The organism is Pelomonas sp. Root405 (assembly GCF_001425165.1).
Classification (GTDB): domain Bacteria; phylum Pseudomonadota; class Gammaproteobacteria; order Burkholderiales; family Burkholderiaceae_C; genus Pelomonas.
The window spans coordinates 1,456,784-1,503,553 of sequence record NZ_LMDU01000001.1; the positions used below are offsets into that span (position 1 = coordinate 1,456,784).

At 67.7% G+C, this 46,770-nt stretch carries 42 protein-coding genes (1 of these 42 running past the window's edge); 32 read left to right on the forward strand and 10 right to left on the reverse strand.

The window, feature by feature from the left end:
* The 16 genes from ASC81_RS06645 to ASC81_RS06720 all read left to right on the forward strand — a co-directional run.
* Positions 1–927, forward strand: the 3' portion of a protein-coding gene (locus ASC81_RS06645; protein ID WP_162245864.1) for an EAL domain-containing protein. The gene continues 2,022 nt to the left of window position 1, outside the view; only the last 927 of its 2,949 coding nucleotides appear in the window; its start codon lies off the left edge, out of view; the stop codon is at positions 925–927.
* Between the two features lie 107 nt (positions 928–1,034).
* Positions 1,035–1,907 (forward strand): STAS domain-containing protein, encoded by an 873-nt coding sequence (locus ASC81_RS06650; protein WP_056263974.1) that lies wholly within the window; start codon positions 1,035–1,037, stop codon positions 1,905–1,907.
* Between the two features lies 1 nt (position 1,908).
* The gene (locus tag ASC81_RS06655; protein WP_056263976.1) at positions 1,909–2,298 is read left to right on the forward strand and encodes an STAS domain-containing protein; all 390 of its coding nucleotides are present in this window, start codon (positions 1,909–1,911) and stop codon (positions 2,296–2,298) included.
* Complete coding sequence (locus ASC81_RS06660; protein WP_056263979.1) at positions 2,273–2,686, forward strand: anti-sigma regulatory factor; 414 nt, start codon at positions 2,273–2,275, stop codon at positions 2,684–2,686. The genes ASC81_RS06655 and ASC81_RS06660 overlap by 26 nt, the downstream gene beginning before the upstream one ends.
* 7 nt (positions 2,687–2,693) lie before the next feature.
* A complete protein-coding gene (locus ASC81_RS06665) occupies positions 2,694–3,683 on the forward strand; it encodes a SpoIIE family protein phosphatase (RefSeq protein WP_056263981.1) in 990 nt (329 codons plus the stop codon).
* Between the two features lie 14 nt (positions 3,684–3,697).
* The gene (locus tag ASC81_RS06670; RefSeq protein ID WP_056264397.1) at positions 3,698–4,576 is read left to right on the forward strand and encodes a sensor histidine kinase KdpD; all 879 of its coding nucleotides are present in this window, start codon (positions 3,698–3,700) and stop codon (positions 4,574–4,576) included.
* Positions 4,573–6,564, forward strand: coding sequence for a response regulator (locus ASC81_RS06675; RefSeq protein ID WP_056263984.1), 1,992 nt, complete (start codon positions 4,573–4,575; stop codon positions 6,562–6,564). Before ASC81_RS06670 ends, ASC81_RS06675 begins: the two co-directional genes overlap by 4 nt.
* Before the next feature lie 98 nt (positions 6,565–6,662).
* Positions 6,663–8,168, forward strand: a complete 1,506-nt coding sequence (locus tag ASC81_RS06680) for an ATPase domain-containing protein (RefSeq protein ID WP_056263986.1) — start codon at positions 6,663–6,665, stop codon at positions 8,166–8,168.
* A complete protein-coding gene (locus tag ASC81_RS06685) occupies positions 8,146–9,708 on the forward strand; it encodes an ATP-binding protein (protein WP_056263990.1) in 1,563 nt (520 codons plus the stop codon). The genes ASC81_RS06680 and ASC81_RS06685 overlap by 23 nt, the downstream gene beginning before the upstream one ends.
* 124 nt (positions 9,709–9,832) lie before the next feature.
* Complete coding sequence (locus ASC81_RS06690; RefSeq protein WP_056263991.1) at positions 9,833–12,634, forward strand: pitrilysin family protein; 2,802 nt, start codon at positions 9,833–9,835, stop codon at positions 12,632–12,634.
* A 38-nt stretch (positions 12,635–12,672) separates the two neighbouring features.
* Positions 12,673–13,095, forward strand: a complete 423-nt coding sequence (locus ASC81_RS06695) for a VOC family protein (RefSeq protein ID WP_056263994.1) — start codon at positions 12,673–12,675, stop codon at positions 13,093–13,095.
* On the forward strand, positions 13,092–13,619 hold the full coding sequence (locus tag ASC81_RS06700) for a hypothetical protein (RefSeq protein ID WP_056263996.1): 528 nt from the start codon (positions 13,092–13,094) through the stop codon (positions 13,617–13,619). The genes ASC81_RS06695 and ASC81_RS06700 overlap by 4 nt, the downstream gene beginning before the upstream one ends.
* A 4-nt stretch (positions 13,620–13,623) precedes the next feature.
* Positions 13,624–13,914: a putative quinol monooxygenase gene (locus tag ASC81_RS06705; RefSeq protein ID WP_056263998.1), complete on the forward strand. Its 291-nt coding sequence runs from the start codon at positions 13,624–13,626 to the stop codon at positions 13,912–13,914.
* Positions 13,904–14,389: a hypothetical protein gene (locus ASC81_RS06710; RefSeq protein ID WP_056264002.1), complete on the forward strand. Its 486-nt coding sequence runs from the start codon at positions 13,904–13,906 to the stop codon at positions 14,387–14,389. The genes ASC81_RS06705 and ASC81_RS06710 overlap by 11 nt, the downstream gene beginning before the upstream one ends.
* A complete protein-coding gene (locus ASC81_RS06715; protein WP_056264005.1) occupies positions 14,386–15,018 on the forward strand; it encodes a glutathione S-transferase in 633 nt (210 codons plus the stop codon). Before ASC81_RS06710 ends, ASC81_RS06715 begins: the two co-directional genes overlap by 4 nt.
* A 1-nt stretch (position 15,019) precedes the next feature.
* Positions 15,020–16,138: a patatin-like phospholipase family protein gene (locus tag ASC81_RS06720; RefSeq protein WP_056264008.1), complete on the forward strand. Its 1,119-nt coding sequence runs from the start codon at positions 15,020–15,022 to the stop codon at positions 16,136–16,138.
* Here the strand turns inward: ASC81_RS06720 and ASC81_RS06725 are convergent.
* From ASC81_RS06725 to ASC81_RS06745, 5 genes are all read right to left on the reverse strand, one after another.
* Complete coding sequence (locus ASC81_RS06725) at positions 16,135–16,650, reverse strand: DUF1697 domain-containing protein (protein WP_056264012.1); 516 nt, start codon at positions 16,648–16,650, stop codon at positions 16,135–16,137. The two genes, ASC81_RS06720 and ASC81_RS06725, sit on opposite strands and share 4 nt — an antisense overlap.
* A complete protein-coding gene (locus ASC81_RS06730; protein ID WP_056264013.1) occupies positions 16,650–18,638 on the reverse strand; it encodes a M3 family metallopeptidase in 1,989 nt (662 codons plus the stop codon). Before ASC81_RS06730 ends, ASC81_RS06725 begins: the two co-directional genes overlap by 1 nt.
* Positions 18,639–18,782: 144 nt before the next feature.
* Positions 18,783–19,634, reverse strand: a complete 852-nt coding sequence (gene folD / locus ASC81_RS06735; protein ID WP_056264015.1) for a bifunctional methylenetetrahydrofolate dehydrogenase/methenyltetrahydrofolate cyclohydrolase FolD — start codon at positions 19,632–19,634, stop codon at positions 18,783–18,785.
* Between the two features lie 79 nt (positions 19,635–19,713).
* Complete coding sequence (locus ASC81_RS06740) at positions 19,714–20,337, reverse strand: response regulator transcription factor (RefSeq protein WP_056195018.1); 624 nt, start codon at positions 20,335–20,337, stop codon at positions 19,714–19,716.
* Entirely contained in the window at positions 20,334–22,934 is a 2,601-nt protein-coding gene (locus ASC81_RS06745; RefSeq protein WP_056264017.1) for a PAS domain S-box protein, read from the reverse strand. The genes ASC81_RS06740 and ASC81_RS06745 overlap by 4 nt, the downstream gene beginning before the upstream one ends.
* A gap of 180 nt (positions 22,935–23,114) precedes the next feature.
* On the opposite strand from ASC81_RS06745, the gene aceE reads away from it, so the two are divergent.
* From aceE to ASC81_RS06765, 4 genes are all read left to right on the forward strand, one after another.
* Positions 23,115–25,823 carry a pyruvate dehydrogenase (acetyl-transferring), homodimeric type gene (aceE, locus tag ASC81_RS06750; protein ID WP_056264019.1) on the forward strand — a complete coding sequence of 903 codons (2,709 nt, stop codon included), beginning with the start codon at positions 23,115–23,117 and terminating at the stop codon, positions 25,821–25,823.
* Positions 25,824–25,840: 17 nt separating this feature from the next.
* Entirely contained in the window at positions 25,841–27,514 is a 1,674-nt protein-coding gene (gene aceF, locus ASC81_RS06755; RefSeq protein ID WP_056264022.1) for a dihydrolipoyllysine-residue acetyltransferase, read from the forward strand.
* 15 nt (positions 27,515–27,529) lie between these two features.
* Complete coding sequence (gene lpdA, locus ASC81_RS06760) at positions 27,530–29,329, forward strand: dihydrolipoyl dehydrogenase (protein WP_056264025.1); 1,800 nt, start codon at positions 27,530–27,532, stop codon at positions 29,327–29,329.
* Positions 29,330–29,445: 116 nt separating this feature from the next.
* Positions 29,446–29,658, forward strand: a complete 213-nt coding sequence (locus tag ASC81_RS06765) for a hypothetical protein (RefSeq protein WP_056264028.1) — start codon at positions 29,446–29,448, stop codon at positions 29,656–29,658.
* Here the strand turns inward: ASC81_RS06765 and ASC81_RS06770 are convergent.
* Together ASC81_RS06770 and ASC81_RS06775 are read right to left on the reverse strand one after the other, a co-directional pair.
* The gene (locus ASC81_RS06770; protein ID WP_056264031.1) at positions 29,655–30,221 is read right to left on the reverse strand and encodes a hypothetical protein; all 567 of its coding nucleotides are present in this window, start codon (positions 30,219–30,221) and stop codon (positions 29,655–29,657) included. The genes ASC81_RS06765 and ASC81_RS06770 overlap by 4 nt on opposite strands.
* 6 nt (positions 30,222–30,227) lie before the next feature.
* Positions 30,228–31,127, reverse strand: a complete 900-nt coding sequence (locus ASC81_RS06775) for an HDOD domain-containing protein (protein ID WP_056264035.1) — start codon at positions 31,125–31,127, stop codon at positions 30,228–30,230.
* A gap of 100 nt (positions 31,128–31,227) precedes the next feature.
* On the opposite strand from ASC81_RS06775, the gene ASC81_RS06780 reads away from it, so the two are divergent.
* The 4 genes from ASC81_RS06780 (at position 31,228) to ASC81_RS06795 (ending at position 34,956) form a co-directional block, all read left to right on the forward strand.
* A complete protein-coding gene (locus ASC81_RS06780) occupies positions 31,228–31,647 on the forward strand; it encodes a hypothetical protein (RefSeq protein ID WP_056264039.1) in 420 nt (139 codons plus the stop codon).
* Positions 31,648–31,803: 156 nt separating this feature from the next.
* Positions 31,804–32,271 (forward strand): DUF6152 family protein, encoded by a 468-nt coding sequence (locus ASC81_RS06785; protein WP_369820841.1) that lies wholly within the window; start codon positions 31,804–31,806, stop codon positions 32,269–32,271.
* 71 nt (positions 32,272–32,342) lie between these two features.
* A complete protein-coding gene (locus tag ASC81_RS06790) occupies positions 32,343–33,017 on the forward strand; it encodes a transglutaminase-like cysteine peptidase (protein ID WP_235533575.1) in 675 nt (224 codons plus the stop codon).
* A gap of 13 nt (positions 33,018–33,030) precedes the next feature.
* On the forward strand, positions 33,031–34,956 hold the full coding sequence (locus tag ASC81_RS06795) for a LapD/MoxY N-terminal periplasmic domain-containing protein (RefSeq protein WP_056264045.1): 1,926 nt from the start codon (positions 33,031–33,033) through the stop codon (positions 34,954–34,956).
* Between the two features lie 656 nt (positions 34,957–35,612).
* Here ASC81_RS06795 and ASC81_RS06800 read toward each other — a convergent pair.
* A complete protein-coding gene (locus ASC81_RS06800) occupies positions 35,613–37,883 on the reverse strand; it encodes a TonB-dependent siderophore receptor (protein WP_082536298.1) in 2,271 nt (756 codons plus the stop codon).
* Between the two features lie 202 nt (positions 37,884–38,085).
* Between ASC81_RS06800 and apbC the strand changes: the two genes are divergently transcribed.
* The 7 genes from apbC (at position 38,086) to ureC (ending at position 43,264) form a co-directional block, all read left to right on the forward strand.
* Positions 38,086–39,180 carry an iron-sulfur cluster carrier protein ApbC gene (apbC, locus tag ASC81_RS06805; protein WP_056264053.1) on the forward strand — a complete coding sequence of 365 codons (1,095 nt, stop codon included), beginning with the start codon at positions 38,086–38,088 and terminating at the stop codon, positions 39,178–39,180.
* 6 nt (positions 39,181–39,186) lie between these two features.
* Positions 39,187–40,041 carry a putative selenate ABC transporter substrate-binding protein gene (locus ASC81_RS06810; protein WP_056264057.1) on the forward strand — a complete coding sequence of 285 codons (855 nt, stop codon included), beginning with the start codon at positions 39,187–39,189 and terminating at the stop codon, positions 40,039–40,041.
* A 145-nt stretch (positions 40,042–40,186) separates the two neighbouring features.
* The gene (locus ASC81_RS06815) at positions 40,187–40,765 is read left to right on the forward strand and encodes a nitroreductase family protein (protein WP_056264060.1); all 579 of its coding nucleotides are present in this window, start codon (positions 40,187–40,189) and stop codon (positions 40,763–40,765) included.
* 4 nt (positions 40,766–40,769) lie between these two features.
* The gene (locus ASC81_RS06820) at positions 40,770–41,072 is read left to right on the forward strand and encodes an urease subunit gamma (RefSeq protein WP_056264065.1); all 303 of its coding nucleotides are present in this window, start codon (positions 40,770–40,772) and stop codon (positions 41,070–41,072) included.
* A gap of 10 nt (positions 41,073–41,082) precedes the next feature.
* Positions 41,083–41,244 carry a hypothetical protein gene (locus tag ASC81_RS27485; RefSeq protein WP_164488624.1) on the forward strand — a complete coding sequence of 54 codons (162 nt, stop codon included), beginning with the start codon at positions 41,083–41,085 and terminating at the stop codon, positions 41,242–41,244.
* On the forward strand, positions 41,244–41,549 hold the full coding sequence (locus tag ASC81_RS06825) for an urease subunit beta (protein ID WP_056264068.1): 306 nt from the start codon (positions 41,244–41,246) through the stop codon (positions 41,547–41,549). Before ASC81_RS27485 ends, ASC81_RS06825 begins: the two co-directional genes overlap by 1 nt.
* Complete coding sequence (gene ureC, locus ASC81_RS06830) at positions 41,546–43,264, forward strand: urease subunit alpha (protein WP_056264070.1); 1,719 nt, start codon at positions 41,546–41,548, stop codon at positions 43,262–43,264. The genes ASC81_RS06825 and ureC overlap by 4 nt, the downstream gene beginning before the upstream one ends.
* A gap of 46 nt (positions 43,265–43,310) precedes the next feature.
* Here the strand turns inward: ureC and ASC81_RS06835 are convergent, their stop codons facing one another.
* The gene (locus ASC81_RS06835) at positions 43,311–44,534 is read right to left on the reverse strand and encodes a hypothetical protein (RefSeq protein WP_056264074.1); all 1,224 of its coding nucleotides are present in this window, start codon (positions 44,532–44,534) and stop codon (positions 43,311–43,313) included.
* 313 nt (positions 44,535–44,847) lie between these two features.
* Between ASC81_RS06835 and ASC81_RS06840 the strand changes: the two genes are divergently transcribed.
* Entirely contained in the window at positions 44,848–45,612 is a 765-nt protein-coding gene (locus ASC81_RS06840) for a hypothetical protein (protein ID WP_056264077.1), read from the forward strand.
* Positions 45,613–45,697: 85 nt separating this feature from the next.
* Here the strand turns inward: ASC81_RS06840 and ASC81_RS27745 are convergent.
* On the reverse strand, positions 45,698–46,770 hold a 1,073-nt coding region (locus tag ASC81_RS27745; RefSeq protein ID WP_235533576.1), incomplete at its 5' end, for an integrase core domain-containing protein.

Below are 46,770 nucleotides of genomic sequence, written 5' to 3' on the forward strand. Positions count from 1 at the left end.
ATCGCCTGGGCGCAGCGCCGCCACGGCCCCATGACGGCCGACGAGCTGATGGCCGCGGCCGAAGGTGCGCTCGCCCGTGCCAAGGCGGACGGCACAGGGCAGACGCATGAGTTCGACCCGGCCGAGCAGCTCGTCGAGCAGTCGCGCCGCTGGCTGCGCGACGCCATCGACGCGGCGCTGGCCAGCGGCACGCAATTCGAACTGCACTACCAGCCCTTCGTGCGCCTGTCGGATCGCGCGCTGCTGGGCTTCGAGGCGCTAATCCGCTGGCGCCACCCGGAGCGCGGCGTCATCATGCCGGGCGACTTCATACCGGTGGCCGAGGCCAGCGGCCAGATCTCGGCGATAGGCCGCTGGGCGCTGCTGGAGGCTGCCGCTCAGTTGAGGCGTTGGCAGCCGCTGGGCTTCACCGGCGAGGTGGCGGTCAACCTGTCCGGCGTGCAGCTGGAGCGCGACCTGGAACTGCTGGCCGACGCGCGCGCCACGCTGGCCGCGCTCGGCGATGTGCCGACCCATCGAATCAAGCTCGAAGTGACCGAGAGCATGGCCATGGCCAATCCCCAGCGCAGCGCCGAGGTGCTGCGGGAGCTGGCGCGCATGGGCTTCAAGCTCAGCATCGACGACTTCGGCACGGGCTATTCGTCGCTGGCGTATCTGCACCGTTTCCCGTTCGACACGCTCAAGGTCGACCGCAGCTTTGTCGTGCGCCTGGCCGCGGGCCGCGAGGCCCAGGAGATCGTCCGCACCATCGTCGGCCTGGGCGCGGCACTGGGCAAGCAGACGCTGGCCGAAGGCATCGAGGACGAGAAGCAGGCCGCGCTGCTGGAGCAGCTGGGCGTGCAGGTGGGGCAGGGTTGGCTGTTTGCAAAGGCGCTGCCGGAAGCCGAGGCGACGAACGTCATCCACAGCCAGCCGTGGCGGCGCTAGGTCGCGGCCTTCTCCCACACGGCGGCGCGGTTCTCGCGGCTACATTCCATCGTTGGGCGCCTCCCGGTGCCCTGCTGAGATGGCCGTGAGGCCAGCATGGGAACCCTATGAAGCAGAACAGTGCGGCCGTCGAAACGCTGCTGGCGCAACATCGTGAACAGGTGCTTGCGGAGTGGCAATCCGAACTGGCGGTCGCGAGCGGGGGGCGGGCGTCGAACACCGACGTGCAGGGCACCGCGCAGCTGCTGGAGGCCCTGCTGGCTGGCCTGCGGGCCAATGGCCGCATCGACGATTTCAACGACAGGGTCTGGGAAGCCGGCCGTGAGTTGCTGGCCAGCCTGTCGCGCTCGCGCGCCGCGCAGGGCTCCACGGCGGCGGACACCAGCCGCTTCGTGCTGGCCTTGAAGAAGCCGCTGTTCTCGGGCCTGCAGCGCATGCTCGGCAACGATCCCGCGGCGCTGCTGAGCGCGGTGTGGGACGTGTCGACGCTGATCGACAGCATGGCTCAATTCACGGTGACGGCCTACCAGCGCACCCGCGAGGAAATCATTGCCCGCCAGCAGCAGGAGCTGCTGGAGCTGTCGACCCCGGTCATCAAGCTGTGGGACGGTGTGCTGGCGGTGCCCATGATCGGCACGCTGGACAGCGGCCGCACGCAGCTGGTGATGGAAGCGCTGTTGCAGCGCATCGTCGACACCGGCTCGACCATCGCCATCATCGACATCACCGGTGTGCCCACCGTGGACACGCTGGTCGCCCAGCATCTGCTCAAGACCGTGACGGCGATTCGCCTGATGGGCGCCGAGTGCATCATCAGCGGCATCCGCCCGCAGATCGCGCAGACCATCGTCCACCTCGGCATCGACCTGGAGGGCGTCATCACGAAGGCAACTCTCGCCGATGCGCTGGCCGTGGCCATGAAGCGCGCCGGCTTCGTCGTCAGCCGCGGCAAGCCGGCAGCGGCGCTGCCGGCGGCCTGACATGGACCGCATCCCCATCCTCCAGATCGGCCGGCGCCTGCTGGTCACGATCCAGATCGACCTGATGGACCAGACCGCGCTGGCGCTGCAGGACGACCTGGCCGCCAAGATCGAACGCAGCGGCGCCACCGGCGTGCTGATCGACATCTCCGCGCTCGAGATCGTCGATTCCTTCATCGGCCGCATGCTGGTCAATATCTCCGGCATCGCCAACGTGCTGGGCGCGACTTCGGTCGTGGTGGGCATGCAGCCGGCCGTGGCGATCACGCTGGTGGAACTCGGGCTGTCGCTGGACGGCGTGCGCACGGCGCTCAATGTCGAGCGTGGCCTGGAACTGCTCAGCCGGGCAAACGCGGAGCAGTCAGATGACGACAGATCCGACTGGCGATGAAGGCACGGCGCCCGTGCGCAGCGAGACAGATGTCGTCCTCAGCCGGCAACTGGTACGCAAGCTGACGCAACAGATCAATTTCTCGCTGGTCGACCAGACCAAGATGATCACGGCGGCCAGTGAGCTGTCGCGCAACATGCTGATTTATGGCGGTGGTGGTGACATGCGCTGGACGCTGCACCGCGACGGGCTGCGTGCCGGCCTGACGCTGTCCTTCATCGACAACGGCCCGGGCATTCCCGACCTGGAGCTGGCGATGAAGGACGGCTGGACGTCCGGCAACGGCATGGGCAAAGGGCTGTCGGGCAGCAAGCGGCTGGTCAACGAGTTCGAGCTGGTCTCGGCCGTCGGCCAGGGCACCCGCGTGACCATCACGCGCTGGAAGTAGGCGGCCGATGCGCCCTTACCAACGCTTTCCTGTCGAGGATGCGAGCCAGGTCGGCGCGGTGCGCCGCGCGGCGCAGGCGCTGGCGGTCGAGCTCGGCTTCGACGAAGCCGCCGCCGGGCGCCTGGCGCTGGGCGTCACCGAGCTCGGCACCAACCTCGTCCGCCATGCCGGAGGCGGCGCCCTGCTGCTGGGCATCGATGGCGCAGCCATCGAGCTGCTGTCACTCGACACCGGCCCGGGCATGGACCTGGACCGCTGCCTGCAGGACGGCTTCTCGACTGGCGGCTCCGCCGGCACCGGGCTGGGCGCGGTCAGGCGCATCGCCAACCGGTTCTCGGCCTTCTCGCTGCCGCAGCGCGGCGCTGTCATCTCGGCGCGTTTCGAAGCCGCCGCGGGGCCTGTTGCGGCATCGCCCAGCGGCTTCACGGTCGCCGGCATCACCTTGCCGGCACCGGGTGAGCAGGTCTCGGGCGACGGCTGGGGCCTGCGCGTCAGCGACGGGCGCGCCATGCTGATGATGGCGGATGGACTGGGACATGGCCCGGAGGCCGCCAAGGCCTCGGACACGGCCCTGCACCTCTTCCAGGCCTCCGCCTTCAACGGCCCCGCGGCTGTGCTGGAGGATGCGCATGTCCCGATGCGCACCACCCGCGGTGCAGCCGTGGCCGTTGCGGCCATCGAGCCCACGCTGGATCGCTTGACCTTTGCCGGCGCCGGCAACATCGCCGGCCGGCTGATCTCGGGCGTCAGTGATCGCAGCCTGATGTCGCAACCGGGCACCCTCGGCCTGCAGATCCGACGGCTGCAGGACAGCAGCTATGACTGGCCCGAGCACGCCATCCTGGTGATGCATTCGGACGGCATCATTTCGCGCTGGAGCCTGGCCGACGCGGCCGGGCTGCTGCGCTGCGAACCCATGGTGATTGCGGGCTGGATCATCCGGGATCATTGCCGTGGCCGCGACGACGCCACGGTCGTCGTGATCCGGCGCCACTGATGCGCGGAGCCAACATGCATGAACAACCAGCCATCGACGTGCCGGCGCTGCAGGTGGCGCTGGCCGACGCGCGGCAACAGCTCGGCCAGCTGCAGCAGGAGCTTGAGGAGACCAATGGCGGCGTGCTGGCCCTGTACGCCGAGCTCGACACCCAGGCCCAGCAACTGCGCCAGGCGACCGAGCTGAAGAGCCGCTTCCTGGCCTATATGAGCCATGAGTTCCGCACGCCGATTTCGTCCATCCGCAGCCTGACGCGGTTGTTGCTGGACCGCGTGGACGGGCCGCTGACCGAGGAGCAGGAAAAGCAGGTCAATTTCATCCGCACCACCGCCGAGGAGTTCGCCGAGATGGTCAACGACCTGCTCGACCTGGCCAAGGTCGAGGCCGGGCGCATCGATGTGTCGCCGGCGTGGTTCGAGCTGGTCGACCTGTTCAGTGCGCTGCGCGGCATGTTCAAGCCGGTGCTCGTCACGCCCGACGTACAGCTGATCTTCGAAGAACCGCAGGGCACGGCGCAGCTCTTCACCGACGACACCAAGCTCGCGCAGATCCTGCGCAACTTCATCTCCAACGCGCTGAAGTTCACCACCGAGGGCGAGATTCGTGTGTCCGCCGTGCAGCAGGGCGACGTCATGGTCTTCTCGGTCACCGACACCGGCATGGGCATCGCGCCGGAGTTCCACTCCACCATCTTTCAGGACTTCTCCCAGCTCGATTCGCCCATCCAGAAGCGCCTGCGCGGCACCGGCCTGGGCCTGTCGCTCAGCAAGCGGCTGGCCGAGCTGCTCGGCGGCAGCATCGCGCTGCAGAGCGCGGCCGGCGTCGGGTCGACCTTCTCCGTCACGGTGCCGCTGCGGCTGGAGAAGCCGGCAGGCGGCGGGACGCCGGCATGAACGGCCGACCGCCATCCGGCACTTCGGGTCCGGGCGCCCGCAAGCTGGACCGCTCGCGGCACCGGCTGCTGGTGGTCAATGACGACCCGGTGGCGCGCTATGCCACCGTGCGGCAGCTGCAGTCGGCGGGCTTCCCCACCGTCGAGGCGGCCACCGGCGCCGAGGCCTTGGCCCTGGCCGACGAGAGCCTGTCGGCGGTGGTGCTCGACATCCACCTGCCCGACATCGACGGCCTGGAGGTCTGCCGCCGCCTGCGCCGCCAGCAGGCGACGTTCAAGCTGCCCGTCATCCACCTCACCGCGGCCTACCTGACGGACGAGGACAAGGTGCGCGGGCTGGACTCCGGGGCCGACGCCTACCTGACCCATCCGGTCGAGCCCGCCGTGATGGTCTCGACCATCCAGGCCCTGGTGCGCACGCGCGAGGCCGAAGACGCCATGCGCTTGAGCGAGGCCAAGTTCCGCGCCACCTTCGAGTGTGCGCCGGGCGGCATCGGCCTGGTCGACATCACCGACGGCAAGTTGCTGGACGTGAACCCGGCCATGCTGGCCCTGCTGGGGCGCGAGCGCCATGAGGTCGTGGGCCACTCGCTGCAGCGGCTGGCCGCGCCCGCCGATGCCGAGGCGGCTGCCACCTTCATGAGCAGCCTGGCCGCTGAAAGCGCCTATGCAGAGTTCCGCCTGCTGCGGCCCGACGGCAGGCTGATTCCTTCGGAATGGACGTCTGCCACCCACATCGAGCCGGGTATCGCCATGCTGGTGGCCACCGACATCTCGCAGCGCCTGCTGCTCGCCAAGCAGCGCCAGGAGCTGCTTGACCGGGAACGCAGCGCGCGGGGCACCGCGGAGCGCCACAGCCGGCTCAAGGACGACCTCATCGCCGTGCTGTCGCACGAATTGCGCACGCCGTTGAACATCATCCTGAACTGGGCGCAGATGCTGCAAAGGCGCAGCCGGCCCGAGCTGCTTGAGCGCGGCCTGGCCGCCATCGAGCGCAATGCCGTGCTGCAGGCGCGCCTGATTTCCGACATCCTCGACATGTCGCGGCTCAACCTCGGCAAGCTGCCGCTCAAGCTCGAATGGGTCACCGTCGGCAGCATCTTCGCAGCGGCGGCCACCGCGGCACAGCCGCTGCTGGAGCGCAGCGGCCACCACCTGCGCCTGGACACCGAGCGCGAGGATTTCAAGATCTACGCCGACGAGTCGCGCATGCAGCAGGTGCTGTGGAACCTGATGGGCAATGCGATCAAGTTCTCGCCGGCCGGCAGCGAGATCACGCTGAGCTTGAGGGTCCACGACGGCGGCGTCACCATGGCTGTCAAGGACCAGGGGCAAGGCATCGCTGCCGACTTCCTGCCCTTCGTGTTCGAGCGCTTCGCGCAGAGCGACGTGGCCAGCAACCGCCAGCACGGCGGCCTGGGTCTGGGCTTGGCCATCGTCAAGAACCTTGTCGAGTCGCATGGCGGCCATGTCTCGGTCACCAGCCCGGGCCTCGGCCAGGGCGCGCAGTTCAGCCTGTGGCTGCCCGGCGAGCCGTTGCTGGCGGCGCCGGGCGAGCCGGGCGAGGCCAGCAGCTTCGGTGCGCTGGCCGGCGCGCCGTCGACGCTGTTTGCGGGGCTGCGTGTCCTGCTGGTGGAGGACGACCCCGATGCCGGCGCCATGCTGTCGATGATCCTCAGCGAGCAGGGCGTGAAGGTCCATCTCGACACGTCGGTGGACGCGGCGCTGCAAAGCCTGGCGACCGGCAGCTTTGACCTGCTGATCAGCGACATCGGCATGCCTGGCCGCGATGGTTACGAGCTGATCCGCGAACTGCGGCAGCGCGAGGGCGCCGGTCCCGCCATGCCCGCCATCGCGCTCACGGCCTTCTCGCGCGATGCCGACCGGGCCAGCGCCATCGAGGCGGGCTTCAACGTCCATCTCGGCAAGCCGCTGCGCCCGCAGCGGCTGCTCTCCGAAGTGCTGGAGCTGGTCAACGCGGCACGCTGACTGAGGCTGTTAGGCCCGTTTCTAGCTTTCGTCCTACACATTTTGTGACCGGCATCAAGCAGCATGTCGCCGTGGCAAATCTTGGATTTGGAGATCCCATGGCCCCTGGCAACACCCGCATTGCGACTGGCATCCCCGGCTTGGACGATGTCCTGCACGGCGGGTTGAGCCCCGGGCGGCTGTACCTGATCGACGGTTCGCCGGGCACCGGCAAGACGACGCTGGCGCTGCAGTACCTCATGCATGGCGCACTCAATGGTGAGCGCACCCTGTATGTGACGCTGGGCGAAACCGCGGCCGAGTTGCGCAACAGCGCCGAGTCACATGGCTGGGACCTGAGCGGCATCGAGCTTGTCGAGCTCGTCGTCGACGAGGGCGATTTGCTCGGCGACACCGACCTAACGATGTACCACCCGTCGGAGGTGGAGCTGGGTGAGACCACCAAGCGCGTGCTGCAGGCCGTGGAGCGCTACAAGCCCACGCGCATGGTGCTGGACTCGCTCTCCGAGCTGCGCCTGCTGGCCCAGACCTCGCTGCGCTACCGCCGCCAGATCCTGGCGCTCAAGCAGTTCTTCAGCGGCCGGGGTTGCACCGTGCTTTTCCTGGACGACCGGTCGGGCGATGGCATCGACACGCAGGTCCACAGCATTGCCCACGGCGTGATCGCGCTGGAGCGCACGCTGCCGGCCTATGGCCCGGCGCTGCGGCAGCTGCACGTCACCAAGTTCCGCGGCAGCGACTTCGTCAGCGGCAACCATGACCTGCGGCTGGGGCGCGGCGGGCTGCAGGTGTTTCCGCGCCTCACGCCCAGCGATCACGGCAAGCCCTACCAGCGTGACGTGGTGCCGAGCGGCGTGCCGGCGCTGGACGAGCTGCTGGGCGGCGGCACCGAGCGCGGCACCGCGACGCTGCTCATCGGCCCGGCGGGTTCGGGCAAGTCCACCATCGCGGCGCAGTACGCCGTCACGGCCGCCCGCCGCGGTTCGCATGCGGTCATCTTCACTTTCGAGGAGTCGCGCACCCTGCTGCTCGACCGGCTGGCCAGCATCGGCCTGCGGGTCGAGGAGGGCAGCGGGCCCGGCCAGGTGGCCGTGCGCCGCCTTGACCCGGCCGAGGTGCTCCCGAGCCAGTTCACCAACATCGTGCGCCATGCCGTCGAGAACGACGGCGCCACCGTCGTCGTCATCGACAGCCTGAATGGCTATATGAATGCAATGCCCGAGGAAAGGGCCCTGACCGTGCAGCTGCATGAGCTGTTGAGCTATCTGAACAACCACGGCGTGGCGACCTTCCTGGTCGCGGCACAGTCCGGCATGCTCGGCATGAGCATGCGCAACCCGGTCGACACCAGCTATCTGGCCGATGCGGTGATGCTGTTCAGGATGTACGAGCATGCTGGCTCGGTGCGCAAGGCTGTCTCGGTGGTCAAGAAGCGCAGCGGCCCGCACGAAGACACCATTCGCCAGCTCTGGTTTGCGCCGGACGGTGTCCATCTGAGCCCGCCGCTGACGCATCTGCGCGGCGTGCTGGGAGGCGTTCCCGTCGAACTGGAGACAGGCCGGCACGAGGCAGAGTCCGAAGATGCTGGTTCAGGAAGACGCTGACCGCTCCTACAGCGAACGGGTCATCGTCATGGCGCCGACGGCGCGCGACGGCGACGTCACACGCAAGCTGCTTGCCGAAGCCCGCATCGAGGTCGTGCTGGCCACCGGCTGGCGACACGTCGAGGCGCTGATCGACGAGGGCGCCGGCGCGGTGATGCTGACCGACGTCAACTTTGCGGAGCCCGGGTTCGCCGTGCTGGTGGCCGTGCTGGAACGCCAGCCGGGGTGGTCCAACCTGCCGGTGCTGGCGCTTTGCCGCAACGGCCTGGAGACGCCCGCGCTGCGCGAGGCCCGGCTGCGCAATGTGACGACACTGGACCGGCCGACATCGATGCGCGCCATGGTCAGCGCCGTGCGCACCGCGCTGCGCGGCCGACGCTGGCAATACCAGATCCGCGACCAGATCGACTCCCTGGTACGGGCCGACCGCTCGCTGCGCCTGGCCGACCAGCGCAAGGACGAGTTCCTTGCCACGCTGGCCCACGAGCTGCGCAACCCGCTGGCGCCCATCCGCACCGGCCTGCAGCTGCTGGCGCGGCCCGTGCAGGACCCGGCCCGTGTCGAGAGCGTCATGCGCATGATGGACAGGCAGATGAGCCAGCTGCTGCGCCTCATCGACGACTTGCTGGAGGTGTCGCGCATCTCGACCGGCAAGCTGGTGCTTCAGCGCGAACCGCTGGACATGCGCCGCGTCGTCGAGATGGCGCTGGAAGCATGCCAGCCGCTGATCGAGCGCGGCGGCCACCGCCTGAGCGTGAAGTTGCCCGACGAGGCGCTGTGGGTGGACGGCGACCTGACGCGGCTGTCGCAGTCGCTGAGCAACCTGCTGAACAACGCGGCCAAGTACACGCCGGACGGCGGCGACATCAGCGTCACGCTGGCCCGTGCCGATGGCGAGGCCGTGCTGGCCGTGCGCGACAGCGGCGTAGGTCTGCCGCCCGACATGATCGCGCGGGTCTTCGACATGTTTGCCCAGGTCAACCGTTCACTGTCGCGCGCCCAGGGCGGCCTGGGCATCGGCCTGGCGCTGGTCAGGAGCCTGGTGACCATGCACGGCGGCCGCGTCAGCGCGGCGAGCGCCGGCCCGGGCCAGGGCAGCACCTTCACCATCGAGCTGCCGCTGGCACCGGAGGACAGCGTGCCCGCGCCGCTGCCTGCTGCTACCGAGCTTGAGCCGGCGCGGCCGGTGCGCATCCTCGTCGTGGACGACAACGACGATGCGGCCACTTCGCTGGCCATGCTGTTGTCGCTGTCGGGGCACGAAGTCGAGGTCGAGAACAGCGGCCAGGCCGCGCTGCAGAAGGCCGCGGACTTCCGGCCCCAGGCCATCTTCTGTGACCTGGGCATGCCGGGCATGGGTGGGCACGAATTTGCGACGCGGCTGCGCCAGGACGAGCGCTTTTCGTCCACGCTGCTGGTGGCGCTGACGGGCTGGGGCTCAGAGGAAGACAAGAAGCGCTCGCGCGCCGCGGGCTTCGATGCCCACCTGACCAAACCGGCTGGCGTGGATGCGGTGTCGGCACTGCTGGCAGCGCTCTAGCGTCGGGGCGTCCGGCGCTGGCCATCGCACCCAGCGCGGCGTCGGTAATGACGAAGGGGCGCCGCGCCAAAACCACGCAGAATCCCCGCCAAGCCGAAGATGCGGTGGATTGGAGAGAGACGAGATGACGATCAAGCTGGATGGGTGGGTGCCGCGAAGCCTGGGCATCGCCCTGCTGGGCCTGGCCCTGGGTGCGGCCCAGGCGCAACCTGCCGTCAAGGCCAAGCCGGCCGCGACCAAGGTGGCGGCGGCGGCCCCCACCGTGGTGGCCATTCCCGAGCGCGTGCGGGAACTGGCCGGCATCGAGGAATACCGCCTGCCCAACGGTCTGCAGGTCCTGCTTTTCCCCGACACGACGCAGACGACGACGACCGTCAACATCACCTACCGCGTCGGCAGCCGCCACGAGGTGGCGGGCGAGTTCGGCATGGCCCATCTGCTGGAACACATGCTGTTCAAGGGCACCGAGCGGCAGAAGGACATCCCCGGCGCGATGGCCCAGCGCGGCGTGCGCTTCAACGGCACGACGACGGTGGACCGCACCAACTACTTCGCATCGTTCAATGCGAATGCCGACACCCTGGCCTTCCTGCTCGACCTGGAAGCTGACCGCATGGTCAATAGCCGTGTCGCCAAGGTGGACCTGGACACCGAGATGACGGTGGTCCGCAACGAATTCGAGCGCGGCGAGAACCAGCCCTTTTCCGTGCTGAATCAGCGTGTGGCCGCCGCGGCATTCGCCTGGCATCCCTATGGCCACGCCACCATCGGCCCCCGCAGCGACATCGAGAACGTGCCCATCGAGAAGCTGCAGGCCTTCTACAAGCGCTACTACCGGCCCGACAACGCGACGCTCTTCATCGCCGGCCAGTTCGACAAGCCGGCCACGCTGGCCTTGATCAGCAAGCACTTCGGGGCTCTGCCGCGACCGGCTGCGCCGTTGCCGCAGCCCTACACCGTCGAGCCGGCCCAGGACGGCGAACGCACGGTGGTCGTGCGGCGCGTCGGCGGCCAGCCCATCTTGCTGGCGAGTTATCACGTGCCGGCCATCACCCACCCGGACACGCCGGCACTGATCGTCTATGGCCTGCTGATGAGCCTGCAGCCGAGCGGCCAGCTGTTCAAGCAGCTGGTGGAGCCCAAGCTGGCCGTGGCGGCCGGCATCGGCGGCGCGGGCGGGGCCGATCCCGGCACGGTCAGCGCCTTCGCGGCGCTCCCGCCCGATGCCGACGTGGCCAAGATCGAAACCCTGCTGCTGGACCTGGCCGAAGGCCGCACGGCCAAGCCGTTTGAGGAAAGCGAACTGGTGCGCGTGCGGGACATCGCCGTCAACAGCTACCGCCAGCAGATGAAGAACCCCGAGGCCCTTATTCAGCAGATCTCGGGCCTGATCGCCGCGGGCGACTGGCGGCTACTGTTCCAGCTGATGGAGGACATTCCGCGCGTCACCCTGGCCGACGTGGAGCGCGTGCGCGCCGCCTATTTCAGGCCGGCCAACCGCACGCTGGGCCGCTATCTGCCCGCCAGCAGCACCGAGCGCGTCGAGATCCCGGCGGCGCCGCCGCTGGACCAGCGCCTGGCCGAGCTCAAGGGCCCGCCCAAGGTGGAGGACGGCGAGCAGCTGGAGCCGGTGCCGGCGGTGCTGGAGTCACGCACGACGCGGGCGACATTGCCCAGCGGCATCAAGCTGCATACGCTCAAGAAGCAGACGCGTGGCAACACGGTGGTGCTGCAGATGCAGCTGCGCTGGGGCGAGCGCGATGCCACCTTTGCCCGCAAGGGCACCGGCCTGGTCGGCCAGTTGATGGACGAGGGCAGCGCGAGCTTCACCAAGCAGCAGTTGCAGGATGCGCTGATCAAGCTGCGTGCCAGCCTCAACATCACCAGCTACGACCAGGGCACTGCCGTCTTCATCAGCGCCGAGCGCGATACGCTGCTGCCGGCGCTGCGCGTGGCGGCCGATGTGCTGCGCAAGCCGCGCCTGCCGCAGGACGCCTTCGACCGCGAGATCAAGGCGGCCATCTCCGGCATCGAGGCCTCGCGCCAGGAGCCGAGCGTGCTGCGCCAGGAGGCCACGCGCGCCCACTACAACAAGGCCCGCGGCGTTTCGCTGGGGCACCCCGACTATGTGATGAGCGTGGACGAGCGCATCGCCGAGTTGAAGGCGACGACGCTGGACGACGTGAAGCGCTTTTACGCCGATTACTGGAGCGCCAACGACGCCCAGGTCAGCGCCGTGGGCGCCTTGCCTGACGGGCTGGCCGCCGAGGTCGACAAGCTCTTCGGCGACTGGAAGAAGCCAGCCGCGCCCAAGTACGTGCGGCACATCGAACAGCATGTGGCGGTACCGCCGGCGCGCTTCGACGCCATCGCGCGGGACAAGGCCAATGCCATCGTGCGGCTGCACCAGACCCTGCCGCTGAACAGCGAGGACCCCGACTATCCGGCGCTGGAGCTGGCCGCGCACATCTTCGGCGGCGGCGGGCTGGAAAGCCGCGTGTCCGAGCGCGTGCGCCAGAAGGAGGGCCTGACCTATGGCATCGGCTCCAGCCTGTCGGCGGGCTTCTGGGGCAATGCCGGCAGTTTCGCCATTCAGGCCAGCTATGCGCCGGACAAGCGCGAGCGCGTCATCGCCGTCGTCAAGGAAGAGGTGGCCCGCATGGCCGCCGAGGGCGTGACGGCGGCCGAGCTGGCGCGCGCCAAGCAGGACATCCTGGAAGGCCGCAAGCAGGGCCGCGCCGACACCGGCGCCCTGGCCGGCGGGCTGACCAGCCTGGCCGAGCGCGGCGAGACTTGGGGCCATGCGCAGGCCCGCGACGACAAGCTGGCCGCCGTCACCGTCGAGCAGGCCAATGCGGCCTGGCGCAAACACATCAACGCCGACAATTTCATCATTTCGACAGCGGGCGACTTCAAAAGTCCCTAGCCTTGGCGAGTTCCTCACCCCCTGCACCGGAGACTGCGATGAAGATCGAGCCCTATCTGTTTTTCGACGGTCGCTGCGAAGAAGCCATCGAGTTCTACCAGCAGGCGTTGGGCGCCAAGGTGGAGTTCATGATGCGCAACTCCGAAAGCCCCGAGCCGCCGCCGGAAGGCGTGCTGCCACCGGGCTCCGAGGACAAGATCATGCATGCCTCGGTCCACATCGGCGGCGCCCTGCTGATGATGTCCGACGGCATGTGCAACGGCGAAGGCAGCTTCAAGGGCTTCTCGCTGTCGCTGGACTGCCCCGATGAAAGCGCCGCGCGCGAGGCCTTCGCTGCGCTCGCCGATGGCGGGCAGGTGACCATGCCGCTGGGCAAGACCTTCTGGGCACCGCTGTTCGGCATGGTCAATGACCGCTTCGGCGTGGGCTGGATGGTCGGCGTGTCGCCAGACGCCGAGTGAAGGCGCCGTACCAGCTGCCCGCGCATCTGAAGGCCGACTGCTCGGCCTGCGTGGCGCTGTGCTGCGTGATCCCGCCGTTCGACGCGGTGCAGGGCTTCGGCTTCGACAAGCCGGCCGAGACGCCCTGCCAGCATCTTTGCGGCGACCACCGCTGCGGCATCCATGACGCGTTGATCGAGCGGAGTTTTGCGGGCTGCGTCGCCTTCGACTGTCTGGGCGCGGGGCAGCGGCTCACTTCACTGGCCGTCGAGCGCTTCGGCAGTGCCGACTGGCGTGCACGGCCCGAGGTGGCGCGCTGGTTGTTTGCCGCCTACCCGCGCATGCGACAGGCCCAGGAGTGGCTGGCCCGGCTGAGCCTGGCGGCCGCGGCCACCGGATCGGCAGACTTGCAGGCCGTGGTGGCCGAACTGGAAGCCGAGTCCGCGCAGTGGCCGGACTGGAGCGCCGATGTGCGCGCCGGGTGGCAAGCCCGGGTGCAGGCAGCGCTCGCGCCTCTCGCCGAGAATCGGGGCTCGATGAGGTGATGCGATGTATGGATTGATAGGCAGCTTCAAGGCTGCGGACGGCCGGCGTGCCGACCTGATGAAGCTGCTGCTGGCGGAGGCCAGCGCCTTGCCGGGCTGCCTGAGCTATGTGGTGGCCGAGGACCCGGCCGACGAGGTGACCGTCTGGGTCACCGAGGTCTGGACCGATGCCGACGCGCACAAGGCGTCACTGCAGTTGCCGGCCGTCAAGGCCGTCATCGCGCAGGCGATGCCGCTGATCGCAGCCTTCGGCGAGCACCGCGTAACCCGACCCGTGGGCGGCCATGCTCTCTGAGTTCGTCGAGCCGAAATGGCAGCGGCGGCGTGGCATCCGCAAGATCCATGTCGTCGCGGTGCTGAGCGCCGTGGTGTCGGCTGGCGCCGTGGTGCTGATGTTCAACGAGTTCGGCGTCGTGCAGGGGCCAGGGGGCGGCGAGCGCCAGTTGATCGCGACCGTCGACCTGCGCCTGGGAACGCCGGCGCTGGCGTTCGAGCGCGGCCAGGCGCGGGCACGCGCAGACCTGGAAGCCGGCCTGCTGAAGTTGCAGCGGGTGGGGCCGCCGCCGAGCAAGGCCGAGACAGCCCGGGACGCGCGCATGAAGCAGCGCTATGGCGTGGAGTGGGTCAGCCGCAGCGACCAGGCCACGCCGCTGACCCCGGCCTTTGCGGATGGCTACAACGGCGTGATGCGTGCCGAGATCGAGCGCCGCCACGGCAAAGCCGTCGCCGAGGGCCTGCTGGGCTTTGAGAACACGAGGAAGCAACCATGAAGCTGATCGGCATGCTCGATTCCCCCTTCGTGCGCCGCGTCGCGATCTCGATGCGTCTGCTCGGGCTGCCTTTCGAGCATGCGGCCATTTCGGTGTTCCGAGGCTTCGATGCCTTCCAGCAGATCAACCCGGTCGTGAAAGCGCCCACTTTGGTTTGCGATGACGGCAGCGTGTTGATGGACTCGACGCTGATGCTCATCTACGCCGAGGCGCTGGCCGGTCGCAGCCTGATGCCGACGGCACCCGCGGCGCTGGTGCGTGAGCTGCGCCTCATCGGCCTGGCGCTCGCCGCCTGCGAGAAGACTGCGCAAATCGTCTACGAGCGCGGCCTGCGCCCGGCCGAGAAGCGCCATGAGCCCTGGCTGGAGCGCGTCTCGGGCCAACTGCATGCGGCCTACGCCGAGCTGGAAGCCGAGCTGGCCGCCCAGCCGCTGGACATCACCGAGGCTGGCATTCGCCAGTCCGGCATCACGGTCGGCGTGGCCTGGACCTTCACGCAATTCGTGCTGCCGGGCGTGGTGCCGAGCGACGCCTTCCCCCACCTCGTGGCGCACGCGGCGGCCGCCGAAGTGCTGCCGGTCTTCGCTGCCATTCCCTGCGACGACGTGACGACGCTGCTGGCCCACTGACATGGCCACGCGCCGCCCGCCGCAGACCGTCTATGTCTTCCAGGGCGGTGGCGCCCTGGGTGCCTACCAGGCCGGATTCGTCGAGGCGCTGGAGGATGCCAAGTTGCCGCCGGACTGGCTGGTGGGCACGTCCATCGGCGCCATCAACGCGGCGCTGATCGCCGGCAATGCGCCGGCCGACCGGCTCAAGGCGCTGCGCAGCTTCTGGGACCGCGTCACCCGGCCCGGCTTTGCGCCGCATCTGCCGGCCAGCCCGTTCACAGCGCTGTGGCAACAGGGGCTGCAGACCTGGCAGACGTTGACGAGCGGCATCCCCGGCTTCTTCAAGCCGCGCGGTCCGCAGGCCTGGGACATGAACCGTCGTGCGCCGCTGACCGAGCTGGGCTTCTACGACACGGCGCCGCTGGCGGCGACGCTGCGCGAGTTGGTCGACTTCGAGCGCATTGCCAAGGCCGAGACGCGGCTGACGCTGTGCGCCGTCAACGTGCGCAGCGGTGAGCTGGCCCTGTTCGACAACCGCGACGGCCGCACCCGCATCGGGCCTGAGCATGTGATGGCCAGCGGCGCGCTGCCGCCGGGGTTTGCGCCGGTGCAGATCGGCGAGGAAGCCTACTGGGACGGCGGCATCTACAGCAACACGCCGCTGGACGTGGTGCTGGACGACGCCGAGCGTCGGGACACGCTGTGCTTCATGGTCGACCTGTGGGACGCCAGCGAGGCGGCGCCGCAGACCATGGCGCAGGCGCTGGCGCGCTACAAGGACATCCAGTACGCCAGCCGCATCCTGGAGCACTTGGGCGACCACGAACGCATGCAGAACCTGCGCCGCGCGCTGCGCCAAGTCGGCCGCAAGCTCGACGCCAAGACCGCCGCCGAGCCGGCCGTGAAGGAGCTTCTCGCTTTGGGCTGCGATTCGCGCATCGACATCGTCCACCTCGTCATGCGCGCGCTGGACGGCGAGGACTCCTGGCGCGACATCGATTTCAGCGACAGCCGGCTGCGCGCCCGCTGGGCCGCCGGGCTGAGGGACGGCGGCCGCGTGCTGGCACGCGCTGCCTGGCGGGAGCCGGTGCAGGACTGCGTCGGCATGCGCGTGCACACGCTGGAAGACGTGGCCTAAGCCTGCGCCAACGCGTTCAGCTTCTGGACGGTGGCCCAGTTGCGTGTGGTGCCCGCTTCGCCGAGCTTCTTGAGCAGCAGCACGGCCGCCTTGCTCTCCAGGATGCCGTTGCCGCACCACAGATAGGCCGCGTGCGGTGTGACGACATAACGCTCGCCGTTGCCGGCAGTGATGGATTCGGCAGCGGTCAGCGCTCCGGCGTCGGCGGGTATGGCGACAAGCAGCCGGCTCGGATCGTCGGCCTCGTCGATGCCGTGCGGTGCCGCGATGGCAGCCCATTCGGCGGCGGTCTTCAGAATGACCGCGGCATCCACACCGAGCTTGGCCAGCACGGCCGCGCGGATCTTGTCGGCACTGAGCTTCTTCTTGGTATCGAAAATAGCGTTGCCACTGTTCAGCAACGTGCCGACATCGGTCGCACCCAGCTCCGTGAGCAGCGCCTTCAAGTCGGCCATGGCCAAGCGCTTGGCTTTGCCGACGTTGATGCCGCGCCACAGCGCGACATGGCGCATCAGCTCATGCCCTGGTGGCGCAGCAGCGCATCGATCTTGGGTTCGCGGCCGCGGAAGGCCTTGAAGTTGTCGATGGCGTCGCGGGCGCCGCCTTGCTCCAGCACTTCGGTCAGGAAGCGCTTGCCGGTCGCGGGGTTGAACACGCCTTCCTCCTCGAAGGCGCTCCAGGCGTCGGCGCTGAGCAGCTCTGCCCACTTGTAGCTGTAGTAGCCGGCCGCGTAGCCACCCGCAAAGACGTGCGAGAAGCTGTGCTGGAAGCGGTTGAAGGCCGGCGGGATCAGCACGGCGACTTCGGCGCGAACCTCGTCCAGCACCTTCTGCACATCGGCTTCAGATCCCGGCTCACCGTGCAGGCGCATGTCGAACAGCGCGAACTCGATCTGGCGCAGCGTCATCAGACCGCTCTGGAAATTCTTGGCCGCGATCATCTTGTCGAACAGCTCGCGTGGCAGCGGCTCGCCGCTGTCGACATGGCCGCTCAACTGCTGCAGCACGTCCCATTCCCAGCAGAAGTTCTCCATGAACTGGCTGGGCAGCTCGACGGCGTCCCATTCGACACCGGAGATGCCCGACACGCCCAGGTCGTTCACCTGGGTGAGCATGTGGTGCAGGCCGTGCCCGAACTCGTGGAACAGGGTGATGACGTCGTCGTGGGTCAGCAGCGCCGGCTTGTCGCCAACAGGGCTGGCGAAGTTGCAGACGAGTTGCGCGACCGGCGTCTGTTGTTCACCGCCCGGCTTGAGCCAGCGGGCACGTACCTCGTCCATCCAGGCGCCGGGGCGCTTGCCATTGCGGGCGTAGAGGTCGAGGTAGAACTGCGCGATGAGTTGGCCGCCGCGGCGCAGCTCATAGAACTTGACGCTGTCGTGCCAGACCGAGGCTTTCGCTTCGGTGATGCTGACGTCGAACAGGCGCTCGATGATGCTGAACAAGCCAGCGACGACCTTGGGCGCGGTGAAGTACTGCTTCACCGTCTGGTCGCTGAAGGCGTAGCGGGCTTCCTTGAGCTTCTCGCTCCAGTACGAAACATCCCAGCTTTCCAGCGGCTGGCCGTTGGCGAACTCGCGCAATTCGGCGAGGTCCTTCTCGGCGAAGGGGCGGGCGCGCTTGGCCAGGTCGCGCAGAAAGGTTTTCACTTCGTCCGGCGATGACGCCATCTTGGGCGCAAGCGACACCTCGGCGAAGCTGGCATAGCCGAGCAGCTTGGCTTCTTCCTGGCGCAGCGCGACGATCTCGCGCATGGCGGCGGTGTTGTCCAGCTCGGGCTTGCCGAACTCACTCGCGCGTGTCACGTAAGCGCGGTAGAGCTTCTCGCGCAGCGCGCGGTTGTCGGCGTACTGCATGACGGGCAGGTAGACCGGGAAGTGCAGCGTCAGCTTGTGGCCGCCGTCGTCGAGCCTGGTGGCGTCCAGCACGTCCTGCGGCACGCCGGCCAGTTCGTCAGCGCTGGCGATGTAGCTCCAGCCGTCAGTGGCGTCCAGCACATGCTCGCTGAACTGCTGCTGCAGCTCTGCGCTGCGCTCCTGGATGGCCGCATAGCGTTCGCGCGCTTCGCCCTGAAGCTCGGCGCCTGACAGCACGAAGTTGCGGATGGCGTGCTTGAGCAACTGCTGGCGCGGGGCGCTCAACGAGGCGCCCTGCGCCGCCAGCACGGCCTTGTACTTGGCGAACAGCGCCTCGTTGGCGCCCATCGCGGTGCTGAACTCGGTGACGGCCGGCAGCATGGCGTTGTAGGCCTCGCGCAGCGCCGGCGTGTCGGCCACGGCGTTCAGGTGGCCCACAGCGCCCCAGGCTGTGCCGAAATGCTCCGTGGCCGTGTCGAGGATGCGGGAAAGCGCGTCGTAGTCGGCCGGCGTCTCGGGCCTGGTTGCTTCATCGAGCGCGGCCTGGGCGGCGGCGAGCAGCTCTGTGATGGCAGGCTGCACGTGTTCCGGCTGGATGGCCGCGAAGTCGGGCAGGGCGGCGGTGGAGAGCAAAGGGTTCGTCATTTCAGCCATGTGTTGCGCCTACGGTGAATTTCAAGCTGGCCCGCGCGAGCGAGGCCGGTCATCGCGCGGCTGCCGTGGAACCGGCTTTGCCGGGCCACTGGCAGCGCCCCCTCGAAGGGGGCCGGCAAAGCGGGTAGGAGGTGGTCAGTTTCTGCTGCGTTCCGCCGATTCAAGCGTATTGACCAGCAACATGGCAATCGTCATCGGGCCGACCCCGCCTGGGACGGGGGTTATCCAGCCGGCCACTTCCTTGACGGCGTCGAAATCCACATCGCCGCAGAGCTTGCCCTCGTCATTGCGGTTGATGCCGACGTCGATGACGACCGCACCAGGCTTGACCATGTCGGCCGTCAGCATGTTGCGCCGGCCGACGGCGGCCACGACGACGTCGGCCTGGCGGGTGTGGTGTCCGATGTCGGCCGTGGCGCTATGGCAGACCGTGACGGTGGCATTGGCCTGCAGCAGCAGCAGGGCCATCGGCTTGCCGACGGTGTTGCTGCGGCCGATGACGACCGCATGCTTGCCACGCAGGTCGAAGCCGGTGCTTTCGATGAGCTTCATGCAGCCATAGGGCGTGCAGGGACGAAAGCCGGGCAGCTGCGTCATCAGCTCGCCGGCGCTCAGCGTCGAGTAGCCGTCCACGTCCTTGGTGGTGGCGATGGCCTCGATGACCTTGTGCGGGTCGATGTGCTTGGGCAGTGGCATCTGCACCAGGATGCCGTGGATGCTGGGATCGTTGTTGAGCGCATCAATGCGGGCCAGCAGGGCGGCCTCGCTGAAGTTCGCCTCGTACTTCTCCAGCACCGAGTGCAGGCCGGCGTCGGCGCAGGCCTTGACCTTGTTGCGCACGTAGACGTGGCTGGCCGGGTCGTCGCCGACGATGACGACGGCGAGGCCGGGTTGCACACCCTTGGCGGTCAGCGCCGCAGCGCGGGTGGCGACTTCGGCGCGGATGGACTTGGAGAGGGCGAGGCCGTCGATCAGTTGGGCGGTCATGGCAGGCTATTCGGTGAAGCTGAAGTCAGAAAGCAAAAAGCCGCTGAGGGTTCAGCGGCCTTTCGGTAGGGCAGGGGGCTCAAGCCTTGGCGGTCGCGCCCAAGGCAATCTTGAGCAGGTCCGCCACCGTGTTGGCGTTGAGCTTTTCCATGATGTTGGCGCGGTGCGCCTCCACCGTCTTGATGCTGATGCCGAGGTCGTCGGCGATCTGCTTGTTCAGACGACCCGCCACGATGCGTTCCAGCACTTGGGCCTCGCGCGTCGTCAGGCGGGCCAGCAGCGCGTCGCGGCTGGCGGCTTCCTGGTGGCTGGAGAAGGCCTCGCGGGCCTGGTCGAGCATGCGCTCCACCAGCGCCAGCAGCTCTTCTTCCTTGAAGGGCTTCTCGATGAAGTCCATCGCGCCCTTCTTCATCGTCTGCACCGCCATCGGCACGTCGCCGTGGCCGGTGATGAAGACGATGGGCAGGGGGCTCTTGCGCTCAATGAGGCGATCCTGCAGCTCCAGGCCGGTCATGCCATCCATGCGGATGTCGGCGATCAGGCAGGCGACTTCGCGCGGGTCGTAGCGCGCGAGGAAGGATTCCGCGGAGTCAAAGCACTTGACCCGGTAGTCCTTGCCTTCAAGCAGCCATTGCAGGGAATCGCGGACTGCTTCATCGTCATCGACGACGTAGACGTTGCCCTTCTTCGGGATCAAGCTCATGGTGTGGTGGGTTCAGTTCTCTGAGCGCTGCCGGCAGGACCGTTGGCGGGATCGGAACGCAGGTGTTCCGAGGTGATCGTGACTGGGATCGTGAAGGCGAATCGGCAGCCGACGACCAAGGAGCCATTGTAGAGGTTCTCGGCTTTTATCCGGCCCTGGTGGGACTCCACGATAGACCGGCATAACCCTAATCCGATGCCCAGCCCGTCGGCCTTGGTGGAGAAGAACGCCTCGTACATGCGGGCCAGCACCTCATCGGGCAAACCCGGGCCCATGTCAGTGACCGAGAACTCGATCTGGCCGCCCAGCTCGGCGCTGTGCTTGGGGATGACGCGCAGTTCGATGTGGCGGCGGGAGGTCGGCAGCGAGGCGTTGTCGATGGCCTCGGCGGCGTTCTTGAGCAGGTTCATCAACACCTGCTCGATGAGGATGGGGTCGACCATCATCTGCGGCAGGCGCTGGGCCACGTAGGTGTGGATGGCGACGCTGCGGCGGCGCAGCTCGATGCCGGCCAGTTCCACCGCGTCCTCGACGATGTCGGCGGCGTTGGCTGGCTGGCGCTGCGGCTCGCTGCGCTTCACGAAGTTGCGGATGCGGTGAATGATCTGACCCGCCCGCTCGGCCTGCTTGGCGGTCTTGGTCAGCGCCGCCATCAGCGCTTCCTTGTCGATGCTGTCGGCGCGCACCCGGCTGACCATGCCGTTGCAGTAGTTCGTAATGGCAGTCAGCGGCTGGTTCAGCTCATGCGCCACGCTGGAGGCCATCTCGCCCATGGTCATCAGGCGGCTGGTGACCTGCGCCTTGTCGGCCTGCAGCGCCGCTTGCGCCTCGGCGTGGCGGCGCATGGTGATGTCGGTGGCGATCAGCATCTGCGCCAGCCGGCCGTCCGTCCACTGCAGATAGCGCGCGCGCACGTCGAACCACATGGCCAGCGATTCGACATAGACCTCGCGCGGGTCGGAGCCGACGTCGGTCAGCGCCTCGGCGGGCAGCCCGGAGTAGTCGTCGACCTCATCGGCGCCGTCGTCCGGGCCACCGCCCCGGCTGGTCGTGCCGAGCAGGTGGCCGCCGGCCAGCAAGGCATGTCCGGCCGGATCGGCGCCGAACCAGAGGCGGTAGCTGCGGTTGGCGAACAGCAGCTCGGGTGGCTGCACCGACAGCACCGACACGGCGGCGTCCAGGCCTTCCAGCACGGTCGTGAAGCGCTCGTGCGAGGCCGAGAGCTGGTCGCGCACGCGCTTGGCCTCGGTGATGTTGGTCATCGAGGTCATCCAGCCGGTCTGCTTGCCCTTGGTGTCGACCAGCGGCGAGACGTAGACGCGGGCGTCGAAGGCCGAGCCGTCCTTGCGCGCAATCTTCACTTCGACGCCGCCCGACGGGCTGCGGCCCTGCAGCTCCTGCTGCAGCAGGCGCGCGTTTTCCTCGCGGCGGTCGGCCGGCCAGAAGGGGTAGGGCGGGGTGCGTCCGACGAGGTCGGCCTCCGAGAACCCCGTCATCGCGCAGAAGGCCGGGTTCACGTAGGTGATGCGCGTGTCCATGTCCATGGCGCGCATGCCGGTCAGCATGGAGTTCTCCATCGCCCGGCGGAAGTTGGTCTCCAGCGTCAGCGCGTTCTGGATCTGCGTGCGCCGGCGCATGTGGCGCCAGGTGCCCAGCAGCATCCACACCGTCATGCCGGCCAGCGCCAGCACCAGCCAGAACAGCGCGTTGTTGATCAGGCCGATGGAGGTGCGCCAGCCCTGGCCGCGCAGCACCAGGCCGTTGAGGGCCGGCGCCAGCGGTACGTCATGCAGCAGCGAAGCGCGGCGCAAGACCTGGCCCGGCATGGGCGTGACGGTGCTGCTGACGACCTGGTCGCGGGCGTCCAGCACGGCGATGCTGTGGCGGGTGGCCACTTCGCTGGGCACGTAGTAGCGCAGCAAGGCCTCGACGGTGTATTCGGCGATCAGCACGCCGACGAAGCCGCCGCGGTCGATCAGCGGGATGTGCAACTGGAAGACGGTGACGCCGTTGGCGTCGGTGAACGGCGGCGAGTAGACCGGCTGGCGGCGGTCCTTGGCCGCCTCGAAGGCGATGGCCGCGGCGTTGGACTGGTTGGGCATCGGCATGGACGGGTCGTTGCCGTGGGCCGACATCAGCCCATCGGCCTGGAACCCGGCCGCGCCGACGCTGCTGCGCCGCTCGCGCCGGTTGCTGAGCCAGGTCACATGGGTCAGCTCGGGTCGCTCGCGCGCAAAGGCCTGAGCCTGCGCTGAGAACTCATGGGTGTCGATCTGCCGCGTGACGACCTCGCGCGCGATGCGCACAAGCTGCTCCTGGTTCTCGATCAGGCGCAGGCGGATCTGCTGCTGGGCGATCTCGGTGTCACGCTTGACGGACTCGCTCTCGCGTTCGATCTCTTCATTGCGCAGGTACCAGAAGGCCGAAATGATGGCCGCCAGGAAGAGCAGCACCGAGATCAGCGGGCCCAATGTGGCCAGCCGGTCCTGGCGCGAGGGTGATTGCCGGAACCACCAGGTGGCCACCAGACGGCGCCACGGCGCGAGGAGGCGCTGCCGGCGTGTGCGGGTCTCGGGAACGTGCGGATCGAGGGCCATCGCCAAATTATCCGGGGCGGCGGCGGCCACGGTAATTTCATAATAAGAAATCGTCTCGCGCCATTTGGGAGCTGGTCAGCCTTGTGAGACACTCCGCCCGCTCGCGGCCCCTGCGTCCGCACTCGCCCTTGTAGAACACCCCGCTGCCCGCCAGAGGCGGCACTTGAAGGAGACACGGCCATGTCAGCCCAGCCGCAAGAGTTTCTCGGCGCCGCCGCGAACGACACCGAACCCCAGGAGACGCGCGAGTGGCTGGATGCCCTCTCGGCCGTCATCAGCGAGGAAGGTGGCGACCGCGCCCACTTCCTGCTCGAAACCCTGATCGACCACGCCCGCCAGGCCGGCATCGACGTGCCGTTCTCGGCCAACACGGCCTACGTCAACACCATCCCGACCGACCAGGAAGAGCGCTTCCCCGGCAACATCGAGATCGAGGAGCGCCTGCGCGCCTACATGCGCTGGAACGCCATGGCGATGGTCGTGCGCGCCAACAAGCACAACCCCGAGGATGGGGGTGACCTGGGCGGCCACATCTCGTCGTTCGCCTCGCTGGCCACCATGCTCGGCTGCGGCTTCAACCACTTCTGGCATGCCGACGACGGCGTGCACGGTGGCGACCTGCTCTACATCCAGGGCCACAGCGCGCCGGGCATCTACGCCCGTGCCTTCATGGAAGGCCGCATCACCGAAGAGCAGCTGATCAACTTCCGCCAGGAAGTCGACGGCAAGGGCCTGTCGAGCTACCCGCATCCGAAGCTGATGCCCGAGTTCTGGCAGTTCCCGACCGTCTCGATGGGCCTCGGCCCCTTGATGGCCATCTACCAGGCGCGCTTCCTGAAGTACCTGCATGCCCGCGGCATTGCGGACACGAGCAAGCGCAAGGTCTGGGTGTTCCTGGGCGACGGCGAGATGGACGAACCGGAATCGCTGGGCGCCATCGGCCTGGCCGCACGCGAGAAGCTGGACAACCTGATCTTCGTCGTCAACTGCAACCTGCAGCGCCTGGACGGCCCGGTGCGAGGCAACGGCAAGATCATCCAGGAGCTGGAAGGCGAGTTCCGCGGCGCGGGCTGGAACGTCATCAAGCTGATCTGGGGCGGCTACTGGGACCCCCTGCTGGCGCGCGACAAGGACGAGCTGCTGCGCAAGGTCATGATGGAGACCGTCGACGGTGACTACCAGGCCATGAAGGCCAACGACGGCGCCTTCGTGCGCAAGAACTTTTTCGGCAAGCACCCCAAGCTGCTGGAGCTCGTGGCCAAGATGAGCGACGAGGACATCTGGCGCCTGCAGCGTGGCGGCCATGACCCGCAGAAGGTCTACGCGGCGTATCACAAGGCCGTCAACACCGTCGGCCAGCCGACCGTGCTGCTCGTGAAGACCGTCAAGGGCTTCGGCATGGGCAAGATCGGTGAAGGCAAGAACACCGCCCACCAGACCAAGAAGCTGCAGGACGACGACATCCGCGCGATGCGCGACCGGTTCAACATCCCGGTGTCGGATGAAGATCTGCCCAAGATCCCGTTCTATCAGCCGCCGGAAGGCTCGCAGGAACTGAAGTACCTGCACGAGCGCCGCAACGCGCTCGGCGGCTACCTGCCCAAGCGCCGCGCCAAGACGGACGAGAACCTGAAGGTGCCCGACCTGGCCACCTTCCAGGCCGTATTGGACCCGACGGCGGAAGGCCGCGAGATCTCGACGACCCAGGCGTATGTGCGCTTCCTGACGACGCTGCTGCGCGACAAGGAACTGGGCCCGCGCACCGTGCCCATCCTCGTCGACGAGGCGCGCACCTTCGGCATGGAAGGCCTGTTCCGCCAGATCGGCATCTACAACCCCGCGGGCCAGCAGTACACGCCGGTCGACCGCGACCAGGTCATGTACTACCGCGAGGACAAGGCCGGCCAGGTGCTGCAGGAAGGCATCAATGAAGCCGGCGGCATGGCTTCGTGGATCGCTGCGGCCACGTCGTACTCGACGAACAACCGGGTCATGATCCCGTTCTACGTCTATTACTCGATGTTCGGCTTCCAGCGCATCGGCGACCTGGCCTGGGCCGCCGGCGACATGCAGGCGCGTGGCTTCCTGCTGGGCGGCACGTCCGGCCGCACGACGCTGAACGGCGAAGGCCTGCAGCACGAGGACGGTCACAGCCACATCCTGGCCGGCACGATCCCCAACTGCGTGTCCTACGACCCGACCTTCGCGCACGAAGTGGCGGTCATCATGCAGCGCGGCCTCAAGCGCATGGTGGAAGACCAGGAAAACGTCTACTACTACATCACGCTGCTGAACGAGAACTACCCAATGCCGGGCCTCAAGGCCGGCACCGAGGAGCAGATCCTCAAAGGCATGTACCTGCTGGAAGACGCGGACGCGGCGCAGCCCGTCAGCGTCAACCTGCTGGGCTCGGGCACCATCCTGCGCGAAAGCCAGGCCGCCAAGAAGCTGCTGGAAGAAGAGTGGGGCGTCGGCGCCAATGTGTGGAGCTGCCCGAGCTTCAACGAGCTGGCCCGCGACGGCCAGAACGCCGAGCGCTGGAACCTGCTGCACCCGACCGAACTCGCCTGCGTGCCGTTCGTGACGCAGCAGCTCGGCCGCACCGCCGGTCCAGTCATCGCGTCGACGGACTACATGAAGAACTACGCCGAGCAGATCCGCGCCTTCATCCCCAAGGGCCGTTCCTACAAGGTGCTGGGCACCGACGGCTTCGGCCGTTCGGACTTCCGCTCCAAGCTGCGCGAGCACTTCGAGGTCAATCGCCACTACATCGTCGTCGCCGCGCTGAAGGCGCTGGCCGATGACGGCGCTGTGCCGATGGCGAAGGTGGCCGAAGCCATCGCGAAGTACGGCATCAAGGCCGACAAGATCAACCCGCTGTACGCCTGAGCCCCGGAGACAAGAACATGGCATTGATTGAAGTCAGGGTTCCTGACATCGGCGATTTCGACGAGGTCGGCGTCATCGAGGTGCTGGTCAAGGTCGGCGACACCGTCAAGGTCGAGCAGAGCCTGATCACCGTCGAAAGCGACAAGGCGTCGATGGAAATTCCGTCCTCGCAGGCCGGCGTCGTCAAGGAGATCAAGGTCGCCGTGGGCGACAAGGTCAAGCAGGGCAGCGTCGTGGTGGTCGTGGAAGGCGAGGGCGCTGCTGCGCCGGCCGCCGTTGCTACGCCTGCCGCTGCTGCTGCACCGGCACCTGCCGTTGCGACGCCCGCACCCGCTGCTGAACCCGCGGCTCCTGCCCCGGCCCAAGCCGCGGGCGGCTCGGTCACCGTCGTCGTGCCGGACATCGGCGACTTCGACGAAGTGGCCGTCATCGAGCTGCTCGTCAAGGTCGGCGACACCGTCAAGGTCGAGCAGAGCCTCATCACCGTCGAGAGCGACAAGGCCTCAATGGAGATTCCGTCGTCCACGGCCGGCGTCGTCGAGGAACTGCTGGTGAAGATCGGCGACAAGGTCGCCAAGGGCTCGGCGCTGGCGCGCGTGAAGGGTGCCGGCGGTGCTGCTGCTGCGCCTGCACCGGCACCTGCGGCCGCTGCGCCCGCGCCTGCTGCTGCCGCCCCTGCTGCTGCGCCGGCCGAAGCCAAGGCCGTACCCACGGCTGCGCTGCCGCCGCATCAGCCCACCGCACCCACCGGCAAGCTGCCGCACGCCTCGCCGACCATCCGCAAGCTCGCCCGCGAACTTGGCGTGCCGCTGGCAGAAGTGAAGGGCACAGGCGCCAAGGGCCGCATCGTCGAGAGCGACGTGCAGGGCTTCGTCAAGGCTGTCATGTCGGGCGCCGTGCAGACCGCCGCGCAGAAGGCCGTCTCACCTGCCGCTGCCAGCGGTGGCGGTGGCTCGGGTCTCAACGTGCTGGCCTGGCCCAAGGTCGACTTCGAGAAGTTCGGCCCCATCGAGCGCAAGGAGCTATCCCGCATCAAGAAGATCTCGGGGGCCAACCTGCACCGCAACTGGGTCGTCATCCCGCACGTCACCAACCATGACGATGCCGACATCACCGACCTCGAAGCCTTCCGCGTCCAGCTCAACAAGGAGAACGAGAAGGCCGGCATCAAGGTCACGATGCTCGCCTTCATGATCAAGGCGGCCGTTGCGGCGCTGAAGAAGTTCCCTGAGTTCAACAGCTCGCTGGATGGCGACACGCTCGTCCTGAAGCAGTTCTTCCACATCGGCTTCGCGGCCGACACGCCCAACGGCCTGGTCGTGCCCGTCATCAAGGACGCCGACAAGAAGGGCATCTTCCAGATCACCCAGGAGATGGGCGAGCTGGCCAAGAAGGCCCGCGACGGCAAGCTGGGCCCGGCCGACATGAGCGGCGGCTGCTTCTCGATCTCGTCGCTGGGTGGCATCGGCGGCAAGTACTTCACGCCCATCATCAATGCGCCCGAAGTGGCCATCATGGGCGTCTGCAAGAGCAGCATCGAGCCCGTGTGGGACGGCAAGGCGTTCCAGCCGCGCCTGATCCTGCCGCTGTCGTTGAGCTGGGACCACCGCGTCATCGACGGCGCGGCGGCCGCGCGCTTCAACGTCTACTTCGCCAGCCTGCTGTCCGACTTCCGTCGGATCGCGCTGTAATCGGGAGCGGAACCAATGGCACTCATTGAAGTTCAAGTTCCGGACATCGGCGACTTCGACGAAGTCGGCGTCATCGAGGTGCTGGTGAAGGCTGGCGACACCGTCAAGGTCGAGCAGAGCCTCATCACCGTCGAGAGCGACAAGGCGTCGATGGAGATCCCATCATCGGCCGCCGGCGTCGTCAAGGACGTCAAGGTCAAGATCGGCGACAAGGTCAAGAAGGGCTCGGTTGTGCTGACGCTGGAGTCGGCGGAGGCCGCTGCTCCGGCGCCGGCACCTGCCGCTGCAGCGCCTGCGCCGGCACCCGTCGCCGCTGCACCCGCCGCGGTCGCGGCAACGTACAGCGGCAGCGCCGACCAGGCCTTCGACCTCGTCGTCCTCGGCGGTGGCCCCGGTGGCTATTCGGCTGCCTTCCGCGCGGCCGACCTCGGCCTGAAGGTCGCTCTCGTCGAGCGCTACGCCACCCTCGGCGGTGTCTGCCTGAACGTCGGCTGCATCCCTTCCAAGGCGCTGCTGCACGTGGCGGCCGTCATGGACGAGGTCAGCCACATGGCCGACCTCGGCGTGGCCTTCGGCGAGCCGGAGGTCGACTTCGACAAGCTGCGCGCGCACAAGAACAAGGTCACGGGCAAGTTGACCGGCGGCCTCGCGGCCATGGCCAAGATGCGCAAGGTGACGGTGCTGCGCGGCGTCGGCTCGCTGCTGGACGCCCAGCACTTGAAGGTCGAGGCTACTGAAGGCGCCGTCGGCCAGGCCAAGACGGGCGCCGTGCAGACGGTGGCCTTCAAGCGCCTCATCATCGCGGCCGGTTCGCAGGCCGTGCGCCTGCCCTTCCTGCCCGACGACCCGCGCATCGTCGACTCGACAGGCGCGCTGGAGATGAAGGTCGAGGCGGTGAAGATGCTCATCGTCGGCGGCGGCATCATCGGCCTGGAAATGGGCACCGTGTACTCCACGCTGGGCTCGCGTCTGGATGTCGTCGAGATGCTGCCCACGCTGATGACCGGCGCAGACCGCGACCTCGTCAAGGTCTGGCAGAAGTTCAACGCCCACCGCTTCGACAACATCATGTTGAACACGAAGACGGTCGGCGCCGAAGCGAAGCCCGACGGCATCTGGGTGACCTTCGAAGGCGAGGGCGCCCCGAAGGAGCCGCAGCGCTACGACCTGGTGCTGCAGGCCGTCGGCCGCACGCCCAACGGCAAGAAGCTCGGCGCCGAGAACGCCGGTGTCGCGGTAACCGACCGCGGCTTTATCCCGGTCGACGTGCAGATGCGCACCAACGTGCAGAACATCTTCGCCATCGGCGACATCGTCGGCCAGCCCATGCTGGCCCACAAGGCGGTGCACGAGGGCCACGTCGCCGCCGAGGTCTGCGCGGGCGAACTGCTCGGCAACGCCGAATACGCCAAGAGCCAGTTCGACGCCCGCGTGATCCCAAGCGTGGCCTACACCGATCCCGAGGTGGCCTGGGTGGGCATCACGGAGGACGAGGCCAAGGCCAAGGGCATCAAGATCACCAAGGGCCTGTTCCCCTGGACGGCCTCGGGCCGCGCGATCGCCAACGGCCGCGACGAGGGCTTCACCAAGCTGCTGTTCGACGAGGAAACCCACCGCATCATCGGCGGCGGCATCGTCGGCACGCATGCCGGCGACATGATCGGCGAGATCGCGCTGGCCATCGAGATGGGCGCCGACGCGGTGGACATCGGCAAGACCATCCACCCGCACCCGACGCTCGGCGAATCGCTGGGCATGGCCGCGGAAGTGGCGCACGGCTCCTGCACGGACGTGCCGCCGGTGCGCAAGAAGTAAGGCTTCAGCGCTTCAGTTCGCAGGCCCGGCCCGGCAACGGTCCGGGCCTTTTGCGTCGTGGCGGGGCCGGGTCTTCCTGCCTTCGTGACGGCTACGCCAGTCGCCACAATCGCGGCATGACCTTTTTCTACTGGTTGATGGCCGTCGTGATGGCCGCCACGCTGCTGCCCTCGGCGCTCTACATGGGTATCTACGTCTTTACCGGCGAGGACGAAGCGTTTGCGCGTGCGCGCAAGTTCTGGGTCTTCCTGCGTGTGTTCGCGCTGCTGTTCTTCAACGTGACGGTGTGGGGCCACGTCATCGTCGCTGCCTGGCAGCTGTTCCGCTAGAAGCGTGACGGGTACATCCGCGGGCAATCCGCCGTTCCGAAGCGGTCGACTGGCACGCGAAAGCGCTGGCCCTCGCGCAGCTGCTGCCAGCGCTCGGGCGTGACGCGGCACACCCAGGCGTGGTCCTCGCGGTCGCGCAGTTCGATCTCAAAGTACGCCTCGCGCTTGCCCAGGCGCTCGCTGCCAGCCTCGCCGGGCGGGGCCACGCGCAGGGGCGGGCGGGGCCAGTCGGGCCGGTCAGCCGGGCCGCCCTCGCTCTTGGCGATCCAGCTGCGACGCCAGGCCAGCATCGTGTAGCGGCAGTGCTCACTCGGCTCGGAACGCATCCCCTTGGGATCAGCCATCACGCGGCGGCTAATGTCGAAGGCGCCGGCGGGCAGCTCGTCGCACCAGTCCGAGCCGGCCTCGGCGCGCAGCTTCTCGATGACGATTTCCATGCGCCAGCTGCGCCGCGTCAGCTCGACGGCGACCCCGGACGGGCCGAACACCCACCAGCCCAGCGTGACCAGCGTCACCAGCACCATGGCGGCGAGGACGACGATGCGCAGGCGCGGCAGCCGCATCGCTGCTCAGGCCGCGTCGAGCTGAACGGTCACGGCCTCTTCCCATTGGGCCAGTTCGTCCCAGCCTATGCCGAGCCAGGCCATCGCGGCGGCATGGTGGCCGGCCCAGTCGGCGTCCTCGGGCAGGCCTTCGTGGCGGCGCATCAGGTGCTCGGCGATGAGACCGGCGGCGATCAGCGTGTGGATCTCGGGCTCGATGCCCGCATGGCCGAGGGCGGCGTAGTCGTGGTGCAGGCGGATCGCCGCCATCAGCGGCGCCGGCAGGTTCCACACCCGCACGACGAGGGCGCCGACGACGGCATGGTCGGTCTTGTGATTGGCGTTCTCGGTGGCAATGAAGGGCCGGTCGATGCGTGCACCGGCCTCCACCATGGTGGCCGCATAGCCGCGCACGCTCTGCAGCAGCACCGGCATGCCCACGTGCAGGAACAGGCCGAAGCTGTGCGCCAGGTCCGGCGACAGGCCCGGCAGCTGCTGGGCGATGGTGGCCATGGCGGCGGCGCGCTTGGCGCTGCGCTCCCAGAAGCGCGCCAGCTGCGGCGCGTTGACGGGGATGGCGTGCTGGACGAGAAAGCCGGTCATGACGGCCACGCTCTCGCGCAGGCCGATGCGCGTCATGGCCTGCCCGACGGTGGTGCAGGGCAGGCCAACCGGCTTGAACAGCGGGCCGTTGGCGATGCGCAGCAGCGTGGCGGCCATGGCGACGTCGCTGGAAGCGATGCGGGCAACGAGGTTCAGGTCCGGCTCTGCCTGGTTCATGGCCCGCTGCAGCTGGGCCAGCAATTCGGGGCAGGGCGGGATCTGGATCTGCTGCAAGGGCCCACGGCGGCGCGCCTGGTCGATGTCGTCGCGGATCTTCTGCGTCGGGCTGCTCGGCGTGCTCGGGATGGAGGCGGTGGTCTGCATGGCCCAAAAATCATAGGCGGCGCCGGCGTCGCTACAGTGAAGGCTCCAGCCGTGCCGGCGTCAATCTTGCCCACTTCATCGCTTTGATTCGCCCGCCGCCATGTGGACCGCTCTAGCCTCCCACCCCTGGGCCTATCCCGCGCTGGAGACGGTGCACGTGGTGGGGATCGCCATGCTGTTCGGTGGCCTGCTGGTGTTCGAGCTGCGCCTGCTCGGCCTGGGCCGCGCGCTGGACCTGGCCGCCATCGCGCGGCTGGTGCTGCCGCTGGCGCTGCTGGGCTTCGGCTTGTGCGCGCTGACCGGCCTGGCCATGTTCGCCACGCAGCCGCAGGAGCTGTTGGCCAACCCGGCCTTCCGCCTGAAGCTGCTGCTGTTGATGCTGGCCGGCGCGAACGCCGCGTGGTTCCACGCGCGCGGCAGCCTGGCGCTGGCGGACCGACCGGCGCGCGCGCTGGGCCTGTTGTCAGTGGGGATTTGGCTGGCTGTCATCATCTGCGGCCGTTTTATCGCTTACGTGTGAGCCCCTCGTCCACGGCGTGCCGTGGCCGGTCCCCCGAGGGGACGGCGATGCTCGCGGCATAGAGCCGTTCGCACATCGCCAGACGGGCCGGCTTGGGGCGGCCCGGCGCGCGACCCGAGTTTTCCATCCACCGACTGACCTGAGGAGTTCGTGATGATGCAAAGACGTTCCCTGCTGGCCGTGCTGCCGGCCCTGACCAGCCTGCCCGCGCTGGCCCACCACGGCTGGAGCAGCTTCGACCAGGAGCGCCCGATCTACCTCAGCGGTCGCGCCGCCAAGGTAGCCTGGGGAAACCCGCATGCAGAGCTGCAGCTGGAGCTGCCCGAGAACCTCGCGCTGCCGGCCGATTTCGCCAAGCGCAGCCTGCCGCGGCAGACGGCGGCCGTCGACGGCGCCGCGCTGCTGGCCAAGGCCAAGGTGCCCACGCGCCGCGACCGGCGCTGGGAAGTCGAGCTGGCGCCGCTGACGCGCATGCAGGCCTGGGGCGTCGAGGAGATCAAGCCGGGCGCCGAGATCGCCGTGCTCGGCTTCACCTTTGCCGGCGAGCAGGGCGAACCGGTGCTGCGGGCGGAATACCTGTTTGTCGGCGACAAGGTTTACGGACTGCGGTCTTCCCCGGCCTGAGTTCACGCTTGGCGCCCCGGGCGACGGGGTGGGCGGCGGTACAGTGAAATCAACCCCCGCCCGCCGCCATCTTGCCCATCCCGACCTTCAGCGCCGCCTTCCGCTCGGGCCCGTACCGGTGGTGGCTGGCCGCCTTCTTCGCCTATCCATGGCTGGTGCTGGCCGCCTACGACGCGGCGCGCGTGGTGGAGGCCGCAGCCCAGCGCGGGGCGCGCGTCGCCGAGCAGGCGCAGGCACTCGTGCAGCAAATCGAGCGCAGCGGCACGCAGGAAGAGCTGCAGCGGCTCAAGGACATCAACGACTTCTTCAACCGCCGCCTGGCGTTCCGGGAGGACGCCGACACCTGGCGCCTGGCCGACTATTGGGCGTCGCCGCTGGAAAGCCTGGAGCGCCGCGCCGGCGACTGCGAGGACTACGCGATCGCCAAGTACTTCAGCTTGGCGGCGGCCGGCGTGCCGACGGCGCGGCTGCGCATGGTCTATGTGCGGGCGCGCATGCAGGGCCAGTCGCTGGCGCACATGGTGCTGGCCTACCATGCCCAACCGGGTGACGAGCCGCTGATCCTGGACAACCTGCGCCCCGAGGTGCTGCCCGCCTCGCAGCGGCCCGACCTGACGCCGGTGTTCAGCTTCAACACCGAAGGGCTGTGGCAGGGCGTGGGCCAGGTCACGGCGGGCGACCCGCTGGCGCGGCTGTCGCTGTGGCGCGAGCTGGTGGCCAAGGTGCGCGCGGAAGGCTTCTTGTGATGGAGACCAAGACATGTCGTTGATGCGACAGATCGCCTGGCTGGTGCTGGGCGTGGTGCTGGCGGCGCTGGTGGGCGCGGTCGGCCTGTCTGCGCGCTCCACGCAGCAGCTGATGCGCACGCAGCTCGAACTCAAGAACGCCGACAACGCGCAATCTCTCGCGCTGGCGCTGTCGCAGCAGCGCGGAGACGCCGAGCTGATCAAGCTGCTGGTGTCGGCCCAGTTCGACACCGGCGCCTATGAATTCGTGCGCTGGCGCGACGCCGGCGGGCAGACTCTGTTCGAGCGCAGTGGTGCGCCGCGGCCCGGCCAGGCGCCCGGCTGGTTCCGCGCGCTGTTTCCCATCACCGCCCCGGCCGGCGTGGCCCAGCTGTCCAACGGCTGGAACGCCATCGGCGCCGTTGAGCTCAAGAGCCACTCCGCCTATGCACATGACGCGCTGTGGCTGGCGTCGCGCCGGTTGCTGGCCTGGCTGCTCATCGTCGGCATCGTCGCGGCCATTGCCGCCTGGGCGGGCCTGCGGCGCATCCGCCGCCCGCTCGACGCCGCCGTGGCCCAGGCCGAGGGCGTGCTGGCCGGCAGCTATGGCCAGGTCACCGAGCCGCGCGTGCCCGAACTGCAGCGCCTGACGCGCGCGATGAACGCGATGGTGCAGCGCGTGCGCGAGCTCTTCGAGGCCCAGGCCGGCCAGTTACTGGTGCTGCGCCAGCAGGTTCACCACGACCCGCTGACCGGCGTGTCCACGCGCCAGCATTTCCTCGCCGAGCTTGATGCGGCGCTGCAGCGCGACGACGGCCCGGCCATCGCCGGCCTGGTGCTGGTGCGGCTGCGCGACCTGCCCGGGTTGAACGCACGCCTCGGCCGTGGTGCTGTCGACGACGTGTTGCTGACTCTCGTCACGGCGCTGCAGGCCTATCCCGAGTCGGTCGCGGGTTGCCGCGTCGGCCGGCTCAATGGCGGCGACTTCGCGCTGTGGCTGCCCGCCGAGGGCGTGGCCGCCGAGACGGCGCAGGCCCTGGCCGATGCGCTGCGCGCCAGCCTGCCCGCCTTCGGCCCCGGCGTGCAGGTGGCGCTCGGCGCCATCGAGCTGCCGCGCGAGCGGCCGAGCGGCGTCTGGCTGGGCGAAGCCGATGCCGCGCTGGCGCGTGCCGAGCATCAGAACGAGGCGCGGGGCGGCCTGGTCGTCGAGATCGTCGTCGCGGAGCCCGGCGTCGGCCGCGAGCAGGGCGAGGGCCTGTGGCGCAGTCAGCTGCACGACGCCGTCACGCAGCAGCGCGGCCGCCTCGTCGAGTTCCCCGTGCGTGACCGCGGCGGCCGCGTGCTGCATCTCGAATGCCCGTTGCAGCTGCGGCTGGACACCGACTTCCAAGCCGCCGCCATCTGGCTGCCGCTGGCGGCGCGAGCGCGCATGACGGCGCAGGTCGACCTCTTCGCCATCAGCCTTGCTCTTCAGGCCATCGTCGCCGACGGCCAGGCACGCTGCATCAATGTGGCGCCGGCCTCGCTGGCCGATGCGGGTTTCCTGCCGCAGCTGCATGAGCTGTTGGGCCAGTCACCGCAGGCGGCGCGTTCGCTGTTGCTCGACATTGCCGAAGCTGCGGCGGTAGAGCATTTCGAGCGCCTGATGGAGTTCGGCCGCCAGCTGCGCCCGCTCGGCGTGAAGCTGGGGCTGGAGCATGCGGGCGCGGGGCTGGCCCGGGTCGAGCGGCTCTACCAGGCCGGGCTGGACTACGTGAAGCTCGACGCGTCGGTGCTGCTGGGCGTGGCCGGCGAGGCAGGGCGCGCGGCATTCGTGCGGGGCATGGTCATCATGTTGCGCAGCCTGGCGCTCAAGGTGTACGGCGAAGGCGTTGTGGATGCGATGGATGCGCAGGCGTTGTGGGACTGTGAGCTGGATGGATTGACGGGGCCTTGGGTGACGGTGAGCTTGCCGGGTTGATGGGGTGATCTTTGGGGCAGTGTGTCTGCTCGGGAGATTGCCGGGAGTCCCGCCCGGCGGCGGGGTAACTTTCTTCTGCGGGGCCAGAAGAAAGTCACCAAAGAAGAGGCCCTGAACCGCACACCAGCACCACATGCACGAGCTGCGCCGTGCAAGAGCCGGTCGGTCAGCGGGCAGACGCGACCCGCTGCGCTCTCGCTGCTGTCCTTGTCACCAGCACCATCCATCGCACCGTTAGGCCGCTTGACGCGCGGCTGCACGCCGTGCTCACGAGAAAGACCGAAGACAGCGTCGCTCGGGCGACGCGACCGTTGCGCGACATCCACCGGGGCGTCGCCCCAGCGACGCGGTATTGGTATGCCCTGGTGAGCCCGGCGTGCAGCCGGCGTTAACGGGCGTGAAGGGGCGATGGATGGCGCTCTTCACAGGGACAGCAGCGAGAGCGCAGCGGGTCGCGTGTGGGCGCAGTACCGGCGATCGTTTTCGCGCGCCGCTCCAGGCGGCGTCGCGATCGTGTGCGGTTCAGGGCCTCTTCTTTGGTGACTTTCTTCTGGCCCCGCAGAAGAAAGTTACCCGGCCGCCGGGACGGACTCCCGGCAATCTCCTGAGCAGACACGCTCTCGGTAAAGGCGACCGACAAGCAACCTCAACCCACCTCAAATCTTCATCTCCCACCTCAACTGCCACTGCGTATAGCTCGGCCCACCACTGCGGCTCGTCACGATCTGCTGCTCCGTCGTGCTGATGCTGCCCGTGTAGTAGTCCAGCGGCGTCAGGTTGCTGGCCGACAAGCGCAGCGACTGCTCTGGCGTCATGTTCCACATCGCAAACGCGTCCGAGACCAGCTTGCGATTCGTCGTCACCTCCGTCAGCACCGTCTGCTGAATGGTGGACGACGGCGTCCAGTTCAACGACGCACCGAGCGACACGGGCACCGAGCGCAGCCGGTAGTCGAAGCCGAGGTTCGCCGTCGCCTTGGGCTGGCCCTCGATGCGGTTGTTCGGCCCGGGCAGGCCGTCTACCTTGGATGTGAAGAAGCTGACGTTGCTGCGCACGTTGATGGGCAGTGCGTTCGCAAAGTATTCGTCCAGCCGGAACTTGGCCTCCAGTTCCAGCCCCATGGTGCTGCCCTTGCCGAGGTTGCGTGGGCGCGAGACCCAGCGTGACATGCCGGGCAGCCACGACACATCGTCTTCCAGCGCCGTCACGTTGCGTATCAGGTTGGTGATGCTGCGGGCAAAGAAGTTGGCGCTCAGCAGGCCACCCTTGCTGAGGTATTTCTCGTAGCCGATCTCCACGCCCGTCGCCAGCTCGGGCTTCAGGTTCGGGTTGCCGGCGCGGTCGGGCGTCGCGATGTCGTGCGGCAGGTTGCTGTTGATGCTGGGCAACGCGATCAAGTCGTTGAGCTGAGGGCTGCGGTAACTGCGCGTCAGGCTCATGCGGATGGCTTCCTTGCCACCCGGGTCCAGTTTGTAGCGCGCATGCGCCAGCGGTGTGAACACACTGGTGGTGTTGCTGACGGCGTAGTTGGCCGCGCTGCTCTCGGTCTTGATGCCCTCCCAACGCAGGCCAGCGTAGAAGTCCCACTGCTTGCCGACTGTCCACTCATCCTGTGCATAGGCCGCAAAGCGCGTGGTCGACGCATCCAGGTCGTCGCCGAACTCGCCCAGGCCTGCTTGCGGCCTGCCGTCGACCAGCGTCGTGCGGCTGGAGTTGCGGCTGTTGCCTTCGCCCTCGGCGCCGAAGACGATGCTGTGCTCGTTCTCCAGCGTGCGCGAGAACTTGCCGATCAGGTTCCAGTTGCGGTCCCGGCTGTCGGTGCTGTCTTCCTGCAGCCGCGACGGTGCACCGCGCAGGGTCTCCTGGCGCAGGCTGTGGCTCTCGCCGCTGGCGCCGCCCACGCCGCCGCGCAGCTCGACGCGCGTGTCGGCGTCCGGCCGCATCATCCACTGTGCATTCAGCCGCGCCATCGTGAAGCGGTTGTCGCCCTCGCTCTGCGCGCGGTCGAAGTCGCCGGGCAGCGGTGAAGTGGGCGCGGGCGTGGTGGTGCGCGTGATGTCGGAGCGGCTCTCCGATTTGCTCGTCACGATAAAGGGCTGGATCGTCAGGCTGTCCTGCCCGCCCAGCTTGATCTGCACGCGGCCGTTCAGGTTGATGCCCTGGCGCGTGTCCTCGCTGCGGCCGCGCGTGACCTGCAGCGACTCGGCGCCGGTCGCGCGGTTCAGCCGCAGGGTGTCGCTGATGACGTCGTCGCCGCGCTCGCCCCGCATTGCGCTCAGGCTGAGGGTGTAGGTGTGGCCGTCGCCGAAGCTGTCGTTGCGGCTCCAGTTGATGTTGGGGCTGAGCTTGTCACGCTCCAAGCTGACGCCGGCGCGGAACTCGTTGAGCTTCTTCTTCAGCGGCTCGCGCAGCACCACGTTGATCGTGCCCGCAATGGCGCGTGTGCCGTACTCGGCCGTCGGCGCGCGCAGCACCTCGATGCGCTCGACCTGCTCGGGCGGCAGCTGGTCGAGCGAGAAACCTGGCGGCATGCGCTCGCCGTCGACGAGGATCTGCGTGAAGCCGCCGCCCATGCCGCGCATGCGCACGTTGCCGCCGCGGCCCGGGCGGCCGCCGGTGGTCACGCCGGGCAGGCGCTTGAGCACCTCGCCGACGGTGGAGTCACCGTACTTCTCGATCTCCTCGCGGGTGATGACGATCTTGCTGGCCGTGGAAGCGCGGCGGATGGTGTCGTCGCTGGCCGTGCCGCTGATCTCGACGCGCTTGAGCTGCTCGGCCGCCTTGGTGTCGGCTGCCGCCGGCCTGACCGGTGGGCGCACGGCGGGTGCCGACGCGGCGCTTGACGGTGGCGGGGCGGTCTGTGCAAAGGCGGCTGGCAGACCGCAGGCCACCATCGCGGCCGCGGCGGGGATTCTCAGTATTCGCATGGCATCAGCTTGCCATGCGGCCCCCGCCCGCTTGTGGCGGGGCGGTTAACGCAAGCTTTCTTTACAGGCGCGCCGCCATTCAGTCACCGGCATGACGATTTCGCGGTGTGCCGGGCGCCTGCCGGACCCGCGCCCGCCGGCGGATGCCGCCATGCCAAGGGCCTAGACTGCTGGGCCTGTTTCCCGCGAATCAATGCCTGCCATGACCACCATCACCGAAGCCCAGCTTCAACCCCTGCTGCAAGCCGTGCTCGACCCCGGCAGTGGCCGCACGCTCGGCGAGGCCCGGGCGCTGAAGTCGGTGCGGGTGGACGGCGCCAAGGTGGCCATTGACATCGAGCTGGGCTACCCCGCTGCCAGCCAGCACCCGGCGCTGCGCGAGGCGGTCGCCGCGGCGGCGCGGCAGCTGCCCGGCGTCGGCGAGGTCAGCGTTGACATCAAAACCGAGGTCGTCGCCCACGCGGTGCAACGCGGCGTGCAGTTGCTGCCAGGCGTCAAGAACATCATCGCCGTCGCCTCCGGCAAGGGCGGCGTCGGCAAGAGCACCACGGCCGCCAACCTGGCACTGGCCCTGCATGCCGAGGGCGCCCGCGTGGGCGTGCTGGATGCCGACATCTATGGCCCCAGCCAGCCACTGATGCTGGGCGCCAGCGGCCGCCCCGACTCGCAGGACGGCCAGACCATGGAGCCGCACGTTGCCCACGGCCTGCAGGTCAACTCCATCGGCTTCCTCGTCGACGACGACCAGGCCATGATCTGGCGCGGCCCCATGGCCACCCAGGCGCTGGAGCAGCTGCTGCGCCAGACGAACTGGAAGGACCTGGACTACCTCGTCATCGACCTGCCGCCCGGCACCGGTGACATCCAACTGACGCTGTCGCAGCGCGTGCCCGTCACTGGCGCCGTCATCGTCACCACGCCGCAGGACATCGCGCTGATCGACGCCAAGAAGGGCTTGAAGATGTTCGAGAAGGTCGGCATCCCCATCCTCGGCATCGTCGAGAACATGGCCGTGCACATCTGCAGCAACTGCGGCCACGCCGAGCACATCTTCGGCGCCGAGGGCGGCCAGAAGATGGCCACGCAGTACGGCACCGAGCTGCTGGCCTCCCTGCCGCTGGCCATGAGCATCCGCGCCCAGGCTGACAGCGGCACGCCCACCGTCGCGGCCGAGCCGGATGGCGAAGTGGCGGCGCTCTACAAGGCGCTGGCCCGCAAGCTGGCCGCCAAGCTCGCCGCCCAGGGCAAGGACTACTCGTCCAAGTTCCCCACCATTTCCATTTCCAAGAACAGCTGAGGTTCCATGACCCGTCTATCCCGCCGCCTCCTCCTTGCCGGCCTTGCGCTGTGCGCGACTGCCACCCAGGCCCAGCAGGTGCTGCGCGTGACCGCCATCCCCGACGAGTCGCCCACCGAGCTGGCGCGCAAGTTCGCGCCGCTGGGCGCCTACCTGGAGAGCAAGCTGGGCATGAAGGTCGAGTGGACGCCGGTGACCGACTACGCCGCGGCCGTCGAGACGCTCGTCAACAAGAAGATCGACCTCGCCTGGTTCGGCGGCTTCACCTTCGTGCAGGCCAACACGCGCTCGGGCGGCAAGGTCATCCCGCTGGTACAGCGGGAGGAGGACGAGAAGTTCCGCTCCGTCTTCATCACCGACGCCAAGAGCGGCATCACCAAGCTGGAAGACCTCAAGGGCAAGACGCTGTCCTTCGGTTCGCAGAGCAGCACCTCGGGTCACCTGATGCCGCGCAGCTTCCTGCTGGGCGCCAAGGTCAACCCCGACACCGACCTCAAGCGCGTGGCCTTCAGCGGCGCACATGACGCGACCATCGCTGCTGTCGCCAGCGGCAAGGTCGACGCGGGCGCGCTGAACATTTCGGTGTGGGAGAAGTTCGTCACCGAGAAAAAGGTCGACCCGGCCGCGGTCAAGGTCTTCTACACGACCCCGCCTTACTACGACTACAACTGGTCCGTGCACGCCGACATGCCGCAGGCCCTGCAAGACAAGATCAAGGCCGCCTTCCTGGCGCTCGACCCGGCCACGCCGCAAGGCAAGGAGATCCTCGGCCTGCAGCGCGCGACGAAGTTCATCCCCAGCAAGCCCGAGAACTACAACGGCATCAAGGCCGCTGCCGAGAACGCTGGTTTGCTCAAGTGAGCCCCTCGTCCAAGGCGCACCTTGGCCGGTCCCCCGAGGGGACGGCGATGCTTGTCGGATTGACCGACAAGCACATCGCCCAAGGCGGGCCGGCTTGGGAGCGGCCCGGCGCTCGGCCCGCGGCTGACGCCCTGGAGCGAAGGTAATGCCTGAGAGCCTCGACGCCTTGCTGGGCCGCTACTCGGTCGGCCCCAAGCATCTCGTCGAGCCCGGCCCCAGCGACGAGCAACTCGCGCTGATGACCCGCGCCGCCCTGCGTGCGCCCGACCATGCCGAACTGGTGCCCTACCGATTCAAGCTGGTGCGCGGCGCCGCCAAAGAGGGCATGGCTGCCCTGTTTGCGGACGCGGCGCGTGCGGCCGGCAAGGGCGGTGAGGGCGCGGCGCTGGATGTGGAGCGTGCGCTGAAGCCGCCCGTCACCGTTGCCGTCGTCGCGCGCATCGACCTGGGCCACCCGTTGGTGCCGGCCCATGAGCAATGGGCGGCGGTCGGCGGTGCCGTCAGCAACTTCCTGACGGCGGCGCATCTGCTCGGCTTCGGCGGCAAGATGCTCAGCGGCGCCAAGGTGCGCGACCCGGCGATTGCCGCGGCCTTCTGCGACCCGGGCGAGACGTTGGTGGGCTGGATTGCGCTGGGCACGCCCGCCCGCAAACCCTCAGGGCCAGCCCGGAAGCCGGCGAGCACCGAGGTGATGCAAGATTGGCATCCGCCTTGCAAGCCCTGACACCATGGAACTCACTCCCCGAGAGAAAGACAAGCTGCTGCTGTTCACCGCAGCACTGCTTGCCGAGCGGCGCCGCGCGCGTGGCCTGAAGCTCAACTACCCCGAAGCCGTCGCCTTCATCAGCGCCGCCATCCTCGAAGGCGCCCGCGATGGCAAGACCGTCGCCCAGTTGATGAGCGAGGGCCGCGAGATCCTGACGCGGGACGACGTCATGGACGGCATCGCCGAGATGATTCCCGAGATCCAGGTCGAAGCCACCTTCCCGGACGGCACCAAGCTCGTCACCGTCCACCAACCCATTCCCTGAAGCCAGAACCATGCGCGCACTTGCCCTGCTCCTGATCGCCGCCCCGGCGTTTGCTCACGAAGGCCATGGCCCCGCGGGCCCGCACATGCACGGCTGGGACGGCACCGCCACGCTGGCCCTGGTGGCCGCAGCCGGCGTGGCCGTCTGGTGGTTCACCAAGGGCCGCAAGTGATGATCCCGGGCGAGCTGATCACCGCCGACGGTGAACACGAGCTGAACCCCGGCCGCCGCACGCTGACGCTGAAGGTGTCCAACACCGGCGAGCGGCCCATCCAGGTCGGCTCGCACTACCACTTTGCCGAGACCAACGCGGCCCTCGGCTTCGACCGCGAGGCCGCGCGCGGCATGCGGCTCAACATCTGCAGCGGCACGGCCGTGCGCTTCGAGCCCGGGCAGTCGCGTACCGTTGAACTCGTCGACCTCGGCGGCGACCGCGCCGTCTGGGGCTTCCGCGGTTTGGTTCAAGGCAAGCTATGAAGATCAGTCGACGCGCCTACGCCGAGATGCTCGGCCCCACCGTCGGCGACAAGCTGCGCCTGGCCGACACTGCCCTCATCATCGAGATCGAGCAAGACCTGACGCTGCGTGCCGGCGGCTACGGCGAAGAGGTCAAGTTCGGCGGCGGCAAGACCGTGCGCGACGGCATGGGCCAGTCCCAGCGCATCAACGGCCCTGGGCCGGGTGACGCGGTCGACACCGTCATCACCAACGTCGTCATCCTCGACCACTGGGGCATCGTCAAGGCCGACATCGGCCTGCGGGGCTGCCGCATCGCGGCCATCGGCAAGGCCGGCAACCCCGACGTGCAGCCCGGCGTGGACATCGTCATCGGCCCCGGCACCGAGATCATTGCGGGCGAGGGCTTCATCGTCACGCCCGGCGCCATCGACACGCATATCCACTTCATCTGCCCGCAGCAGATCGAAGAGGCGCTGATGAGCGGCGTGACCACCATGATCGGCGGCGGCACCGGCCCTGCCACCGGCACGCTGGCCACCACCTGCACGCCAGGGCCCCACCACATCGCCACGATGCTGAAGGCGGCCGAGGCCTTCCCGATGAACCTCGGCTTCATGGGCAAGGGCAACGCCAGCCGCCCCGAGGCGCTGATGCAGCAGATCGACGCCGGCGCCATCGGCCTGAAGCTGCACGAGGACTGGGGCACCACGCCCGCGGCCATCGACAACTGCCTGAACGTCGCCGAGCTGACCGACACGCAGGTCGCCATCCACACCGACACGCTGAACGAAAGCGGCTTCGTCGAAGACACGATTGCCGCCTTCAAGGGCCGCACCATCCACAGCTTTCACACCGAAGGCGCGGGCGGCGGCCATGCGCCGGACATCATGCGTGTGGTGGGCGAAGCCAACGTGCTGCCCAGCTCCACCAACCCGACGCGGCCGTTCACCGTCAACACGCTGGACGAGCACCTCGACATGCTGATGGTCTGCCATCACCTGGACGCGGGCATCGCCGAAGACCTGGCCTTTGCCGAGAGCCGCATCCGCCGCGAGACCATCGCTGCCGAAGACATCCTGCACGACCTTGGCGCCATCAGCATGTTCTCGTCCGACTCGCAGGCCATGGGCCGCGTGGGCGAGGTGAGCCTGCGTTGCTGGCAGACCGCGCACAAGATGAAGGTGCAGCGCGGTGCTCTGCCGGGAGACGGCACCGGCAACGACAACGCCCGTGTGAAGCGCTACCTCGCCAAGCTCGCCATCAACCCCGCGCTGGCCCACGGCATCAGCCACGAGGTGGGTTCGATTGAAGTCGGCAAGTGGGCCGACCTCGTGCTGTGGAAGCCCGCCTTCTTCGGCGTGAAGCCGTCACTGATCCTGAAAGGCGGCTTCATCGCCGCCGCCGCGATGGGCGACGCGAATGCGTCCATCCCCACGCCGCAGCCGGTGCACTACCGGCCGATGTTCGGCTCCTTCGGCGCGGCGCTTCAGCAGGGCTCGCTGACGTTTGTGAGCCAGGCGGGGCAGGGCAATGTCGAAAAGCTCGGCCTGACCAAGACGCTGGTGCCGGTGAAGGGCTGCCGCTCGGTCAAGAAGGCCGACATGCTGCTCAACAACTACCTGCCGGTCATGGAGATCGACGCGCAGACCTACGAGGTGAGGGCGGACGGCGTGCTGCTGACCTGCGAGCCGGCGAAGGAGTTGCCGATGGCGCAGAGGTATTTCTTGTTCTGAGCTGGTTGAAAGCTGGTCGAGAGATGCTGGTCTGAAGTGCAGCGTCCTACTTCATGACAATGCGATCCCTCAGCCGCTTTTCAATGGCAGGCAGCAGGCGTTTCAACTTTGGCACGACCTCAGTCCCGAACGTGGCAGTCTGGCGTTCGATGTGAGGTGCCATGAAACTGTCGGGCCTAAAGATGTCCACGTACGGCGCATACATGGCGTGATAGCAGTCGCCAAGGTCGCTCGCTAGCGGCGCTCGTGGTTGAGCTGTCGTAGATGTCCATACTGCAGAGTAGAACGTCCTCAACAGCACGCTGAGGCCTGCGCATGTCTCATGCAGCCGTTCGAGCGGAAGGGGCGCTACTGGCATCGGCAACCATTCGTCGGCCATTCGCTGAGCCAGCTTGGCTACAAGCTCGTCAGGCAGCCGGTCCCACGCATTCTTTCCCGCGATAGTTTTGGGTCCGAGCGCAGCAAGCTGGTCTGGAGGGAGCGTGCGAATAGTTCTCGCTACGGCAGACAACTGTTCGACTACCGCCTGCATACGCCTTGACGAATCTCGAAGCCAGCCGTTGAACTTCGAAACGTCCACGCCTTCCGATGAAAGCCATCGAACTAGCCACCGAGGGTCTCGAAGGCTGGCCGTAAACGCGTGGTGCGCCTCTTCTTTGCCAGCCTGGCCGCGCAGGTACCTGGCCAAGATGCGTGCGTCAGCCTCACGCATCGGATACGTTCTCTGAAGATCTCGAGCCGCGTCGATGCTAGGCGCTGCGCTAAGTTGACGCTGCAACTTAGCAGAAGGCGCCCCGTTCTTCACTAGCTTCTTTGCTACCCGCCGAAGGGCTCTGTTCTGCTGCAGACCCTCTATGACACTTCCTGCTGCCTCTTCGACGAGTTTCGCGCGCGAAGAATTGAACAAGCCGTCGATCGCGGGGAACCAGTCTCCCTCTGTGTTCACCACGTCGAACTTGCGCGGGCGCCCCTCGCGCAGCGCCAGAAGCTCCTCGGTCACCAACCTATCCATCGACGGCAATGAAAGTCTGCCGCAGAGCGAGACCAAAAGGTCCACCTTGCCTATCGCAAGATCAGCGTGCGTGCTTTCTACAGGCGCTAGCTCGACTATGTGTGCCTGCGAGAACACGCAATGAATGTCCCCTTGCGCGACAAATCGCTCCAGCCCCCGGCGTTCGATGTCCCATTCGTGCACGCGCTTGGGGTCGGACATGACTGAGAAGTCACTGCTATCGAGATAAACAAGAAGTGGCTTCTCAGTTTTACGCATGGGGATTTGGCTTGTTTCCAAAATCTGGTCGCGAAACGCCAGTCTCGAAATTACATCCCGTCGTGAGCCGGGCGCGAGGGGCAGGTCATCTAAATCTTCGTCACCTGCCGGCCACACGATCTTCGCCGCTAGACAAGCTACCGCTCCACGTCTCGCCGGCCACAAGCTGGTCGAGGCGCTGATCGCACAGGGCGTCGACACCGCGTTCGGCGTTCCAAACGATAGCTCAGCAAACCATGCTTACCCGGTCCATGTTGACCGGGACTGTTGAGTCATTTCGTACCATGCGCCCCTTTGATCGCTGGGAGGCGGTATGCAGAAGAAGCGGCAGCGTCAGGCAAAGGGTGATGCGCCACCGGCGGCCAAGCCGTGGTACCAGAAAACCTGGGTGGGAGCGACGCTTGTCGCCGGCGCGATCGGCACTCTTCTTTCAGGTATCAGCTCTGTGCTCTTGAACGGGCCGACATACATCGCGAACGCTGAGAAGATGCCCGGCGAGTTCGAGCGGGTCTCGAACAAGTTCCTCTCGTGGCTGTATGAAGATGAGAAGTGGACTGGTTACTTCGGCACCATGCCTGAGGCCTACGCCGATATCGAGGACATGCAGCTGACGAAGTCAGATCGGAAGTTGACCGTTCACCTGATGGCAGAGCGTGGCTACATCGGTGGAGAAATTGTGAGCCAGGCGATATGCAGCGGGAAACCGTTCCCCGATTACCTGCTGTTGGAAGGTCGGGTAAGCATGTCAGGCGACAGTGCCTCGGTTGTGGCGTGGGATGTCGTCGGCGGCAAGCGGCAGAACTACTTCACTTTCTCTATTGAGCGTGAACCAGCTGTGTTGACGCTCCGTCAGATGGAAGGCGTTCAAGGCGTCTTGCCAGTGCCGGCGAGAGTTGCGCTATATCCCGAGATGAAGGTTGAGGAAAAGATCTACGAAGCCTTGCGTGAAGTCTGCAAGGGCGAGCGCGAGCTGTTTCTCGACAAGCTCCACGAACAGCGAGCGAAGCTCGGCATGATCTTGCCCCTGCATAACCGGACACGGTCTATGCGCTGGTTGGCGCGCTCCCGGTCTGGGTGACGCGCTGTTGATGTTGCCTGAACTCCCTGGGTGACCGCATCCGCAGGCTCGAGCCTGATCTTGCCCCTGCATAACCGGACACGGTCTATGCGCTGGTTGGCGCGCTCCCGGTCTGGGTGACGCGCTGTTGATGTTGCCTGAACTCCCTGGGTGACCGCATCCGCAGGCTCGAGTGCGGATGCACGTTGTTGAAGTGCTCGAAGGCCGCGGGCAGCTGTGCCATCACCGTCTTGGCGTCGGCCAGGTCCATGCGGCTGACGTAGTCGCGCTTGAAGGTGTTGACGAAGCTTTCGGCCATGCCGTTGCTCTGCGGGCTGCACACGGGCGTGTTCACTGGCTTGAGGCCCAGCGAGCGAGCAATCGCGCGCGTGTCACCGGCGATGTACGCGCCGCCGTTGTCCGTCAGGAACTCCAACTGGCGGCCCTGAGGAAGGGCCTCCACGGCGCCGAAGCGCTTCTCGACGGCCTCGATGAGCATCTCGCGCACGGGCTCGCCTGGCAGACCTTTGCCGGGCCATGCACGCCACGCCATGACCTCGCGGTCGCAGCAGTCCTTGGCGAACGTGGCGGTCACGGTCTCGCCGGAGTCGCACTTGATCTCGAAGCCGTCTGAGCACCAGCGTGTGTCGCTTGCGCTCACCGCCACCTTGCCTTCGTGCTTGCGGCTGGACTGCGGCCTGCGAGGTCTGCGCAGCATGGTCGCGGCCAAAGCGGGCCATCTCCAGCGAGTCGGCAACCCCCCCGCCGGTGGCCAGGGCCAGGTCTTGCAGCGCGCCATCCACGTAGTAATGTGCCAGCAGTCCTTGGCGAACGTGGCGGTCACGGTCTCGCCGGAGTCGCACTTGATCTCGAAGCCGTCTGAGCACCAGCGTGTGTCGCTTGCGCTCACCGCCACCTTGCCTTCGTGCTTGCGGCTGGACTGCGGCCTGCGAGGCGCCTTCGGCAGCAACAGCTTGGCCTCTGCCATCACGCGGTAGGCGCGCTTCGGGTTCACCACCTGCCGCCCCTCGACTCTGCGCTGGCGATTGACCAACGCACAAGCCCGGCGATAGCCGTAGCTCGGCAGATCGGCGATGTGCCGCTGGAGCTCGCCCAGAAGTTCTTCGTCCGGTGCTGGCGTCCGGTTGATCCGCGCGTCGTGCCAGTCGCTCGGGCGAT

What these genes read in the sequence shown, in the direction of transcription:
- ASC81_RS06650 (WP_056263974.1), top strand. Translation starts at nt 1,035, where the DNA reads ATGAAGCAGAACAGTGCGGCCGTCGAAACGCTGCTGGCGCAACATCGT.
- ASC81_RS06655 (WP_056263976.1), top strand. Translation starts at nt 1,909, where the DNA reads ATGGACCGCATCCCCATCCTCCAGATCGGCCGGCGCCTGCTGGTCACG.
- ASC81_RS06660 (WP_056263979.1), top strand. Translation starts at nt 2,273, where the DNA reads ATGACGACAGATCCGACTGGCGATGAAGGCACGGCGCCCGTGCGCAGC.
- ASC81_RS06665 (WP_056263981.1), top strand. Translation starts at nt 2,694, where the DNA reads ATGCGCCCTTACCAACGCTTTCCTGTCGAGGATGCGAGCCAGGTCGGC.
- ASC81_RS06670 (WP_056264397.1), top strand. Translation starts at nt 3,698, where the DNA reads ATGCATGAACAACCAGCCATCGACGTGCCGGCGCTGCAGGTGGCGCTG.
- ASC81_RS06675 (WP_056263984.1), top strand. Translation starts at nt 4,573, where the DNA reads ATGAACGGCCGACCGCCATCCGGCACTTCGGGTCCGGGCGCCCGCAAG.
- ASC81_RS06680 (WP_056263986.1), top strand. Translation starts at nt 6,663, where the DNA reads ATGGCCCCTGGCAACACCCGCATTGCGACTGGCATCCCCGGCTTGGAC.
- ASC81_RS06685 (WP_056263990.1), top strand. Translation starts at nt 8,146, where the DNA reads ATGCTGGTTCAGGAAGACGCTGACCGCTCCTACAGCGAACGGGTCATC.
- ASC81_RS06690 (WP_056263991.1), top strand. Translation starts at nt 9,833, where the DNA reads ATGACGATCAAGCTGGATGGGTGGGTGCCGCGAAGCCTGGGCATCGCC.
- ASC81_RS06695 (WP_056263994.1), top strand. Translation starts at nt 12,673, where the DNA reads ATGAAGATCGAGCCCTATCTGTTTTTCGACGGTCGCTGCGAAGAAGCC.
- ASC81_RS06705 (WP_056263998.1), top strand. Translation starts at nt 13,624, where the DNA reads ATGTATGGATTGATAGGCAGCTTCAAGGCTGCGGACGGCCGGCGTGCC.
- ASC81_RS06710 (WP_056264002.1), top strand. Translation starts at nt 13,904, where the DNA reads ATGCTCTCTGAGTTCGTCGAGCCGAAATGGCAGCGGCGGCGTGGCATC.
- ASC81_RS06715 (WP_056264005.1), top strand. Translation starts at nt 14,386, where the DNA reads ATGAAGCTGATCGGCATGCTCGATTCCCCCTTCGTGCGCCGCGTCGCG.
- ASC81_RS06720 (WP_056264008.1), top strand. Translation starts at nt 15,020, where the DNA reads ATGGCCACGCGCCGCCCGCCGCAGACCGTCTATGTCTTCCAGGGCGGT.
- ASC81_RS06725 (WP_056264012.1), bottom strand. Translation starts at nt 16,650, where the DNA reads ATGCGCCATGTCGCGCTGTGGCGCGGCATCAACGTCGGCAAAGCCAAG.
- ASC81_RS06730 (WP_056264013.1), bottom strand. Translation starts at nt 18,638, where the DNA reads ATGACGAACCCTTTGCTCTCCACCGCCGCCCTGCCCGACTTCGCGGCC.
- folD (WP_056264015.1), bottom strand. Translation starts at nt 19,634, where the DNA reads ATGACCGCCCAACTGATCGACGGCCTCGCCCTCTCCAAGTCCATCCGC.
- ASC81_RS06740 (WP_056195018.1), bottom strand. Translation starts at nt 20,337, where the DNA reads ATGAGCTTGATCCCGAAGAAGGGCAACGTCTACGTCGTCGATGACGAT.
- ASC81_RS06745 (WP_056264017.1), bottom strand. Translation starts at nt 22,934, where the DNA reads ATGGCCCTCGATCCGCACGTTCCCGAGACCCGCACACGCCGGCAGCGC.
- aceE (WP_056264019.1), top strand. Translation starts at nt 23,115, where the DNA reads ATGTCAGCCCAGCCGCAAGAGTTTCTCGGCGCCGCCGCGAACGACACC.
- aceF (WP_056264022.1), top strand. Translation starts at nt 25,841, where the DNA reads ATGGCATTGATTGAAGTCAGGGTTCCTGACATCGGCGATTTCGACGAG.
- lpdA (WP_056264025.1), top strand. Translation starts at nt 27,530, where the DNA reads ATGGCACTCATTGAAGTTCAAGTTCCGGACATCGGCGACTTCGACGAA.
- ASC81_RS06765 (WP_056264028.1), top strand. Translation starts at nt 29,446, where the DNA reads ATGACCTTTTTCTACTGGTTGATGGCCGTCGTGATGGCCGCCACGCTG.
- ASC81_RS06770 (WP_056264031.1), bottom strand. Translation starts at nt 30,221, where the DNA reads ATGCGGCTGCCGCGCCTGCGCATCGTCGTCCTCGCCGCCATGGTGCTG.
- ASC81_RS06775 (WP_056264035.1), bottom strand. Translation starts at nt 31,127, where the DNA reads ATGCAGACCACCGCCTCCATCCCGAGCACGCCGAGCAGCCCGACGCAG.
- ASC81_RS06780 (WP_056264039.1), top strand. Translation starts at nt 31,228, where the DNA reads ATGTGGACCGCTCTAGCCTCCCACCCCTGGGCCTATCCCGCGCTGGAG.
- ASC81_RS06785 (WP_369820841.1), top strand. Translation starts at nt 31,804, where the DNA reads ATGCAAAGACGTTCCCTGCTGGCCGTGCTGCCGGCCCTGACCAGCCTG.
- ASC81_RS06795 (WP_056264045.1), top strand. Translation starts at nt 33,031, where the DNA reads ATGTCGTTGATGCGACAGATCGCCTGGCTGGTGCTGGGCGTGGTGCTG.
- ASC81_RS06800 (WP_082536298.1), bottom strand. Translation starts at nt 37,883, where the DNA reads ATGCGAATACTGAGAATCCCCGCCGCGGCCGCGATGGTGGCCTGCGGT.
- apbC (WP_056264053.1), top strand. Translation starts at nt 38,086, where the DNA reads ATGACCACCATCACCGAAGCCCAGCTTCAACCCCTGCTGCAAGCCGTG.
- ASC81_RS06810 (WP_056264057.1), top strand. Translation starts at nt 39,187, where the DNA reads ATGACCCGTCTATCCCGCCGCCTCCTCCTTGCCGGCCTTGCGCTGTGC.
- ASC81_RS06815 (WP_056264060.1), top strand. Translation starts at nt 40,187, where the DNA reads ATGCCTGAGAGCCTCGACGCCTTGCTGGGCCGCTACTCGGTCGGCCCC.
- ASC81_RS06820 (WP_056264065.1), top strand. Translation starts at nt 40,770, where the DNA reads ATGGAACTCACTCCCCGAGAGAAAGACAAGCTGCTGCTGTTCACCGCA.
- ASC81_RS27485 (WP_164488624.1), top strand. Translation starts at nt 41,083, where the DNA reads ATGCGCGCACTTGCCCTGCTCCTGATCGCCGCCCCGGCGTTTGCTCAC.
- ASC81_RS06825 (WP_056264068.1), top strand. Translation starts at nt 41,244, where the DNA reads ATGATCCCGGGCGAGCTGATCACCGCCGACGGTGAACACGAGCTGAAC.
- ureC (WP_056264070.1), top strand. Translation starts at nt 41,546, where the DNA reads ATGAAGATCAGTCGACGCGCCTACGCCGAGATGCTCGGCCCCACCGTC.
- ASC81_RS06835 (WP_056264074.1), bottom strand. Translation starts at nt 44,534, where the DNA reads ATGCGTAAAACTGAGAAGCCACTTCTTGTTTATCTCGATAGCAGTGAC.
- ASC81_RS06840 (WP_056264077.1), top strand. Translation starts at nt 44,848, where the DNA reads ATGCAGAAGAAGCGGCAGCGTCAGGCAAAGGGTGATGCGCCACCGGCG.